Source organism: Nocardiopsis sp. TSRI0078, assembly GCF_001905145.1.
Classification (GTDB): Bacteria; Actinomycetota; Actinomycetes; order Streptosporangiales; family Streptosporangiaceae; genus Nocardiopsis.
In genome coordinates this window covers 1-55,856 of the sequence record NZ_LWLB01000007.1, presented here as the reverse complement: position 1 = coordinate 55,856, position 55,856 = coordinate 1, and the positions used below count along the sequence as shown (strand labels likewise).

Here is a 55,856-nt window from a genome sequence, read left to right as displayed (position 1 = left end):
ATGGAGCGCTACGGCGTCTCCTCGGGCACGGTCCGCAAGGCCGTGGCCCAGCTCCGCACGACTGGTCTGGTGGAGACCTTCCAGGGCAGGGGCTCCTTCGTGAAGTCCCGTCCTCCGGTCACCCGCAAGTCCTCGGATCGGTTCCGGCGCTCGCACCGTCGTGCGGGCAAGGCGGCCTACATCGCCGAGACCGAACAGGCCGGGGTCAAGCCCACCGTTCAGGTCCTCTCCATCGGTCCTGTCCCTGCTCCCACCGAGATCGCTGAGCGCCTGGGCGTGGACGAGGGCGACAAGGTCCTTGCCCGTCGCCGGCTCTACTTCAGTGACGGCACACCCACCGAGGAAGCGACGTCCTACCTGCCGTGGGACGTGGCGCGGGACATCCCCGAACTCTTCGAGGAGAACCCTGGCGGCGGTGGCATCTACGCCCGACTGGAAGAGCACGGTCACGAGTTCTCCGAGTACACCGAGACCGTGCGGGCGCGTTTGGCCACCAAGCAGGAAGCGAGTGCGCTGAGTCTGAGTCCCGGCTCTGCGATCATCCATCTGACACGCAACGCCGTGACCACGGTCGGCCGTGTGGTGGAGGTGTGCGACACGATCATGGCCGCTGACCAGTTCGTACTCGACTACCGGATCCCCGCCACGGACTGAGACGCCCGGTACCCAGTGCCGTAGACCCGCTTCTTTGCTCCACAGGGTTGACTCATGTACATGAGTAAGGCAACCTAATCTCACTACTCATATACATGAGTGTATGTGTCTGCCCCATGTGTATGTGTTGGCTTGTAGTCCCGTTGGTGTGAACGGTGCGCTGGTGACCTGGCGAAGTAGCGCGCCGCCTGTCCCCTGGAGCGTGCTTCGTGGATGCCGTCGCCGTCTCAGAACCGAAGCGGTGCAGGTCCTGCCGTGGGCGTGGGCGCAAAACCGTCCGCTCCCGGCGCCTGGTCGTACTGCGCTCCTCAACCACACGGGAACCGGCGACACGAGTAGTGGCATGCACCGCGTGCCGGGGGACCGGTACGGACTCCTGACACACAAGGGCGGAGAACGCTCCGGCCGGATGGCTACCGGTCACAGGCGCAACCGCCGACAGACAGCAGACCCCCGCGACGCGGGCTAGGCATCCGGGGGCGCGGCCAACCTGGAGAAAGCAGGCTGACGTGAGCGACCTTATCGCCCTGATTCGGGCTTGGGTGACTCTGATTCGACCGAAACGACACGGCAGGCACCACCGCACCGGCCCCCGGCCCTACTACCTGCCCACACCCGCGCGGGTGGAGCTGTGGCCCGCGCCGGACCCCATCGTGATGGACGCAGGCGACCCCCGCGCCTACTCCCTCCAACGCGGCCCCTACACCCACCTGGAGAACCGGCGCCGCGCCCAGCGGGCCGAACGGGATCGGCGTGGGATCGACTTGTTGGCGCAGATCGCCCGTCCGACCCCCGTCGTCGATGACATGGCCGAGTTGCGTGACCTGGTGCGCACGGCCATCGCGGTCGGGGCGGTGCGGCGATGAACACGGATGCATATGGGCCTATAGCTGGCCGCGAAACGCTGACCGAGTGGGCACGGGAACAGGGTGTGCGGGTGCGGGTGGCCTGTGAGGACTGGGAGTCCATCACCTACGAAGCCGTCTCACCTGGTCCGGACGGAACCGCGGTGGTGCAGCGGTACCGGTGCGTGCTGCCTCCGGCTATGGCGCTGCGGCGCCTGCGGCTGACCTACGTCGTCGGGCTCTGGCACGACGTGGGTGGGGCGGCGTGCAACCACGTCCGCCGAGTCGTGCCCCCGGTGCTCTCCTCAGCGGACGAGGCGGCCCGCCATGACGTGACGCTGGTCGCGGCGGCTCTCGTGGAGGCCGAACGCCGGGCGGTGTGCGGGGCGACGGTGGACAACCTCACCGTCTATACCGTGCAGCGCGCTCAGTACTGGCGGCCCTTCTAGCAGCGCTTCTCAGACCCCCGCGTGCCCTGACGTCTCTTCGAGACCACGGGGCCCAGGGCACGCGGGCCTTCCCCTCTTTCACGGCGACGTGTACGCCTCTGCGGTGTGCTTTCCGCCGCGCTTCCTGGCCAGCGGTGGGATTCATATGTGCCCCCACCTGCTGACAGGGACAGTCAACCTAAGTAAGCTACTCGACCACACGAGTACTAGAGTAACCAGGTGGACATCATGTCGAGTCTGGAGTTCGCTCCGCCCAAGTACGTACAGATCGTGCGGGCGATCCAAGAGCGCATCGAAGACGGTACCTATCCGGTGGGGGAGATGCTTCCCTCGGAGTCGCGGATGGTGCGCGAGTTCGGGGCCGGACGCTCCACGGTCGTACGCGCTTTGCAGATCCTGAGCATGCAGGGCTGGATCGAACGCGAACACGGACGAGGCTCCTTCGTACGCGGCGTCCCACAACAGACCTCCGAGCGCTCCCATGCCGGGGCCAGTGCCTTCGACGCCTCTGAGGAGGTCAAGAAGAGCCGCATTCTGACCGCTGGACGTTTCCCGGTGCCCGCCGTTGTGGCTGAGGCGATCGGTGTGCCCGAGGGCTCTCCGGCGATCATGCGTCAACGCCTGGTCCTGGACGAGGGAGAACCGAGCGAGCTGGTCACCCTGTGGTTCCCCCTGGACGTGGCCGAGGGCACCGACCTGGGCGAAGAGCAGCCGATCAGTATCGGCGCACGCGAACACGTGCAGATGGTCAAGCAGCTCCGGCCCTCCAAAGTAGTCGAACGGCTCTGCGCACGCCTGGCCACAAGCGCTGAACGTGAACCCCTGGGGCTGGACGAGGGCACCCCGGTGCTGGGCATCACCGCGCGGATACTCGACGCATCCGGAGATGTGATCGCGGTCGCCGAGGTCGTCCTCCCCGGTGACCTGCACGAACTGGAGGACTCCTACCCGGCCGTGTAGACGCGGCTCCAAGACCGGCCACTTATCTACTTGTCTGATCAAGTGTGGCCGGTTATTCTGAGCCTCTACTTGACCGATCGAGTGGTTGAGTGGACATGAGAGGAAGGCTGAGAGATGGCTATTCAGGGTGCGTTGCCGGTGGCGTTCGGCACGGTGTTCCCGCATGGCGCCTTCGCCCTGGGGGTGGAGGCGATCACGGACTTCGAGACCAAGCGTCCCCAGCTCGACAAGGACACGGGGTTGCCGTTGTGGGCGGTGGACGTGATCGACGCCGACCCCGAAGCGCGCGGTAAGGCCAAGTCGGTGAAGGTCAAGGTCGCCGCCGAGGTCTGCCCCACCCTGCCCGACGAGATTCCGGGTCTGCCGTTCCGTCCGATCGAGTTCGAAGCGATGGCGGTCATGCCCTACATCGACGACAACGGCCGCCGTCCCCGGGTGGCGTACTCGCTGCGCGCCCGTGGCGTGAAGGCTCCCGGCACTGCCGCTGGTGGTCGTCGCGCTCCGGTCAAGGACGCCTCCTGACCCTGCCCCAGACGTGAAAGCGGGGCGGCCTGGTGCTGCAACACCTCGGCCGCCCCTTGAACCCCTCCCCAAGCCCTTGCACAAGCTTCGTGAAGAGGTGTCTTCAAGTATGTCCGATTTCCCTCGTGACCTGTCCGGGCTGAGTAGTCCGGAACTGGTCCGCCTGCTGCTCGACGCGACCAACCCCCCGCCTACTACCGACGCCGAGCGGGCGGAGTTCTTCGACTTCAAGGCCCGCGTGTTCGCCACCCTCGCCCACCGGGACGAGAACCCGGCGGCTTCGCGGTTCGCCGCCCGTGCCCGTGCTGATCGTGACCGGCTCCTGTCCCAGATCGAAGACCAGAGGGGCGGTGGCCTGTGATGATGAGACAGCCCAAGGTTGGTTCTGCTCAGTCCTCTCCGACCCTGCCCACTCCGGCTCAGGGGGTGCGGTGGACAACCCCGATCGTGGAAACCCCCGGCATCGTCGTGCTCACCTCGTGGATCTGGCGTCTGGTGCGGTTCCTGCTCACCCTGCCCTTCCGATTCCCCGTCATGGTTGCCTGCCTGGTCGCGTCGGCGGGGGCCTGGTGGTGGCTGGGCTGGCCGGGCCTCGCCGGTCTGTGGGGTGCCGCTGCTGTGGTGTCCCTGGTGTGGTGGCGGACCTGGCCGGACTCCTACCGGACCTGGGTCACTCTCCGTCTGCTGGCGTGGTGGCGGCACGTGGCGGTGTACCGGCGTCACTGGCAGCCGGTGCTGGTGATCTCGGGCCTGGCCGAGTCCTACCAGGAACGCCGTTACCTCCCCCGTATCCGCCGGGTCTCCTGCAATGCCTGGGCTGACTACGTCCGGGTATCCCTGGTCGCCGGAACTGCCCCGGCTGACTTCGAGCACCGTGTCACTGAACTGGCGCACGGGTTCGCCGCCCCCTCCTGCCGCGTGGTCGTCAACGGGCCTCGGGACATCACGTTGGAGTTCCCCCGCCGCGACACCCTTGCCGAACCCCTCAACGCCCTTCCCATCATTGACGCCCCGGACCTGGACGCGCTCCCGGTCGGACAGCGGGAAGACGGCTCGCCGTGGTTGCTGCGGTTGCACGGAACGCATGTGCTCGTGGTCGGGGTGACCGGGGCCGGCAAGGGATCGGTGATCTGGTCCACCGTCCGTGCCATGCTCCCTGCCCTAGCGGACGGCACAGCTCAGGTGTGGGCAATCGACCCCAAGCGCATGGAGCTGGCCTACGGACGGGACCTGTTCGCCCACTACGCCGACACCGGAGAATCCGCGGTGGCCCTGCTCGAAAAGGCGGTGACCGACATGCAGGAGCGGGCCGAACGCTACGCGGGCAAACAGCGCTCCCACGTCCCGACGACGGCTGACCCTTTCGTGGTCGTGCTCCTCGATGAGGTCGCCTTTCTGACCGCCTACCACCCCGACCGGGACGTGCGGCGCCGCGCGGAGAACGCCATCGCCACCCTGACCTCACAGGGACGCTCGGTCGGCTTCGCCGTGCTGGCCGCGTTGCAGGACCCTCGCAAGGAAGTCATGAACCTGCGCAACCTGTTCCCGGACAAGGTGGCGCTGCGCCTGGACGAGGCATCACAGGTGGACATGGTCCTCGGTGAGGGCGCTCGGGAACGCGGTGCTGAGGCGCACCTGATCGACCCCACGCTTCCTGGTGTGGCCTACGTCAGGGTGGAGGACTCCCCCTCCCCGGTGCGGGTGCGGGCGACGTACGTGTCGGATGAGGACATCACCGCCATGGCCGAGGGCTACGGCGTGGGTTCTTGGAAGGCCGAGTGATGAGCAAGGTATTCGCGTCGGGCCTCGATGTAGACACGCCTTTCCTGAACCACTCGGACTGTGCTGACTATTGCCCAGAGCGCCGCCATGACCAGGGCACCCGGCCGTCCGACCATGTACAGAGCGTGGACGCCCAGGAAGACCAGGACGATATTCGCCGCAAGGAGAACTGCCCACACGATGAGAGGCCACTTGCGTGGTGGTTGGGGTTCCATGCGGTGGGGGCCTTCCGCTCTGTGGTTGTGGGGGTGGGCTGATGCCGACGCCTACCGGTAAGACAACCCGGGCCGAACGCCTCGCGCAACCGCTCGCGCGTGAGGTGGCCGAACAGGTCGCCGCCGACCACGGCGTGTGCATCCGCCCGGTCTCCCTTCGACGCACGAACATCGCCACCGGTGCCACCGAGGTCATCGACGTTCCGTGCGGGTCCACGCTGGAATCGCGGTGCCCGGCCTGTGCCAAGCGCAAGAGATCGCTTCGACGCACCCAGTGTGAAGAGGGCTGGCACCTGGCCACCGAACCCGTGGTGGAACCCGACCCGCCCACCGATCAGCAACGGGCCTGGGTGGAACAGCGGGCGATGGTCACCGCCGAACGGGACCGCCTCGCCGCCACCGGGGCCGCTGACCCCGAACAGCTCTCGGCGCTGGATGCGGCGATCGCGGACCTGGACGAGGAGATCACCGCCTCCGGGCTACGCGGTTCGGTCACCCGCTCCGGTGACTCCTCGGGCTCGTTGGGGTCGCGTCGGGTGCGCTCGACCAAGCGCCGTCAGGACGTGCCCGACCTGCCCAAGCGGCCCATGACGAGGAAGACGGTCGGGCGGGCCTTCACTGATCCGGCCTCGGGGAAGGTGTTCCGGCCCTCGCTGTTCATCACCCTGACGTTGGACTCCTACGGGCGGGTGCGTTCGGACGGCACCCCGGTCGATCCCTCCACCTATGACTATCGGCGGGCTGCTCGGGACACGTTGCACTTCTCCAAGCTCGTGGACCGGTTCGTGCAGAACCTGCGCCGCGTGGCCGGGTTCGATGTGCAGTACTTCGCGGCCGTGGAGCCCCAACGGCGTCTGGCTCCGCATCTGCACATGGCCACACGCGGCACCATCCCCCGGGCGGAGCTGCGCCAGATTGCCGCCGCGACCTACCACCAGGTGTGGTGGCCCGCCGCTGACACGGTCCGCTTCGACGGTGATCACCTGCCCCTCTGGGACGAGGACGCGGGGACCTACCTCGACCCGGCCACGGGTGAAGTGCTGCCCACGTGGGATGAGGCGCTGGACGGGTTGGATGACGACCCTGATGCGGAACCCTTCCACGTGGTGCGGTTCGGCCGTCAGGTGGACGCCAAAGGGGTCGTGGCCGGGTCCGAGGACGCGTCCCGGTGTGTGCGCTACCTGGCCAAGTACCTGACCAAGGACATCGCCGACTGCCACCAGGTGGAGACCACCCGGCAGGAACAGCACGTGGACCGCCTGTTGGGCGCGCTGCGTTTCGAGCCGTGCTCGCCCCGGTGCTCCAACTGGCTGCGCTACGGCATCCAACCCGACGAGGCCAAGGCCGGGCAGCGCCCCGGGTTCTGCCGGTCCAAGGCTCATCGTCGCGAACACCTGGGCTACGCGGGACGGCGCGTCCTGGTCTCGCGCAAGTGGTCCGGCAAGACCCTGGCCGACCACAAGGCGGACCGGCTCGCCTGGGTCCTCAACGCCCTCGGCGTCGATCCCGCCAACGAGGACCAGGCGGACGAGGACAACCCGCGTCCCCCGGTGCTGGCCTCGATCTCCTCGGGCTCCTTCGCCTGGGAACTGGCCCGACCCACCGATCCCGACGTGGCCCCTCGGGAGCAACGCCTTCTCCGCGCGGTCGGTGAAGCACTCAAACGCCGCGCCCAGCTCGACGCGGCACGGCGGAACGATCTTTCGGCAATCCACGGAAGCAGGACGGCATGAGCGCGACGACGGCGACCCCGGCCGTTCCGGAACAGCGTCGGGACCACGGCTTGTGGTCGGTGAAGGACACGGCCTCCTTCCTGCGCGTTCCGCCCAAGACGCTCTACGAGTGGCGCTACAGGGGCGACGGTCCGCCCTCCCACCGCGTCGGCCGGTACGTGCGCTACGTGCCCGCCGAGGTCCACGCCTGGGTCCTGGCCCAGTAACCCACGGAAAGGAGACACCCCCATGGCTCGCGCGTGGGTCTACGACCGCACCAAGGACAAGGCGTACGCGGAGGCGGTGAGCAAGGCCAAGGCGTCCAAGCGCACTCCGCCCGGCCGGTGGTGGGTCCGCTACTACGACCCCTCCGGGAAGATCAAGAGCGGCGGCGTCTTCCAGAAGAAGCCGGACGCGGAGAAGAAGCGGACCGAGATCGAGAACAGCCTTCACGAGGGCTCCTACCGCAACCCCCACGACGCCAAGGTCACCGTGGCGGAGATGGCGGAGAAGTGGCTCATCACCCGCACCGACATCAAACGGTCCACGTGGTGGCAGTACCGGGCGTTCCTGGACAACCACGTGCTGCCGCGCTGGGGAGACCTGCGCCTCTCGGCAGTCCACTCCGAGGACGTGGCCGTGTGGGTGGCCCGTCTCCAGAAGCCCCGGGACGAGGGCGGTAGCAACCTGGGGGCTTCCCAGACCAGGCACGCGCACGTCGTGCTGTCGATGGTCCTGGGCTGGTGCGTCCCCCGGCGCATCCCCTTCAACCCGGCCAAGGGCGTACCGCTGCCCAAGCCCAGTGAGGCCGAACACGTCTACCTCGACCACGCCCAGGTGGAGGCGCTGGCCGACGCCTCCCTGACGCTGCGCACCAAGTACGGGCAGGAACTCGCCTCGGCCAGGGTGAGCCGGGCGCTCGTCCTGCTCCTGGCCTACACCGGCATGCGGTGGAGTGAGGCCGCCGCGCTGCGCGTGGGAAGGGTGGACCTGGACCGGCGGCGGGTCCGGGTGGTCGTGACCTTCGCCGAGGTGGACGGCAGGCTCGTCGAACAGCCTCCGAAGAACGGCAGGTTCCGGACCGTGCCGGTTCCCCGGTCCCTCGTTCCCGAACTGCGGTCCTTCGTGGAGGGGCGGCCGGATGACGCGCTGGTCTTCACCACCAGGCGGGGCGCCCCGCTGCGCATCCGGAACTGGCGCAACCGTGAGTTCGCCCTGGCGGTGAAGGCGGCCAAGCTCGACGGCCTGGGCCTGACCCCCCACAAGCTCCGCCACACCGCCGCGTCCCTCGCCATCGCGGCCGGCGCGGACGTCAAGGTCGTACAGGCCATGCTCGGCCACAAGACGGCGACGATGACCCTGGACCGGTACGGGCACCTCTTCCCCGACCGCCTGGACGAGGTCGCCGACGCGATGGACGCCGCCCGTCGGCAGGTCCTCGCCGCCTGACCCGGGGAACGGAGAAGGCCGGTGGCTACCCGGGCCGTGTGCGATGAATGTGCTACGGGCCCGGACCACCGGCCTTCGCCGTGTTCCGTGGAAACCTCCCACCTGGGGAGACTTCCTGATTCTGCGGAGGGTGTGGGATTTGAACCCACGAAGTCCCGTCAAGGACTTGGTGCTTTTCAAGAGCACTGCACTCGGCCGCTATGCGAACCCTCCAGGTGGAGAGGAACTCTCCGCCAGTCATGGTAGCCCACAGCACTCCCCGTGCGTTGCCCGCCCGCGAAGCCCGTCCCCGCCTGCCTTTCCGGGGTGGCGCTTCCAGGTTACTCAGCAGTAACCTAGGAGGTATGGCAAACATGAACGCCGAGACGGCGGAGCAGGTCAAGGCCGGCTTCCTGGCCGCGGTGCCCTTCACCCGGACCCTCGGGCTCACCTTCACCGAACTGGACCACGGGCGCGCCGTCATGCGCCTGCCCGACAACGCCGACCACCACAACCACGTCGGCGGCCCCCACGCGGGAGCCATGTTCACCGTGGCCGAGTCCGCCTCCGGCGCGGTCGTCATCGCCACCTTCGGCGACCAGCTCGAACGGGCCCTCCCCCTCCCCACCACGGCCGAGATCCACTTCCTCAAGCTCGCCATGGGCGACCTGACCGCCGAGGCCACCCTGGGCCGCTCGCGCGAGGAGGTCATCGCCGAGCTGGACGAGGGCAAGCGCCCCGAGTTCCCCGTCGAGATCGAGCTGCGCACCGACGACGGCACCGTCACCGGTCGCATGAGCATCGTCTGGACGCTGCGCCCCAACCGCAAGTAGCGCCTCACGGGTCCCACCGTCACCGTCCCTGGCCGGATCGCGCCTCCGTCGGTCCTGCCAGGGGCTTTTGTCGGTACGGCTGGGTACGTTGTCGGCAACGACAGCTACGAGGAGGCCTCACCGTGAAACTTCGAGTGGACCGCGACGCGTTCGCCGAGGCGGTCGCCTGGACGGCCCGGGCCCTGCCCGCCCGGCCCGCCGTTCCGGTGCTCGCGGGTATCCGGTTGGAGCTCTCCGAGGACGGCTCCTCCCTGCACCTGTCCGGTTTCGACTACGAGGTCTCCACCCGCGCCTCGGTGGAGGTCCTCTCCGAGGCGTCCGGCTCCGCCCTCGTCCCCGGCCGCCTCCTGGCCGAGATCGTGCGCAACCTGCCGTCCGGCTCGGTGCACATCGACACCGACGGCTCCCGGCTGCTGATCTCCGGGGGCGCGGCGCGCTTCACCCTCATCACCATGCCGCTGGAGGACTACCCGACCCTGCCCGGCATGCCCGGCCGCATCGGCTCGGTCTCCGCCGACGCCTTCGCCACCGCGGTGCGCCAGGTGACCCCGGCGGCCAGTCGCGACGACACCCTGCCCATGCTCACCGGCGCCTACCTCGACTTCACCGGCGACACCCTGAAGGTGGTCGCCACCGACCGCTACCGCATCGCCGTGCGCGAGATGTGGTGGAGCCCCGAGGACCAGGGCCTGGACGTGTCCGCCCTGGTGCCCGCGCGCACGCTCAGCGACACCGTGCGGGGCCTGCTCACCCGGTCCAACGTGGACATCGCCCTGTCCACGAGCAGCGTGGGCGAGGGCGTCAGCCTGTCCCCGGGCGAGGGCATGATCGGCTTCGAGAACGGCGAGCGCCGCACCACCACCCGGCTGATCGACAGCGAGTTCGTCAAGTACGCCGCCTGGTTCCCCAAGGAGTTCTCCGCCCGCGCCGAGGTGGCCGTGGCACCGCTGATGGAGGCGGTCAAGCGCGTGGCGCTGGTGGCCGACCGCAGCACCCCGCTGCGGCTGGCCTTCTCCGGGAGCGAGGTCGTGCTGGAGGCGGGCTCGGGCGAGGACGCCCAGGCGATGGAGGCGATCGGGGTCGGCTACGAGGGCGACCCGATGCGCCTGGCCTTTCGTCCCGACTACCTCATGGACGGACTGTCGGGGATGGAGAGCGACACCGCGCACCTCAACTTCACCGAACCGACCAAACCCGCGGTGTTCACCGACACGCCGGCCAAGGAGGGCGAGGAGCCGTCCTTCCGCTATCTGGTACAGCCTTTGCGGGTGTCCTGAACTGGGGTTTTGGTCCCTTTCTCTGCCGGACCGCGATGTTATCCACAAAGTTATCCACAGGAGGCCGATCTTCCTGTGGATAACCCCGGGTAACCACCCCCACGGCACAACCGAACCACTCCCGCGGAACCTTCGCATTTTGGCTCTGACATGCGAAAACGTCCACGGGAGCGGTTCTGTGCACAGCCTGTGGAAAACTTTCGCACCGAACGGCGAAAGGGCCTACTCGCCTTCGGTCAGTGTGGACGATCCACCACGGCCCACGGGGGTGTCCAGGCCCAGTTCGGCCTGGCGCCCCCGCCGGTAGCCCGCCCGATATCCCGCCGCGCTGTGCGTGCGTTCGGGGCGGTGCTTGCGCAGCTGCGGGAACTGCTTGTGGAACTCCTCGTTCACCCGGTGCACGTCGTCCTTCAGCACCAGTTCCGCTCCGCGCGCGGCGTCCACGCCCTCCACCGAGTCCTCGGACTCCTCGGTCGAGGACATCTCCTGCAGCCGCGCCCGGAACTCGCGGATGCGCTCGGCCACCGCCTGCCCGTAGGCGCGCACGAACGACCGGTAGTAGCGCTTGCGCTCGGTCTCCAGCTCCGAGCGCGTGTAGTTGCGCAGCTCCCGGATGTCGGTCACGTGCGAGGAGCTCATGAACTTCGCCGACGCCTCCATCTGCATGGAGATCGACGGCAGCAGCATGCGCAGCGCGTCCAGCGCGTTGACCGTGCCCACCAGGATGATGACGCGCTCGGTGTTCTCCGAGGTGTTGCCCCGTACCGCGGACTGGCAGCCGTAGGCGGCGGCGATGTCGGCCAGCGCCCGCACCCGCGCCTTACCGTGGCCCCCCACCCCCGACACGGTGTAGTCCATGCGGCTGATCGCGTCCGGCTCCTCGCCCCTCTCAGCGCGAGCTTCGGCCTCGGCGATCGCGTGGCGGGTCATCAGCTCGGCGGCCTTGGCGGTGAACGCCTGGCTCTCGGCATCAGTAACCGCGGGATCCTCCGCCATGCGGAGGAGCCCGCGGACCCGCTCGACCATCTTCTGACGAGCAGATTCAGTCATCGGCGCCCGGTTGCTCCCGTAGGTGAGTGTCGTACTCCCGCCTCAGGCGGAAAACACCGAGCCTAGGCGTTCTTGTCCCCCACCACCATCGCGATGAGCCCCACGGTGATCCAGATCGCCGCCGCGACGAACAGTCCGCCGAAGATGCCGCCGATGATCGAACCCGTGAAGATGCTGACGAGGGCGAAGCCCGCACCGCCGATTCCGGCGGGTACGGCCGCGTACCGGAAGGGGTAGGAGGCCGCGTAGCGCCTGCCCCGGCGGTCGGACTTCCTGCTCATCACGCCGCCCACGCCGCCGACCAGGGAGAAGAAGATCACCGCCGCGGTCAGCCCGGAGGCGATGGCACCGAGGCCGGAGCCCAGGTTGAGGAGGAAGAAGAGGGCCCCACCGGCCGCGCCGCCCAGCACGGAGGTGGTCCAGGGCCAGATCATCGTCGCCGAGGCGACGGGGGTGAATGCGTTACCGCGCTCCAGCGTCATGTCCACTGCTCCAGTCGAATAGCGTGACGACCGCTCTTCGCCGGGCCGTCCCCTCCAGCATGCAAGGCCGGGGCTTCCGAGTACATCAGGGCCCGTCCCTGACATTCCCCCTACTTGCGCGCAGTACCCCGACAACGTCCGGGACGGGTCTCCGGGTTCCCCACGGGACCCTGGTCCGTGTTCCGGGCCGTGCTTATATCCGACATTCACGTGTCCGATACTGATTCCTTGGTGCGCACGCACCCGCCACCGCGTGCCGACGCGTACGTGCGGGGCCGCTTCACGCGGGAGCGGAGGGCCCCGAGGGGCTTCGGGGTCAGTCGGCGGCGGAGGCGCCCCGGTCGCCCGCCCTCCCCGCGGTCGCGGAGGCCAGGTCCGCGCACAGGTGCGGCCAGGCGGTACGGAACGCGGGCAGCAGGGGAAGCGAATCCGCCGAGTCCACCGGCACCCAGCGCACCTCCCGGCTCTCGGAGTTGCCGGGACGGAACGGGGTCAGCTCCGGCAGCCGCGCCAGGAACGTGTCGTAGCGCCACACGGTCAGATCCTGCTCGTGCACGCCCAGCAGGGTGTACTCGGCCAGGTCGCCGTCGACCTCCTCCCGGAACTCGCGCACGGCGGCCTCCAGGGGGGTCTCGTCCCGGTTCCGGGCGCCACCGGGGATCCCCCAGGTGCCGCCCATGTGGGTCCACCCGGCCCGGTGCTGGAGCAGTACGTGGCCCCTCCCGGCCATGTCGGTGGCGTACAGCAGCAGACCGGCCGCGCCGTAGACCCCCCATCTGCGGGATCCGTCCGGCAGGCTCACCCAGCCGTTTCCGTCGCCGTCCAGCATCACGTCCTCCAACTCCGCGCCCTCCAGAACCGCCGGGGTCCGTCCATCCGGCCACTCCCTAGAACCTACGGCCCGTACCCGGATCTTCCACAGTCCCCGCTTTTCGGTGTACGCGCCCCACCCCGCACGGCGCCACCGGCCCTGCGCCGTGCGGCCGCACCGGTGGCACCCCGGCGCCGGCCTTCTCCGGGCGCGGACTGACATGGCCGGACCGGGGCCTGCCCCGGCGGCGTTCCGGTGACCTGATCGCCGTGTGACCCGTACAGGCGCTTCCCTGACGCCCCGTCCGGAAGAACTTTCCGAGGGAGTTGAGAATGTCACTCGTGGAACGCGGTTCCCAAAAGGGTGCCACGGGCGTACGAATGTCAGCGGTTTGTGACGCCCGTTTCGCGGAAGTAATGGGAAGCGTGGGCGCTTTCGCCGTGACCGGGATCTTTCTCCCCGTGAGGCCTTCATGGGGGAGTGCCAGTACCGCCCGCACAAGGGGTGTCACGGCAGGTGCGGACCACTTCTCACTGTCCGCAACCGGCCAGACACTGGCCCTCGCGGCTCTTGGCGGTCAATGATGGCGCGGCCCCCACAATCCCTGCCGCTGCGCCGGTTTCGGCGCTGAAAGAAGACTGAAAGCGCAGTGGAAGAGTATCTCTCTAGTGTGGAACACGTTCGACGCGATCGGTTCCGCGAGAGGACGGCTCGCGGTTCCGACCAGTGCGACGTTCGTTGGACACACGCCACCCGTGGTGTGCTTTGAGGCGGAACCCGCCACGGGTGGCCAGTCCGCCGGAAGGCGGGGTCCGTTGATGCTTCGTAGAAGACGTAGGGCGACGTTACGGCTCTACGCGAGTGCCGTGAGACGAGGAGTTCGAGTGCCGAAGATGCTGACCGTGGACGAGGAGTTCGAGGCGATCGTCGCGGACGCGGCCCCTGAGGCGAAGATCCGGCCCTTCCAGGAGCCCGACCCGACGAAGAGCGCTCCCGCCGAGGAGCAGCCGGCACAGGACGCTCCCGTTGAGGAGAAGCCCGCCCAGGAGGAGTAACTCCTTTCCGGGTGTTCCGACGGTCACTCCGAGTACCTGAGTGGAGGGGGTACTCGGAGCCGTTGGCATGTCCGTATTCCCTTTTCTCGCCAATGGCCCTTGCTAGGGTTGCTGTTTGTGGAATTCGGCGTGCTTGGCCCCATCACCGTCTGGTCCGACGGCCGACCCGTTCCGGTCGGCGGTCCGCGCCAGTGCTGCGTGCTGGGAGCACTGCTGGTGCACCTGGGCCGCGAGGTCACCATCGAACAGCTCATCGGCTACCTGTGGAACGACGACCCGCCCCGCACCGCGCGCTCCGTCATCCAGGTCCAGATCTCCCACCTGCGCCGCGCCCTCCCCGGCACCATCGCCACGACCTCCGGCGGCTACACCCTCGACGTCGAGCCCGACTCCGTCGATCTGCACCGCTTCCGCAACCTCCAGGACAGAGCCGCCGCGGCTGAGCCCAAGGCGGCGATCGAGCTGCTGGAGCGGGCACTGGAGTGCTGGCGCGGAGTGCCCTTCTCCGGTGTCGGCTCGGAGTACCTGGACCACTCCGTGGTCGCCCCCCTGAAGGAGGAGTACTGGTCCTCGGTCATCGCCTGGGCCACCTGCGCCCTGGAGCTGGGAAGGTACTCCGACGTGGTCTCCCGGCTGACCCCCGTGGTCAGCGAGGAGCTGTTCCGGGAACGCCTGCACCACCTGCTCATCACGGCCCTGTGGCGTGACAACGAGCGTGCCAGGGCGCTCTCCGTCTACGAGGAGCTGCGGACCAGGCTCGCGGAGGAGCTGGGCGTCGACCCGGGGCCGGAGCTGGTCGCCCTGCACACCCGGATCCTCCGGGAGGACCCGCCCGAGGAGGGGGCGGAGGACCCGTCCTCAGGGGAACCGGGCACGCGCTTCGTGGTGCGCAACGACCTGCCCAGGGACCTTCCCGACTTCACCGGCCGCCAGGAGTCCCTGCGGCGGCTGGACGAGGTGGCCCGTGCCGGTGAGGACCGCGCCCAGGTCTGCGTCATCACGGGCAGCGGCGGCGAGGGCAAGACGACCACCGCGGTCCGGTTCGGCTACGAGGCGGCCAAGCGCTACCCCGACGGTCAGCTGTTCATCGACCTGTACGGCTACACCACGGACAGGGAACCGCTCGACGCCGCGTCGGCGCTCGGCGCCCTGCTGCGCGCGGTCGGGGTCGAGCCCGAGGCCGTGCCGGAAACCCTCGACGAGCGGTCGGCGCTGTGGCGGGCCACCCTCATGGGACGCAGGGCGCTGCTCGTCCTGGACAACGCCGCCAGTTACGCCCAGGTCAGCCCGCTCCTGCTGTCCTCTCCGGGGTCGATGACCCTGATCACCACGCGCAACGAGCTCTCGGGGCTCAGCGGTGCCCGCTTCCTCTCCCTCGGCGTGTTCGACGAGCATTCCTCCCTGGAACTCCTCGGCCGGGTCCTGGGTGAGGAGCGCGTGCAGCGCGAGCCCGATCAGGCGCGGGAGATCGTCCGTATCTGCGGTGGTCTCCCCCTGGCCCTGCGCGTGGTCGCGGGGCGCATGCTCAGCCGGCCCAAGTGGTCGTTCGCGCACGTCGCCCGCCGGCTCGGTGAGCAGAACCGCAGGTTCCGCGAACTCCAGGTCGAGGGGCAGAGCGTCGAGTCCGCCATCGACCTGTCCTTCCAGAGCCTCAACCGGGACCAGAGCCGGGCCTTCCTCCTCCTGGGCCTGATGATCGGCAGCACCATCGACCTCGGCGGAGCGGCCGCCCTACTGGACATGACCGTGGAGGGCGCCGACGACATCCTCCAGGAGCTGGTCGGGGTCTGCCTGCTGGAGGAGCCCCAGGGTGACGTGTACCGCCTGCACGACCTCATCGGTGCCTTCTCCCGGGACCGCGCGGCCATGGTCCTGTCCACGGAGGAGATCGACGCGGCCAAGCTCCGCCTGGCGGAGCAGTACATGGCGACCGCCCAGCACGCCGCCGACCTCCTGGGGCCACGGGGACACGAGGATGTCGAGGTGCGTCCCGGCTATCGAACGGAACTGGCAGGACGTGAGGACGCGGAGAACTGGTTCAGCCTGCACCAGGAGAACCTGGCGGAGACGATCGAGTACTTCGCCTCACACGACAACGGCGAGTACGCCTGGCGCATGGCCGACGCGGTGTGGCGCTTCTACGCCCTCCACGGCCAGATGGGCCTGCTGATCAGCTCCCACCAGCGGGCGCTGCAGATCAGTGACAAGCAGGGGAACCGGCGCGGGCGCGCGGTGACCCTCATCGGTCTGGGCATCGCCCACTGCCTCTCGGGGCGCTTCGACGAGTCCCTCGATCTCCTCACGGAGGCTCGGAACCTGCTGGACTCGACCGGCGACAGCAGAGGGCTGGTGCGGGTGCTGGCCAATCTGGGCATGGTCTACGAACGTGTCGGCCGTCTCGCGGACGCCGCAGAGGCCGTCCAAGGTGTACTGGACCACGCTGCCCAGCTGGGGGACACCCGGCTGGAGGCGTTGCAGTGGGGCGGCCTCGCCGTGGTGAAGCAGGCGCTCGGTGAGCACACCGAGGCACTGCACTGTGCCGAGCAGGCCATGGCGAAGGCCAAGGGAGAAAACCAGGATGAGGCCAGGGCCCAGGCCAAACGTGTCATGGGTGAGGCCCGTGTGGGACTGGGCGACCTGGACACCGCCTTCCGTGACCTGAACGAGGCGCTGGGGCTGTCCCAGCGCCTACACCTGGTGGACAACCAGATCTACGTGCACAACGCTCTGGGTATAGCCCACCGGGCGGCTGGGGACTGGGAGAGGGCGGCCGAGTCCCACGACGAGGCCCTGGTGCTCTCGGAGAAGTCCGGCCTCCGCAGCGGCGACGCCGAGATCCGCACCGACCTGGGGATCACCTACGCCGCCGCGGGCCGCTACGACGAGGCCGCGGTCGAGCTGGAGAAGGCCCACGCCATCGCGACCGAGCGCAGTGAGCGCTACATGGTCGCCCGCGCCGCGCTCGCCCTCGGCCGGCTGCCCGCACCGACCATGGCGGCGGACCGGGCACGGGAACTCCTGAAGGAGGCGGAGGAGGTCTTCACCGACCTGGGCCTGGCCGAGGCGGAGGAGGCCAGGAAGGCCCTGGAGGGCCTGTCCGCCGCCCTCGGCTGACGGTCCGGGCCGGACCCGGCCGACCGAGCCGGCTCGGCGGACTCAGCCGACGGTTCCCCCCCGCTCCGCGCAGCCCTGGTCGGCGCCGCGGCGGCCCCAGCCAGCGCGGTCCCAGCAGTCCGCGACGCATGGTCCACAGGCACAGGGTGGCGGGCAGGAAGCGCACGGGCCGGGGAACGCGCGGATACACCGCCCGGGCCACCCGCACGACCCGGTCGAAGCGGCGCTGGCGGGTGTCCGACCAGGGGATGCCGAACTGCTCGCGCAGGTGGGGCGGCAGGAGTCCGCCGGTGAGGAGCGACTGCACCCTCATGAGCGGCCGCAGGGGCAGGGACGCCGGGTGGAACAGTTGCTCGGTGACGGCGCGCGCCTCCTCTCCCACGCGCAGCCCGGCCATGGCCCCCTCCCAGTAGGCGTCGAACTCCTCCAGGGTCGCCGGCCACCTCTCCTCGGGCAGGCCCAGGGCGGTGCCGAGCACCGACGCCTCGCGCAGGTGCAGGGCGCGCTCCTCATCGCCGGGTTCTCCGAACACCATCGCGTTCAGGCGCGAGGTGCACTCGTACAGGGTGGCGGCCACCCACAGCAGGAGGTCGTCGTCGAGCGCACGGTACCCCGGCCCGTTCACCTTGCGGTGTATCGCGCGCACGATGGCGTGCAGGCGCTCGCGCTCCTCCTCGGTGCCGTAGACCGTTCCGTACACGAAGTAGAGGGTGCCGAGCAGGCGGTTGAACGGCCGCGTGGAGAAGTCGCTGTGGTCGTGCACGCCCCGGGCGACGCTGGGATGGGCGATCTGGAGCAGGACGGCGTATCCGGCGCCACCGAGGGCGCAGGCCTCCCCGCTGGTCCGTCGCAGGGGTGATTCATCGGACGATCGGCCCATGTCTGGGATCGTACGGCACCCCGGACCATCGGAACGGAAGGGGCACGCCCGCCGGGGGGGCGGGGCCGAGGCGCCCAAGGAACGCCTCGGGGGCATCCCCTGAGCACGTCGGGGCACCTGCGGCCCCGACGGATCCGCCACCGGCCCGGCGCATGCCCCGGAAGGGGCCTCACGGCTCCAGGGAGCGGAACACCTCCGGCCTGGTCAGGGCGTCGGTGTTGTCGACGAACTGGTCGACCGCGCCGACCGGGGGCCGGTCCGCCAGTTCCGGGTCCTCGATCCGCTCCAGCAGGGCACGCGTGAACCGGGCCGAGTCCAGCACCGGCCAGGGGCGGTCGTGGAACGGCCGCAGACCGGTGTCCAGGGGTTCGGCGAGGCCGGTCCGGTTCTGCCAGGCGGCGAGCAGGGAGCAGGCCTCGGCGAGGGCCCCGGCGTCCGCGTCCAGGCCGCGGGACAGCGGAGGGGAGAGCGCCTCCGCCTCGGGCAGGCGGGAGAACGCGCTGCCCAGCCACTTGGAGTAGGGCGGGTAGCGGCGGGACAGCAGCAGGGCCAGGCGCATGAGGTCGCGCACCAGCCGGGCGGCGACCACCCGGGCGCCCAGGAGGTCGCCGACCTCCGCGCAGCGGCCGGGGAAGGGCTCCTCCTGGGACACGCGCTGCCACTGGCAGGCCAGCACGTACCGCCACACGTCGTCCGGGTACCAGGCCAGGCGCTCCCGGGCCCGGGTGAGCTCGCCGTCGTCGTCGTGGAAGACGGCGCCGCCGACCGCCTCGGCGAGCCGCTGGGCGGGTGTGGCGAGCCAGTCGGTGGTGCTCACCCCGGCGCGCGGGTCGAAGCCCAGGTACCCGCGGAACCAGTCGCCGGTGTCGAGGACCTCCACCCGGTGGCGGCCGTCGGGTGCGTCGGCGTCGGGCAGCCACGTCCCGGGAGGGCCGTCGCAGGGGGCGAACCGGGTCGGCCAGCCGCGCACCCGGTCGGGCAGGCCGTCGTCGAGCATGTCCCGCACACGCGCGCGTTCGCCGGGGTCGGCCACGAAGAGCTGCAGGCGGGGTCCCCACCCGTGGTCGGTGGAGCGCTCGGTGTCCAACCCGAGGACCTCGGACCCCGGGCCGAGCAGCGCGGCGGCGTGCGGGACCGGACGGCGCCCGGAGGCGAGCAGCGGGGCGACCGCGTCCGTGTACAGGGCCCGGGACAGCTCCAGTCCGGGGAGGAAGGCAGGGGACATGCCCGCGAGCCTAGGGTCACGGGCCGTCGGGGGCCACGGTTTTCCGGGGGCGGGCCCCTCGGAGGGCCGGGGAAGAAAAATATATCTCCGGGGACAGGTACGGTCCGTTCGGCCCTCGTCGGCGGCATTGGTCTACAGGGTCCCCGGACAGACCACCGCTCCTTACTGGAAGGTGTCTTTCCAGTTGGCGGCCCGAGGGGTGCGGGCGCGTCGGCAGTACCAGTCCGGGAGGGCGGGTGAGTGGGCTTCCCACCTGGTATGGGTGGCACCCGGTTCCCCTCCGTGACGGGAGTCTTGACGTGTAGTGACGACCTTCTTACGGTCTTCGCAACAGGTGGAAGGAAACGCCGGGGACGCCCGGAGTTTCCGGGACAGTGCCGTCCGCCGTCCGCACGGGGGATATCCGGACCCCGATGGACGGCCTCCGCCCGCCTGGACCGGTAACGGTCCGGGTCACCCCGCTACGACCCCCGACCCGGGATCGTGACCCAAAAGAAGGGCCCCCGTTCATGAAGATCCGCAGCAGAGTCCGCTCCCTCGCGGCCGTCGCCGCCGCCACCGCGCTGACCTTCACCCTGATGCCCGCGGGTGTCGCCAGCGCCCACGGCTACGTCTCCGCACCCATGAGCCGCCAGGCGCAGTGCGCGGCGGTCATGGTCCAGTGCGGCGGCATCAAGTGGGAGCCGCAGAGCGTCGAGGGCCCCAAGGGCCTGATGAGCTGCTCCGGTGGCAACTCCCGGTTCTCCGAGCTCGACGACGACAACCACGGCTGGCACGTCACCCAGGTCGGTACCTCCCTGACCTTCACCTGGACCCTCACCGCCATGCACTCCACCGCCAACTGGGAGTACTTCATCGGCGGCCACCGCATCGCCAACTTCAACGACAACGGCGCACGCCCGCCGTCGACCGTCCGGCACACCGTGGACCTGTCCGGCTACAACGGCAGGCACACGATCCTGGCCAGGTGGAACGTCGCCGACACCAGCAACGCCTTCTACTCCTGCGTGGACGTCAACATCCGCTAGGAGCACCGCGGACGACATCTGTCAGACGTGTGACGGTTCCCCGGTCCGGCGCCCCCGCCCGGGCCGGGGAACCGGCGTTCGACGGGGCCGCCCGGCCCCGGACGGCGGCAGCGGCCCAGGACCTTCGGGTGCGGTCCCGCCGGGCACGCGGCCCGCGCCGCCGCACCCCCGGGAGCGGTCAGCCCTCCCGCAGGGACCGGGCGAACGCGGCCGAGTCGTGGTCCGGACCCACCCCCTCGACGAGGATGATCTCCCCGTCGACGTGCCCGGCCCGCAGGGGGATGATCTCCTGGTAGGCGGGCGAGTCGTACCAACTCCGGGCGTCCTCGATGGAGGGGAAGCCGATGAGGACGAGCCCGCCCTCCCAGGCGCCCTCCCTGACCTCGACCGGCGCGCCGTGCACGAGGAAGCGTCCCCCGAAGGGATCCAGGGTCGACTGGATGCGCTCCATGTACTCGATGACCTCGTCGTGCAGGTCCGCTGGCCGCAGGTGCCCGATGGCGTAGCCGGTCATGTGCCTCCGTTCGGATCACCGGTCCGTTCGGGCGCCAGCATCACAGGTTTCCGGCCCGCCGTCGACGGCTTTTCGCGCTCGGGGAGAGGGGCGCGGACCCGGGGCGGGGCGGGCCCGTGGAGCGGTGTTCGGGGGCCGCGTCCGGGCCGACCCCCGACACGACGAAGGCCGGTCCCGTAGGACCGGCCCTCGTGCTGGTCGGGGTGGCGGGATTTGAACCCACGACCTCTTCGTCCCGAACGAAGCGCGCTGCCAAGCTGCGCTACACCCCGAAGCAACGTCCACAAGTCTAGCGGACGTGAGGAGTGCTCGCGCACGCTTTTCCGGTCGGAGTGGGACAGCCCTCAGGAGGCCGCCACGAGGTCCAGCAGCGAGGCCTCCGGGCGGCAGCAGAACCGCACCGGCGCGTACGGGGAGGTGCCCAGGCCCCCGGACACGTGCAGCCACGCGTCCCCGTACCCGTGCAGCCCCCAGGCGCGCCTGCGGTCGATCCCGCAGTTGGTGACCAGGGTCCCGTAGAACGGCAGGCACAGCTGCCCCCCGTGCGTGTGCCCGGCCAGGAGCAGCTGGTAGCCGTCGGCCGCGAACCGGTCCAGGTTGGACGGCTCCGGGGAGTGCAGCACTCCCAGGCGCAGGGCCGCCGACGGGTCCGCCGGTCCGGCGATCTCCTCGTAGCGGTCCAGCTTGATGTGCGAGTCGTGCACACCGGCCAGGGCGACGTCCAGTCCACCCGCCTCCAGCGACCCCTTGCGGTTGTTCAGGTCCAGCCACCCGGACGCGGACATGGCCGCGCCCAGCTCGCGCCAGGGCAGGTCCGGCACCCGGCGCTTGTTGTAGTCGCTCCTGCTCGTCCGCCACAGGTAGCGGGCCGGGTTCTTCAGCTGCGGCGAGAACAGGTCGTTGGACCCGTACACGAACGCGCCCGGCCGCTCCAGCAGCGGCCCCAGGGCCTCGGTGAAGGGGCCCACCGCGTCAGGGTGGGCCAGCGAGTCGCCCGTGTTGACCACCAGGTCCGGCTCGTAGGCGTCCAGCCCCCGGATCCAGTCGATGAGCATCCGCCGGCCCGGCGTCAGGTGCGCGTCGGACAGGTGCAGGATCCGAAGGCGCGGGCTCCCGGGCGGCAGGAGGGGCAGCTCGTAGCGGCGCAGCCGGAACCAGTTGCGCTCGATGACCGAGGCGTAGACCAGTCCCGCCGCTCCGACGGCGCCCGTCACCGCGGCCGCGCGCCCCACCCGGCGCAGGAGTCGTCTGTTGTCGGCGCCCATCTTCCTCCTTCGTTGTTGTCATGATCGTCGCAGACCCGGCGGTGCACCGGTGCGCAAACCGTTGGTGGGCCGACCGCCCGCCGCCGTAGGATCGGTCCATGTCCGAACTCAAAGAGCGCCTCAAGAACGACCTGACCACCGCCATCAAGGCGCGTGACAAGGTGCGTACCGGGACCCTGCGCATGGTCCTGGCAGCCATCTCCACCGAGGAGGCGGCCGGTACCGCCCAGCGCTCCCTCGACGACGAGGAGGTCACCCGGCTGCTGACCCGCGAGGCCAAGAAGCGCCGCGAGGCGGCCGAGGCGTTCGAGAAGGGCGGCCGGCCCGAGCAGGCCGGGGCCGAGCGGGCCGAGAGCGAGGTCATCTCCGACTACCTGCCCAAGCAGCTCACGGACGAGGAGCTCTCCGCCCTGGTGGCCGAGGCCGTCGCGGAGACCGGAGCGGAGGGCCCCAAGGCGATGGGCCAGGTCATGAAGCTCGTCAAGCCCCGGACCGCCGGCCGTGCGGCGGGCGACCGCGTGGCCGCCGAGGTCAAGCGCCAGCTCGCCGGATGATCCGGCTCCCCGGCGTCCCGCCGTCCTGACCGGGGAGCGGGCACGGCTTCGCGTGGTGCGGGTCCCGCGCCCACCGCGCTCCGACCGGTACGCGAGGGGGCGGCGGTGTCCGCACCGCCGCCCCCTTCGCGCTGGCCGCCTCGCCTACTCCTGTTCCCTGACCGTGGGAGTGGAGGCGGGCTGGACCGGGAACCAGTCCCCGTCGTCCTCCCGGCCGGCGGCCGTTTCGCCGCCGCGGCTCAGGAAGACGTTCACCGTGGCCCCCTCGGGAAGACGCGTTCCCGGGTCCGGGTTGACCGCGGCCACCGTGCCCTCCGGCTCGGCGGAGCGGATCCGGGTCCCGGACACGTTCACCGTGTAGCCGGCGGCCTCCAGAGTGCTCACCGCGTCCCCCTCCGACAGGCCGACCACGTCCGGCACGCCTCCGTCGTCACTGGCCGGGTTGGCCTCCTCGTCCGGCTCCGGAGCCCGGGGGAGCGACGTCGAGCCGAACTTCGCCGGGGGCGACGGCAGCTGCTTGACCTCCAGCCCCTCGTGGGCGCCCTTCATGGTCGCCTCCCAGATCGGGCCGGGGATCGTCGCGCCGTAGACCACGCTGTAGTAGTCGTCTCCGATGGTGACGTTGCGCAGCGGGTGCTGCTGGGGGCCGCGCGGGTCGCCGACGAAGACCGCGGCCGCCATCTGCGGGGTGAACCCGGCGAACCAGGCCGCCGCCGAACCGTCGGTGGTGCCGGTCTTGCCCGCCGCCGGACGCCCGATGTGGAGGTTGCCCGCGGTGCCGCCGTTGAAGGGCTGGGTCAGCAGGTAGCTGACCCCCTTGGCGACCTCCTCGTCCAGGACCCGCGAGCACTCCGGCTCGATCTCGATCGTGGTGCCCGACTGCTGGTCCTCGATCTTGGTGATGGCCTGCGGCTCGCAGTAGATCCCGCCCGAGGCGAAGGTCGCGTACGCGTTGGCCACCCGCAGCGGGGAGACCTCCTCGCTGCCCAGGGTGAAGCTGCTGTTGGCCAGCGAGTTCTCGTTCTCGGTGAACAGCGTGCCGTCCGCGCGCTTGAGCCCCAGGTTCTCGGCCATCTTCATCACGTCGCAGATGCCCACCCGCTTCTGGAGCTGCGCGAAGTAGGTGTTGGACGAGGCCTTGGTCCCGGACAGCATGTTGTGCGTGGTGCTGGAGTTGGTGTCGCCGGCGTTGCTGGGCGTCCAGGTGCTCAGCGAGCCGCCGTTGCAGCTGCGCTGCCCGGAGACGGACACCTTGGACGGGGAGTTGAACGAGGTGCTGTACGGCAGCCCCTCGTCCAGCGCGGCCGCCAGGGTGAAGGCCTTGAACGTCGACCCGGCCTGGAAGCCGCTGCTGCCGCCTCGGTCGGCGTCGGTGGTGAAGTTGATGGAGGTCTCGCCGAGCTGGCTCTCGTCGGGACCGTAGTTGCGGCTCTGCGCCATGCCGAGGATGTGGCCGGTGCCCGGTTCGATGACGAGCTCCGCGCCCACCTTGCGGGACTCGTTCTTGCGGGGCACCCACTCGTCCACGGCCGCTTGGGCGGCCCCCTGGGTCTGCGGGTCGAGGGTGGTGTGGATCTGCAGGCCCGCGGTGCGCAGCCAGCGCGCGCGCTCGGTCTCGTTGGGGCCGAAGCGCTCGTCCTTCTCGATCTCCTGGACCACGTAGTCGCAGAAGAACGGCTGGTCGCTGGGCACGCAGCCGTTGGGCGGCGTGGACAGATCCAGCTCCATCGGCTCCTTCTTGGCCTCCGCCGCCTCGGCCTCGGTGATGGCGCCGGTGGCCACCATGCGGTCGAGCACCACGTTGCGCCGGTCGGTGGTCTGCTCGGGGAAGAAGCGGGGGTTGTACAGGTAGGGGTAGCGGACCAGCCCCGCGATGGTGGCGGCCTGGTGCAGCTCCAGGTCGCTGGCGGGCACCTGGAAGAAGTGCTGGGCGGCGGACTCGACGCCGTAGGCCCCGTCGCTGAAGTAGGCGATGTTGAGGTAGCCCTCGAGGATCTCGTCCTTGCTCATCCGCTGCTCCAGGGCCACGGCGTAGCGCAGCTCCCGGATCTTGCGGGCGACGGTCTCCTCCCGGGCCTCCTCCAGCTCCTCCTGGGAGGTGGCCGCCTCGATCTGCACGTTCTTGACGTACTGCTGCGTGATGGAGGAGGCGCCCTGGGTGTTGCCGTTCAGGGTGCGTATGGCGGCGCGGAACGTGCCCGCCACGTCGATGCCGCCGTGCTCGTAGAAGTGGGCGTCCTCGATGGCGAGGATCGCGTCGACCATGACCGGCGCGACGTCCTCGATCTCGACCAGTTCACGGTTCTGGTCGAAGATCTCGGCGATGACACCGCCCTCGCTGTCATAGATCGTCGACCTCTGGGGAGGAGGCGGAGTCTCCAGGTTGCCGGGCATGTTCAGGAAGTTGCTGGCGACGTTGCGGGCCGTGATCCCCAGACCCCCGACCGCGGGAAGGGCGAGCGCGGCGACGAGGAGTCCCGCGACGGCGCCGACGACGACCAGTTGGCTGATTCTTTGAAGCAATGTCCCCTGACCCACCCCATCAGACTAAGTGACCACGAACGCCCGAAGTGGTGCGATGTGGCACGGACAGTGTGCGAACGCACGGAAATGCCCGCGCCGTCCCACGGGCTGTGCCCCCATGCCATCTTTTCATGCTTATCGCAGACCAATCGCTACACGGTTCGGTGCTGCGAGGGTTCGTGTGTCCGGTCGCGGAGGGCCGCCAGGCCCCACGCAATGGCCCGAGCGGGCCATATTCGGTTGGACGAAAAGTGGGTCGAGTGGGTTCTGTCGGCGCGGCGCACAGATCCGTAACTTCTAGGCAACGGGGGTGGACTCGACGCACCCCACGCGGCAGCGGGAGCCTACCTGTCCTCCCCGTCCCCTCGGGACACACAGGGAGCCCCGTGTCCCGGCGATCCGCTGACACACGCGGGCGGGCGCGCACACAGGGGAGTAGGGCATGTGGACCGACCAGTGGACGACCAGGGCGTTGTGCCGGCGCGGGGACCCGGACGCGCTGTTCGTCCAGGGCGCGGCGCAGCACCGCGCCAAGCTCATCTGCCAGAGGTGTCCGGTACGTATCGAGTGCCTGGCCGACGCCCTCGACAACCGGGTGGAGTCCGGTGTCTGGGGAGGCATGACCGAGCGTGAGCGGCGCGCGCTGCTGCGCAAGCACCCCGGCGTCACCAGGTGGGAGCCGCTCCTGGAGGAGGCCGACCGCGAGGGCGGCGGCGACCTCGCCGACTACGCGGCCGCGCACACCGGCCGCACGTCCGCGGCCTGACCCGCGGCGGGCGGATTCCCGGCTTCCCCCGTTCCCGGCGGCGCTCCCGGACGCCGACGGCGCCACCGGGAACGGGAGCACCGCCGCCGGTTCGCTCCCGCGCTTCCGGGGGCGCAAGGCCGGTCTGGCCTGGGGAGTGTTCTTTGGAAGGCTTTCGGGTCAGCGGGCGGCCGTCCGGGCAGTCTCTCGCAAGACGAGGTGCGAAGTTCGGCCTGGTCGTGCTTCACGAGCGCAGAGGCGCAGCGAGGGGCAGCCTGGTGGACGCGAGCCCAATGATGCAGAAAACACGACCTAGCGGTCCCGGGAGGCGCGGGCCAGCGCCTCGCCGATCCCGCGCAGGCCCGCGAGGTCGTGCACGTCCTCGGGCAGGGCGGCCACCTCGGCCACGCGCACGCCTTCGTGCGAGGACAGCAGTGTGTCCCGCAGCCGGCCCTCGCGCTCGCGGGTGCGGACCCTCTCCGCGTGCAGCCGCAGCGCCGCCGACGCCAGCGGGTGCGAGCCCGAGCGCTCCAGCGACTCCGCGGCCGCCACCGCCTCCCGCGCACCCAGGCCGGCCGCCGGACCCCCGGGCAGCGGATGGGTCCGGTTGACCACCAGCCCGGCCAGCGGCATGGAGTCGGTGGCCAGCCGCTCCACGAAGTAGGACGCCTCGCGCATCGCGTCCGTGTCCGGCACGGCCACCACCACGAACGCCGTCCCCGGCGTCCGCAGCAGCCGGTAGGTGCGCTCGGCGCGCTCCTGGAACCCGCCGAACACCGTGTCGAACGCCGCCACGAAGGAACGCAGGTCGTCGAGCAGCTGGGCGCCCACGATCCTGCCGATCGCCGAGGTCACCAGGTTGAACCCGGCGCCGAGCAGGCGGAACGCGCCCGTGCTGGCAGGTGCGCTCAGGAAGCGGATCAGGCGCCCGTCCAGGAACCGGCCCAGCCTCTCGGGCGCGTCCAGGAAGTCCAGGGCGGACCGGCTGGGCGGGGTGTCCACCACGATCAGGTCCCAGTCCTCCGACTGGCGCAGCTGGCCCAGCTTCTCCATGGCCATGTACTCCTGCGTGCCCGAGAAGCTCGTGGAGAGGGTCTGGTAGAAGGGGTTGTCCAGGATCTGCCGGGCCCGGTCGGGGTCCGCGTGCTGCTCAACGACCTCGTCGAAGGTCCTCTTCATGTCGAGCATCATCGCGTGCATGCTGCCCGCGGCCCCCTCGGGCAGCGGCACCGGACGCGGGGTGTTGTCCAGCGACTCCAGCCCCAGCGACTGGGCCAGCCTCCGCGCCGGGTCCACGGTGATGACCACGGCCCGGCGTCCGCGCTCGGCGGCGCGCAGCCCCAGCGCGGCGGCGGTGGTGGTCTTGCCGACCCCGCCCGCGCCGCAGCACACGATGATCCGCGTCCCGGGGTCGTCCACGAGCGCGTCCACGTCCAGCCGCTCGTGCGGCGCGGGGCTCACCGGCGCACCCCCTGCTCGGTCAGCCGCCGCGCCAGGACGTCCAGGGCGGCGCGGTCCACACCGCCCTCCAGCAGGGGCAGCTCCAGCACCGGCCGGCCCAGTTCCTCCAGGCCGGAGCGCACCCGGCGCTCCAGCCGGACCCGCACCGCGTGCGCACGCACCTCCCCGGCCAGCGCCGCGGCGAGTTCCCCGGGGTCCTTAAGTCGGGCCTCCTCCAGCCCGGCGGAGAGCGCGTCCAGGTCGGGGCCCCCGTCCGCGGCGGCGGCCAGGTCGGCCTCGTCCAACAGTGGAGGCCGCACCATGTTCACCAGCACCATTCCCACCCTGAGCCCCAGACCGCGGACCTCGGCGACGCCGTCCCGGGTCTCCTGGACCGGCATCTCCTCCAGCAGGGACACGAAGTGCACGCGGGTCTGCTCGGAGCGGATGACCTCCATGACCCGGTCCGCGTGGTTGCGGACCGGCCCCACCCGGGCCAGCCCCGCCACCTCGGAGTTCACGTTGAGGAACTGGGCGATCCGGCCGGTGGGCGGTGCGTCCATCACCACCGCGTCGTAGTGGAAGGGGGCCGTCGGCGGGGCGTCGGAGGGCCTGCGGCGCGAGCCCCGGCGCCGCCGTACCGCCTCGGTGGCCTTGCCGGTGAGCAGGACGTCGCGCAGGCCGGGGGCGATGGTGGTGGCGAAGTCCACGGCGCCCAGCCTGTTGAGCGCCTGGCCGGCCCTGCGCATCCCGTAGAACATCTCCAGGTACTCCAGCAGCGCCGCCTCGGCGTCGGCCGCCAGCACGCACACCGTGCCGCCGCCGGGCACGGAGACCATCTCCCGCTCCTCGTAGGGCAGCGGCGGGCCGCCGAGGAGGGTGGCGATGCCCTGTCGGCCCTCCACCTCGACCAGCAGCACCCTTCCGCCACCGGAGGCCAGCGCCTGCGCCAGTGCCGCGGCCACCGTGGTCTTGCCGGTCCCGCCCTTCCCGGTGACGATGTGCAGTCGTGCTTTCGCGCGCGCCCCACCCGGAGGCTGCGGTCCGTGCTCGCCCTCGCTCACTCCAGGCAGTCTATGCGGGCGCCCTGGATGGGGTCCCGGAGCAGCGTCGGCGTGCACGCGGCAGGGCGCGCGGGTGAGTAGGGTGGCGGCGTTGACGTGCGGCGCCCGGCCAGTCGGGCGGGGCACCGGTGACCGAACAGGGGTAGGACGCATGAGCAAGTGGGAGTACCAGACCGTGGCGCTGCTGTCGCACGCCACGAAGCAGATCCTGGACAACTGGGGCGCCGACGGCTGGGAGCTGGTCTCGGTCGTGCCCGCGCCGCTGCCGGAGGGCACCGACCCCCGCAACCAGCAGTACGTGGCGTACATGAAGCGGGAACTGTGATGGCCACCCCCGAGGAGCGCATCGCCGAACTGGGCCTGACCCTGCCCGAGGTGGCGGCGCCGGTGGCGTCCTACACGCCGACGGTGCGCAGCGGCGACCACGTGTACGTGTCCGGCCAGCTGCCGTTCGTGGAGGGCGAACTGCCCGCCACGGGCAAGGTGGGGGCCGAGGTCGATCCGGATACCGCGCGGGAGCTGGCGGCGCTGTGCGCGCTGAACGCCGTCGCGGCGGTGCGGGCCGAGGTCGGCGAGCTGTCCAACGTGGTCCGGGTGGTGAAGGTGGGCGGCTTCGTGGCCAGCGCTCCCGACTTCACGGGTCACCCCGGTGTGGTCAACGGCGCCAGCGACCTGCTCGCGAAGGTCTTCGGCGACGCGGGCGTGCACGCCCGGGCCGCCGTGGGGGTGGCCGCCCTGCCGTTGGACGCCCCGGTCGAGGTTGAGATGATCGTCGAGGTCCGCTGAGCGTCTCGCTCCCTTCGGGGTGAACCGCCCCGGGCCGCGGCGCGGCTTCCCGATCCCGAGACCCTGGAGGGTACGTCGATGCACAACGGCTCTGCGCCGGACGACGGCGAACGGGGCGGCCCGGAACGCGGTGGGCGGGACGGCGCCGCGGCCGACGCCGCCGGTCCCCGTCCGGCCGCCACGGTCATGCTCCTGCGGCCCGCGGCGGGCGGGCGCTCCGCGGCGGACGGTACCGGCCGGAGCGGCGCGGGCGCGGACGTTCCCATGGAGGTCCTGCTCATGCGCAGGGTCCGCTCCATGGGCTTCGCGCCGGGCGCCTTCGTCTTCCCCGGAGGCGGGGTGGACGAGCGCGACGCCGACGGCGGGGTGCCCTGGACCGGTCCCGGCCCCGAGGAGTGGGCGCGCACGCTCGGCACCGACGTGCCGATGGCGCGCGCCCTGGTGTGCGCGGCGGTCCGGGAGACCTTCGAGGAGACCGGCGTCCTCCTGGCGAGCGAGCCCGGGCACGCGGACGAGGAGGCCCTCACCCTCGACACGGCCACCGAGGACTGGGAGCGGGACAGGCTCGGCCTGATCGACCGCTCCCGCTCCTTCACCGAGGTCCTGTCCCGGCGCGGCCTCGTCCTGCGCTCGGAGTGGCTGCGCGCGTGGTCGCGGTGGATCACCCCGAGCAGCGAGCCGCGCCGCTACGACACCTGGTTCTTCGCCGCCGAGCTCCCGCCGGGGCAGGCCTCCCGGGACGTGGGCGGCGAGGCCGACCTGACCCGCTGGACCGATCCGGCCGGGGTCGCCTCCGAGTGGGAGGCGGGCCGGATGCCGATGCTGCCGCCCACGGCGGTCTCCTGCGCCGAGCTCGCGGACTGCCGGACCCTGCGGGGCGTCCGGGAGGCGCGACGGGATATCGTCCCCATTGAACCTGTTGTCCGCAAGGTCGACGGTCGGCTCCGCGTCGTCGCGCCGAACGGGGTCGACTACCCTCTGCCGAGACCCGGCGCGGCCCCCTGAGGTACCCCGTGCCACGGCGCGGACCGCTCGGGCGGGTCCCACGACCCCGGCCGTCCGCCCCGGCCCGGCCCGGCGAGCGAAGCGAGGTGCGATGAGGATCGACGGCTCCGGGACACTGCGCGCCAGCTGCGTGCTGTGCCCCAATCCCGGCCCGATGACGCTGGAGGGCACCAACACCTGGATCCTTCGGGAGCCGGGCGCGCGCGGGGTCGTGGTCGTCGACCCCGGCCCCCACGACGAGCGCCACCTGGAACGGGTGGCGCGCACCGTGCAGGAGCAGGGTTCCCAGGTCCTGATGGCCCTGGTGACCCACCGTCATCCCGACCACGGCGAGGGCGCCCGGTACTTCTCGGAGCTGACCGGCGCGCCGGTGCACGCGGTCGACCCCGGGTCACGGGTCGGCGGGCGCGGCCTGTCCGACGGCGAGGTCCTGGAGGCCGACGGCCTGGAGGTGCGGGTGGTCGCCACCCCCGGGCACACCGAGGACTCCGTGTGCCTGATGGTGGAGGCGGACAACACCCTCCTGACCGGCGACACGGTCCTGGGTCACGGCACGACGGTGATCGACGGCGACGACGGCCTGGGCCCCTACATGGACTCGCTGTACCGGTTGCGCGACCTCGTGCACGAGTACGACGTGCGCACCCTGCTTCCCGGGCACGGACCGATCCTCACGTCCCCGGCCGCGGTGCTGGACTCCTACATCGACCACCGCGAGTCGCGCCTGCGCCAGGTCCTGGACGCGGTGCGCGCGGGGGCGACCAGGGTCGAGGAGATCGTCGACGGGGTCTACCCCGAGGTCACCGAGCAGATCCGGTTCGCCGCGGTCTCGTCGGTGCGCGCCCAGCTGCGCTACCTGGCCTCGCGCGAGGAGCTGCCCGAGGGCGTCGAGGTCTGACGGCCGCGGGGCCGGATCCCGCGTCCGTTCACACGGTGACGACCACGCTGCCCATGCGGCCGCCCCGCTCGACGCGCCGGTAGGCGTCGGCCGTCCGTTCGAGCGGGTGGCTGCCGTCCACGACCGCGCGGATCCCGCCCGAGGCGAACAGCGAGTCCAGGAACACGAGGTTCTCCGGCCGCTGCATCAGGCCGGTGGCGGCGAACCTCGCCCTCCTGCCGCGTCCCGGTGAGGTCAGCAGGACATGGAGGAGCGTTCCCGGGGTGGGGTTCACCGACAGGTAGGCGCCCCGCCGGGTGAGGACCCTCCGGCACCGCGTGAACGAACTCCTTCCCGCGGCGTCGAGGACGACGTCGTAGCGCTCGGCGCCCCGTGTGAAGTCGTCCCGGGTGTAGTCGAGGACGCGGTCGGCGCCCAGCGCGTACAGAGCCTCCGTGTTCGCGGGGCCGCACACGCCGGTGACCTCGGCGCCGAGGTGCTTGGCCAGCTGTACCGCGTAGCAGCCCACGGAGCCGGAGGCCCCGTTGACCAGGACGCGCTGGCCGCCGCGCACGCGCGCGACATCGCGCAGGAGGGTGAGCGCGGTCGTGGCCTCCAGCAGGCACGCGGCCTCCTCGTGCGTCATCCCGCTCTCGCGCCTGGCCATGACCGCGTCCTCGGGCACGCGGAGGTACTCGGCCTGCGTGCCGAAGTCCCTCGGGCTGAGCCCGAACACCCGGTCGCCCTCGGCGAAGCGCGTCACGCCCGCGCCGACGGCGTCGACCTCCCCGGAGAAGAGGCTGCCCTGGACGGAGAACCTCGGGCGCAGCAGGCCGGAGTAGAGCCTGGCCGCGAACGGCTCACCGGACAGGAAGGAGCAGTCGTCCCGCGCCACGGTCGTCGCGCGGACCCTGACCAGGACGTCGTGCTCTCCGTACCGGGGTGTGGGGACCTCCCGCGGTTCGAGGACGTCGGGGGTGCCGTAGCGGGGACAGACGATCGCTTTCATCAGGGGCCTCGTCTCTTGGGGTTCCACGTCAGGGAGGGGATGGAGCCGGGCGTCCGCGTCACCGCGGGGTGTCGGAGTCCGGGTACTGGAAGACCTCCTCCAGAGGCGCTCCCAGGGCCCGGGAGATCTGGAAGGCCATCTCCAGCGAGGGGGAGTAGCGCCCCTTCTCGATGGCGATGACGGTCTGCCGGGTCACGCCGATCCGGTCGGCGAGCTCGGCCTGGGTCATCTCGCCCCGGCTGAAGCGCAGGGCGCGGATGCTGTTGGTGACCCTGGTCGTCTTCCCCACGGTCAAAAGCCCTTTCGGTAGGCGACGAGCTTCACGATCGAGGAGACGACCGCGGAGAGCACGTAGGCCAGGTAGATCGTGTTGGCGATCCAGAAGTGGGGGTGTTCCAGCAAGGTGAGGCTCAGCGGCACCGCCGTGAGCGCCGACATCACGACGAAGCCGACCCGGTCGCCGCGCTGGTCGATCTCCCGGTCGCGCTGGTCCCTGAGGTGGGCGTCCTTGTGGCCCAGGGCGGCCACCACCGCGTTGAGCACGATCGTCGTGACGACCGACGCCACGGCGGCCGTCAGCAGCGGGGGCTGGTAGGCGATCTCCGCCACGGCCGTGCCCTGTGCCTCCCCGAGGATGAACACGAGGTAGGCGGCGGGTACGACCACCGCGACCGCGAGGTAGACCCAGAGGCGTCTCTCTTCGAAGGGCATGTCCGCTCCCGATGTGATGTCAAAGATTTTTGACATCTTCGAATGTAAAGATGTGCGGACATCATGTCAAGGAAGTTTGACATCACCATCCAGGGAGCCCCCATGGCGGGAACCGGGAGGGGTCCCCGCAGGCGGCCGGGAGGGGCCCGGACACAGCTGTGGCCGCCCATCCCCGAGGGGAGGAGCGGCCACACAGCGTTCAGGCCTGGGGCGTCCTGGTGCGGGTGCCCTGGCGGGCGCGCCTAGCGGGCGCGGCGCCGCATCCGCTCGACGTCGAGCAGGACGACGGCCTTGGCCTCGATCCTCAGCCAGCCGCGCAGCGCGAACTCGGCGAGGGCCTTGTTGACCGTCTCGCGGGAGGCGCCGACCAGCTGGGCGAGCTCCTCCTGGGTGAGGTCGTGGTGGACGTGCAGGCCGTCCTCGCCCTCCTTGCCGAACTTGTCGGCCAGCTCCAGCAGGGCCTTGGCGACACGGCCCGGGACGTCGGTGAAGACCAGGTCGGCCATCACGTCGTTGGTCCGGCGCAGGCGGGCGGCCAGCGCCTTGAGCAGCTGCAGCGACACGTGCGGGCGGCTGGACAGGAACGGGCGCAGGTCGTCGTGGCCCAGTCCCGCGAGCACGGAGTCGGTGACCGCCACGGCGCTCGCGGTGCGCGGGCGCGGGTCGAACAGGGACAGCTCCCCGAACATCTCGCTGGGGCCGAGCACCCCGAGCAGGTTCTCGCGGCCGTCCACGGCCGTACGGGTCAGCTTCACCTTCCCGCTGAGGATGACGTACAGGCGGTCGCCCTCGTCACCCTCGCTGAACAGGGTCTGGCCGCGGCCGAGGCGCACCTCGTTCACCGAGGAGCGGAGCGCGGCCGTGTCCTCCTCGTCCAGAGCTTCGAACAGAGGGGCCTTCCGCAGCACCTCGTTGATCTCGTCCACCACACGTCCTCCTAAAACCTGACCGCCAACAGTGTGACGTATATCGCACCCCGGCGTGAAACCAGGGTGTTATCTCGGCTTGTCCGCCGAGAGACAACGTGCCCACAACAGCCGACGCCAGCCCCTGAGATCCTAGTCGTCTTCAGTTCTGTACCAGGGCCGACCGCGCCGCGCCACCGGACATTGGTTACATAGTTCCGGCCGCGGGTCCGGTCACCAGCACGAACACCGGCGGGACGCCGGAACATCCGTGCACCGGGCCGGTGGACGCGTCCGTGCCCTCGCCGGGCGCCTACCCTGTGACGATGCCCCGTGACACACCAGACGCGACGGCGGAGGCGGCCACTCCCACGGGCGAGAGCCGACTCGCGCTGGTCCGCCGTGCCCGCAAGATGTACCGGCAGCTCGTCGAGCTGTATCCGGACGCCCACTGCGAACTGAACTTCACGAACCCGCTGGAGCTGCTGGTCGCGACGATCCTGTCCGCGCAGTGCACGGACAAGAGGGTCAACCAGGTCACCCCCGCCCTCTTCGCCCGCTACCCCGACGCCGAGGCCTACGCCTCGGCCAGGCGGGAGGAGTTGGAGGAGATGATCCGCTCGACCGGCTTCTTCCGGGCCAAGACCAACAGCCTCATCGGGCTCGGCCAGGCGCTGTGCGACCGGCACGGCGGGGAGGTTCCGGGGAACCTCCCCGACCTGGTCAAACTACCCGGTGTAGGACGAAAGACCGCAAACGTACTGCTCGGTAACGCCTTCGATGTGCCCGGTATCACCGTCGACACCCACTTCGGGCGGCTCGTCCGCCGGTTCGGGTGGACCGACGAGGAGGACCCGGTGAGGGTCGAGCACGCCGTCGGCGGGCTCTTCCCGCCCAAGGACTGGACGATGCTCTCGCACCGGGTGATCTGGCACGGCCGCCGGGTCTGCCACGCCCGCAAGCCCGCGTGCGGCGCCTGCGGACTGGCCCGCCTGTGCCCCTCCTTCGGCGAGGGCCCCACGGACACCGCGACCGCCACCAAGCTGCTGCGGATGCGCTCCTTCTCCTGAGCCTCCCCGGCGGGCCGCTCCCCACCAGGGGCGGCTCCTCCCCGGGGAGCGGGAGGCGGATCAGGGCGGGCACACGCCGGTACTTTGTACTCTGATCAGGTGAGTGTGCGCACATCGACCCCGCCGTCGCCCCCGGGGCCCGCGGCACCCGGCGCGGCGGCGGCATTCCCGCCCGCCGGCGCCGGGGAAGGTCCGACCATATGACGACCTCCTCCGGGCGCGTCCCCCCGCGCGGCGGGGCCCACGCGGCCGGCGCGGGCGCCGCGTCCACGCGGGGCGCTTCGCGCACGCGCTCCCGACCACCCATCCGACGGCGCGACAACCCCCGGAACAGGTCCCGCGTATGAACCCGCCTCCTCAGTGGCTGACCGCACTCGCGGACGCCGCCACGACGATGACCGTGCCGCCGCCCATGCGGCCGCCGAAGGACGGCGGTCGCGAGTCCGCCGTCCTCATCCTCTTCGGCGAGGGGGCGCGGGGGCCGGACCTGCTCCTGATCCAGCGAGGCGACGGTCTGCGCAGGCACTCCGGACAGCCCGCCTTCCCCGGCGGCCGGATCGAGCCGTCCGACACCTCCCCCGAGGCCGCCGCGCTCCGCGAGGCCGAGGAGGAGACCGGGCTCGTCCCGGCCGGGGTCGACGTCGTCGGCCGCCTGCCGGAGCTCTACCTGAGCTTCAGCGACTTCCGGGTGGCGCCCGTCCTGGGCTGGTGGCGCGAGCCCAGCGAGGTGCGCCCCACCGACCTGGAGGAGGTCGCCGCCGTCTCCCGCGTCGCGGTCGCCGACCTCGCCGAACCGGCGAACAGGGTCATGGTGCGCTACGGCGGCGGGCCCCACTGGGGTCCCGGCTTCCGGGTGGAGGGCATGCTCGTGTGGGGCTTCACCGGCGCGATCATCGACAGCCTGCTCGGTCTGGGCGGCTGGGAACTTCCCTGGCGCGACGAGGGTCTCACCGACGTGTTCGAAGCCACCCCGAACGGCCTGCGGCCCGTCGGGTAACGCTCACTCTTGGAGGGCAATGTGCTCGACGTGATCCTGGTCGTTCTGTTGCTGCTGTTCGCGGTGACCGGTTACCGACAGGGTTTCATCGTCGGTGTCTTCAGCTTCGCGGGCTTCATCGGCGGAGGAGTCCTCGCCGCGCTGGCCGCCCCGGGCCTCATCCAGGAGTGGGTGGTCGACCCCGGCAGGCAGGCGCTGCTGGCCATCGCCGTGGTGTTCCTGTCCGCCGCGCTCGGCCAGTTCCTGTGCTCCTACGTGGGCACCCTCGTGCGCAACAGGGTCACGTGGGACTCGGCCCGTGTCCTGGACGCCATGGGCGGCGCCGTGGTCAGCGGTGTGTCGGTGCTGCTGGTGGCCTGGTTCATCGGCAGCACGGTCGCGAACTCGGCGCTGCCGTTCGTGGCCGGGCAGGTGAGGGACTCGCGCATCCTGCAGTCGGTGGACACGCTGATGCCCGAGGCCGCGCACAACGGGTTCTCCACGTTCCGCCGGGTCGTGGACCAGAGCGCCTTCCCGCAGGTGTTCAGCGGCCTGGGCACCGGCGAGCTGGCCGAGGTGGAGCCGCCGGACCCGGACGTGCTCACCACACCGGAGCTGATCGAGTCGAGCCGCAGCGTGGTCAAGGTGCTGGGCACCGCTCCGTCCTGCCAGCGCCGCGTGGAGGGCACCGGCTTCGTCTACTCCGAGGGCCGGATCGTGACCAACGCGCACGTGGTCGCCGGGGTCACCGACGACCTGCGGGTGGTCACCCGGGAGGGGTACCAGCTGGACGCCACCCTGGTTCTGTTCGACCCCCAGCAGGACCTGGCGGTGCTGCACGTGCCCGATGTGGAACTGGAGCCGCTGGAGTTCACCCACGAGGCTCCCAGGGGCGGCGACGCGGTGGTGGCGGGCTTCCCGCGCAACAGCGGCTTCACAGCCGTCCCAGCGCGTGTGAGGGCCCGCCAGACGGCGCAGGGGCCGGACTTCTACCACTCGCAGCAGGTGAGCCGGGAGATCTACCAGGTGCGCGCGGTGGTGCGCCCGGGCAACTCCGGCGGGCCGCTGCTGGCACCGGACGGCACCGTGTACGGGGTGGTGTTCGCCGCCGCCACGAACGAGCCGGAGACGGGGTACGTGCTCACGGCGGACGAGATCTCGGGCAACGTCCGCAAGGGCCTGGAGGCCACAGAGGAGGTCTCCTCCCAGACCTGCGACTGATCCGGCCGCCGGAGCACGGGGAGGACGAGGAGGGGGCGCCCTCCCGGAAGAGGGGCCCCCGTGTGCGTCGGTTACCGCCGGAGCTAGTTCGAACGCGGGTCGGAGGGAGGCTCCGCCGCCAGCGGCCAGCTCATCCGCACGACGGTGCCCTGGTCGCTGGGGTCGATCTTCACCTCGTCGGCCAGGCCCGTGATGACCGCCAGGCCCAGTCCCGGGGAGAATCCGGAGATCCCGCCGGGGGGTGTGTCGTCACCGTCCAGGAAGAGCCCGTCGAGCATGGACGCGCCGGCGCTCTCCTCCGTGTCCTTGGCGGGGGCACGGTCGGAGACGACGACCTCGAAACGTTGCGCCGCGCTTCCGTTGACGCGCAGGACGCGGCTCGCGGCGTCGGTGCGGGAGTCCGGCGCCTCGGACCCGCTGCCGTCGATCAGCTGGAGCAGGATCGGCTGTGTCGGGCAGTGCAGCTTGTGCGCCGCCACCGCCCGGGAACACGCCTCGCCGACGGCCAGCCTGATCTCGTCGATCGCGGAGGCGGCGATACCCGCCCGGCGCGCCACGGTCGCGGCCATGAGCCGCGCCGTGCGCACGTGGGCCGGGAGCGCGCTGATCGTGAGCGTGATGGTTGCCATCGCTCGCTCTGGGCTACTTCGCCGAACGCTTGTCGATGGCTTCCTGCACCGAGCTGTGGATACCGAAGACCTTGGTCAGACCGGTGATCCGGAAGATCTTCAGGATGCGCTCCTGGGTACAGACGAGGTCGAGGGTCCCGTCGTGGGCCCGGACGCGCTTGAGCCCGCCCACAAGCACGCCGAGGCCCGTCGAGTCCAGGAACTCCACCTTCTCCATGTTGACCACGAGATGGAAGTTGCCCTTGTTGACCAGGTCGATCAGCAGCTCACGGAGCCGGGGCGCGGTATAGACATCGATCTCACCCTCAACGACGACGATCTCGGTGTCGCCCTCGGTGTAATGATCAAGCTTCAAGTCCACTAGTCCTCCAGCGCCGAACCGCGAAAAATCGCGAATGATCTCTGCCGGGCGTTACCCCACCAGCACGCATTCAACCACGCATGTCGAGTGCGTCTTCCTGTGATGCACAGAAAAACCGTGACACCGCGCCACTGTTCCCCCGGATGTCACACTGAAACCGACGTCCCGGTGCCTCCCCCTTCGTCGGAGGGCGCCTGAGGGCCTCGAACGTGTCCAGTGAGGAGGGTCTCGGATGAGGCGACCGGAGCCCGTGCTTCCCGGCGTGTGGCGTGACGATACCCGGTACCCGCAGGTGACCCACATCGAACACGTGGCCCGCAACGGCGGGGTGAGCGGGGAGTGGCCCGCCTGGACCGCTCCCCACCTGGTCGGCAGGCTCGCCGACCGGGGGATCGTCAGGCCGTGGTCCCACCAGGCCGAGGCCGCCGACCTCGCACGCTCGGGCCGTGATGTGATCATAGCCACCGGTACCGCCTCGGGAAAGTCACTCGCCTTCCTCCTACCCGCGGTGGACGCGGTCGACGCGGGCGGAACCGTGCTCTACCTCTCCCCCACCAAGGCGCTCGCCCAGGACCAGCTGCGGTGGATATCGGACCTGGCCGTTCCGGACATGCGGGCGGCCGTCTACGACGGCGACACCTCCCCCGAGGAGCGCTCCTGGGTGCGCGAGCACGGCAACTACGTGCTGACCAATCCGGACATGCTCCACCACGGCATCCTGCCCCGCCACGGGGCGTGGTCGCGCTTCCTGCGCCGGTTGCGCTACGTGGTGGTCGACGAGGCCCACAGGTACCGGGGCGTCTTCGGTTCGCACGTCGCGCAGATCCTGCGGCGGCTGCGCCGGGTCTGCGCCCGCTACCGCTCGGAGCCGGTGTTCGTGCTGGCCTCGGCCACCTCGGGCAGCCCGGCCGAGAGCGCCACCCGGCTGACCGGGGTACCCGTCACGGCGGTCAGCGAGGACGGCTCGCCGCGTCCGGGGATGTCCGTGGCGCTGGTGGAGCCGGAGCTGACCGACCTGACCGGTGAGCACGGCGCCCCGATCCGCCGGACGGCTCCCTCCCAGGCCGCCGAGATGCTCGCCGACCTGGTACGGGACGGCGTGCGTACGCTGGTGTTCGTGCGCTCCCGCCAGGGCGCGGAGGTGGTCGCGCTGACCGCCCAGCGGCTGCTGTCGGAGCGGGGCGACCACACTCTGGCCGGGCGGGTGGCCGCCTACCGGGGCGGGTACCTGGCCTCGGAGCGCCGGGAGCTGGAGGAGGCGCTGCGCTCGGGGGAGCTCCTGGGCCTGGCCAGCACCAACGCCCTGGAGCTGGGGGTGGACATCAGCGGCCTGGACGCGGTGCTCATCGCCGGGTGGCCCGGCACGCTGGCGTCGCTGTGGCAGCAGGCGGGACGCGCCGGGCGCCGCGGGGAGGACTCACTGGCGGTGTTCATCGCCCGGGACGACCCCTTGGACACCTACCTGGCGCACCACCCGGAGGCCATTTTCGGTCGTCCCGTAGAGGCCACTGTTCTTGACCCGGAAAACCCGCACATCCTGGGTCCGCACCTGTGCGCGGCCGCCCAGGAGCTGCCGATCACCAAGGACGACTTCGCGCTCTTCGGTGGAACGACCGAGGAGCGGCTCGACGAACTCGTCGAGCGCCGACTGCTGCGCAAGCGCCCACGGGGCTGGTTCTGGACCAGCAACGAACGAGCTAGTGACCTGGCCGATATCCGGGGATCGGGTGGTTCGCCGGTACAGATCGTCGACTCGGAGAGCGGACAGCTGCTCGGGGAGGTCGACGAGCCCGCCGCCCACGGCACCGTGCACCCCGGCGCGGTGTACCTGCACCAGGGGTCCACGTACCTGGTCGACTCCCTCGACCTCGACGAGGGGATCGCGCTGGTCCACTCCGCCGAGCCGCCCTACAGCACATGGGCGCGCGACACCACCGACATCACCGTCCGGTCGGTGCTGCGCGAGGAGCGGTGGCCGAGCGGGGCCACCGTGTACTTCGGAGAGGTCCAGGTGGTCCGACAGGTGGTGGGCTTCCTCAGGCGGGACGTGCGCACCGGCTCGGTGCTGGGGGAGCAGCCGCTGGACCTGCCCGAGCGCACCCTCGACACCCGCGCGGTGTGGTGGACCCTGCCCGCCGAGGGCGAGGCGCGGCTGCGCGGGGAGGACGTGGGGCTGCTGGGCGCCGCCCACGCGGCCGAGCACGCGGCGATCGGCCTGCTTCCGCTGCTGGCGACCTGCGACCGCTGGGACATCGGCGGGGTGTCCACCTCCGTGCACGGCGACACGGGCAGGCTGACGGTGTTCGTCTACGACGGGTACGAGGGCGGCGCGGGCTTCGCCGAACGGGGGTACTCGGCGGCGCGGAGGTGGCTGTCCGCGACCCGCGCGGTCATCGCCGACTGCGAGTGCGAGCAGGGCTGCCCGTCCTGCATCCAGTCGCCCAAGTGCGGTACGGGCAACGAGCCGCTGAGCAAGGCCGGGGCGCTGCGGCTGCTGGACGAGGTGCTCGCCGGCGACGGCGCGGACTGACCCGTCCGGCGGGCTGTCTCCCCCTCCGGGGGGCGGTCCGTCCACAGGCTGTGGACGGGATCCGCCCCCGCCCGGGCGGACCCGGCCGGGCGACGGGCGCGCCCCGGCGGGGCCGCGGGGTTTTCCACAGGCTGGGGGCGGGGCTTTCGCATCGCTCCCGGCCGCCCGAACCTGGAAGAGGAGGGACGGCACCCCGCCGGCCCCCGACCAGGGAGACCACCATGCTCGCTCTCACGCGCCCGTGTCCGCGCACCGCCGTGGACGACGCCGGGATGACCACGTCCGAGTACGCCTTCTGCACGATCACCGCCGTCGCCTTCGCCGGGGTCCTCTACGCCGTCCTCACCAGCGGAGCGGTCAGCGAGGCCCTCACCAACCTCGTGGTCGATGCGCTCAGCTCGGGTCTGTGACCGCGGCTCGGCCACCGCGGAGGCGGCGATGACGCTGCCCTCCCTGCTGCTGGTCCTGGGTGTGGCCCTCGGTGCCGTCGGGGCCGCGTCGGCCGAGCTCTCCTGCGCCGACGCCGCGCGTGTGGGCGCGCGGGCCCTGGCCCGGGGCGAGCACCACGACCGGGTCCGCGCCCTGGCCCTGGCCGCGGCGCCCGACGGCGCGCACGTCCACCTGTCCGAGGACGGGGGCATGGCCCGCGTCACCGTACGGGCCGAGCCCCGCCTCGGCCCCCTGGCCGCCCTTCCGGTGGAGGTGGACGGCAGCGCCGCCGTCCCCCTCGAACCCGGGAGCTGACCCCGTGCGCTCCGACTCCGGATCCGCCACCGTCTGGTGGGCCGCCCTGGGCGCACTGCTCTGGTTCGCCACCCTCGCCGTCCTCGCCACGGCCACGGCACGGCTCGACCGGGACCGCGCCACCGCCGCCGCCGACCTCGCCGCGCTCGCGGCCGCGGCCCGGGCCGTCCACGGAACGGAACAGGCCTGCGCGCGGGCCCGGGACACCGCCGAGGCCAACGGGGCCTCCCTCCGGTCCTGTGCCCTCACCGGCTCCACCGTCGAGGTGGTGGTCGCGGTCCCCTCCTCCCTCGTCGACCGGCCCGTCACGGCGCGCGCCCGCGCGGGGCCGGCCGCCGTCTCCCCCGAGCAGGCGAAGCGAGCCCCGCACCCGTCTTCGCGCTGATGTGCGCCCTCCTGCCGTGCGGCACCGCCCGGCCCGGGGCGCACCCTCCCCCGTACAGCCCCGTCCGCGCCACACACCGCCACCCGCCGCTGAGCCGGGGGCCGCTGAGCCGGGGCCCGCCACACGGCGGCGGACCCGGCCGACACCGTGTCCCGGGCCGTCGGCGGCGTCTCCACCGGTAAGCCCGCTGGTGCTGCGCGTCGCCGTGCCGACCCTGCGCCTGTCCGTCGGCTGGCCGGGCCTGCCCGCCCCGTACGAGGGGCGGCGGCGTCGCCCCGGCGGCGGACCCCTGCCCCCGGCGGGCTCAGCCGCCCAGGGCCCGGGACAGGAGTTCGGCGGCCATCGGGACGATCCCGATCAGCACGAACGCGGGCAGGAAGCACAGCCCCAGCGGCGCCACCACCAGCACGCCCAACCGCTCCACCCGGGCCGTCCCCCGGGCCCGCAGGGTCCGGCGCAGGTCGGCCACGTGCCGGTCCAGCAGGTCCGCGACCGGCGCCCCCGTGTCCGCGGCCCGTGCCAGGTCGCGTCCCACCGCGACCAGGGGTTCGGGGAGCACCGGGCGCCGCCACGCCTCGGCGGGGTCCGCCCCCAGGCGCAACTGCTCGGCCACAGCCGACAGCTCCTCGCCCAGCCTGCCCCGCGCCGCGCGGGAGACCGCCGTGAGACAGGCGGGCACCGTCGCCCCGGAGCGGATGCCCGCGGCGAGCAGACCGATCACCACGGGCAGGTCCGCGCTCACCGGAAGCCGGTCGGCGCGGGCTCCGGCCCCGCGGGCACGCGCCCACAGGGCCACGCACACCCCGGCCGCGAGCAGGCCCCCGAGCACCCCGAACAGGGCCGTCGCCACGGCGAGGGAGGACGCGCACGCCAGGGACAGGCCCAGCCGCCGAACCGGCGGCCCCGTGCGCGGGGGACCGGAGGAGGGCCGCAGCCTGCGTGCCGGTCCCCCTCCCAGCAGTACCCACACACCAGCGGATCCGAATGCCGCGGCGGCCGTCAGGAACATCCGTTCTCCCTTCCGGGCGGCCACCACCGTGGCCGGAGTCGTCGTTCGGCGCGGGCGGGGCCACCGGGGGGTACCGGGAGCCCGGATCGGCTCAGGGGACGGCGGTCGCCGAGCGCACCATGCGCAGGGTCCACCAGGCCCCGAGGGCGTCCAGAGCCGCCCCGGACACCAGGCACGCCAGGCCGAGCGGCGTGGTGAACAGGAACGCCAGCGGTGACCCGCCCAGACCGGAGGACATCACCACGCCGACGAGCGGCAGACCGGTCAGGACGATCGCGGTGGTACGCGGGCCGCTGGTGCGCGCGGCGGCCTCGGCGCGCTGCTCCTCCTGCTCGGTGAGGTTCTCCGCCAGAGCGTCCACCACCTCGGCCAGGCCCGCCCCGGTGTCGGCGGCCACCTCCCAGCACACCGCCAGGTAGGCCAGCGCCCACAGGTCCGGGTCGCGGCCGGCCTCGCGGCGCAGCGACTCCGCGTCGGCCACCGCGCCCACCAGGGGGCCCACCTCGGCGGCGGAGACCCGCAGGGCCTCGCCCGGCGGTTGACCGGCGCGCAGCTCGGCGGCCAGCACCCGGCACAGCACCACCACCGCGCGGCGGCGCTCGGCGCCCTCACCGGAGCGGGCCGCCGGCGTCCTCCACGCCACCCGCCGCCGCACCTGGCGCCGGGGGCGGGCCAGCACGGCCTCCAACCGGTTCCGCGGCGGTCCGGGGACCAGGTACAGCAGCACCAGGGCCGCGGCGCAGACCACCAGCGCGGTCACCGCCGCCACCCGTCACCCAGCCGGGCCGCCACCTCATTTACTCCCGGATACTCCCGGCGGACGCCGCCGGGGCCGAAGGACACCGCGGGCACCGCGCGCACCAGCCCGTCCGGATCGCGCTGCAGCACCCGCAGTTCGGCCAGGCGCCGCACCCCCGCGTCCCGGACCAGGTGCACGACCACGGCCCGTGTGGCGGCCAGCTGGCTGTGCACCGCCGCACGGTCCAGCCCGGCCCCGCACCCCAGCGCCTCCACCCGCGCGGGCACGTCACCGGCACCGTTGGCGTGCAGGGTGCCGGCGCCGCCCTCATGGCCCGTGTTCAGGGCTCCCAGCAGGGACACGATCTCCGGTCCGCGCGCCTCGCCCACCACCAGCCGGTCCGGACGCATCCGCAGCGCCTGCCGGACCAGGGTCTCCAGGCAGACCTCGCCGCTGCCCTCGATGTTGGCCGGGCGGGTCTGGAGCCGGACCACGTGCGGGTGGTCGGGCCGCAGCTCGGGGGAGTCCTCGGCCAGCACGATCCGCTCACCCGGGTCCACCAGGGACAGCAGGCTGGACAGCAGGGTGGTCTTGCCCGTGCCCGTCCCCCCGCTCACCAGGAACGGCACCCGGGCCGCCACCAGGGCCCGGAGCAGCGCCGCCCCGCACGGGGTCACCGTCCCGCGCCCGGCCAGGTCCTCCAGGGTGAACACCCGCTGGGGCGGCAGGCGCAGGGACACACAGGTCCCGGCGGGCGCCACCGGCGGCAGCACCGCGTGCAGCCGGGCACCGCTCGGCAGCCGGGCGTCCACGTACGGCACGGCCGCGTCCAGCCGCCGCCCCGCCTGCGCCGCCAACCGCTGGGCCAGCCGGCGCACCTCGTCGGCCGACTCGAACCGCACCCCGGCCCGGCGCAGGCCGCCGCCGTCGTCGACCCACACCTCGTCGGGGCCGTTGACGAGGACGTCGGTGGCCCCGGAGGCCATGAGCTCCTCCAGGAGCCCCGTGCCGGACAGGTCGGCGGCCAGGCGGCGGGTCATGGACAGCACCTCGGTGTCGCCCAGCAGGCCTCCCTCCGCGCGCAGCGCCGCCGCGACGCTCGACGGGCTCACCGGTACCCCGGAGGACACCAGGCGGTTGCGCACGGCCTCCACCAGCGCGCTCACCGGACCCCCTCCGGTGAGGGCAGGCCCGACACGACCCGGTCGGCGAACCGGGCCAGGGGCGAGCGGGAGCGGCGGGCGGGCGCGCTCCCCGCGGCCATCAGGCGCGCCAGCCCCGGCTCGGAGGGCAGGTCGGCGCCCAGGCCCACCCTCAGGGTCGTGGCCACCACGTCCGCGCTCAGCTCGGCCCGGGCGCCCCGCACCACCAGCCGCACGGTCCGGGCCTCGTCCCGCAGCCGGGAGAGCAGCCTGGTCGCCGCCACCACCGACGGCACGTCCGCCGGGACCACCAGCAGCACCAGGTCGGAGCGGTTCAGGAACACGGTGGTGGCCGGGTCGAAGGACCGGGGCAGGTCGGCCACGACCAGGTCGGTGCCCTCCCTCGCCGAGGACAGGACCGCGCGCACCGCTCCGGCCGGCAGCGGCGCGGTCGGCTCCCGCCCGCGTGTCCAGGTGAGCACCGACACCCGGGGAGTGCCCGGGAGCCCGACGCTCAGGTCGCGCCAGCGGACCCGGCCGCTCCGGCTCAGCAGGTCCTCCCAGCCGGTCCGCCGCCGCGGGTCGGTGGAGGGATCGTGGTCGCAGCCGAGGTAGAGGTCGGGGCCGCACCCGAGCGGGTCGGCGTCCAGCAGTGCGGTGGAGCGCCCGGTCCGCTCACCCGCCAGGGCGAGGGCGACCGCCACCATGCTGGCTCCGGCGCCTCCCCGGCCGCCGACCACGGACACCGTGGGAGCCGGCGCCCTGGCTGGGGCCGACGCCCTCGCGATCAGGTCCACCAGGATGGACTCGTCCCGGGGCAGCAGCAGGAGGCGCGCTCCCCCGGTGGCCGCGGCCCGCGGGTCGCGGGACACGACCACGTGGCGGCCCGCCGGGGGGTCCGCGTCGCGCAGGGCCGCGTGCAGGTCGGCGCCGACCACGGCGAGCGGGGCGCGCGGCCACAGGCTCAGCGCCCGGTCGGGGGTGTGGGCGACGGTGACCTCGGTGGAGGCCGCCGTGGCCAGTCTGAGGAGGTCGTCGAGGAGGAGGGGGTCGGCGGTCGCGAGCAGGGGACGGCGCTGGACGTCCATGGCACCTTCCGGATCGGGGTCTTCCTCGACCTTCGCCGACCCGGCGGCACGGGGAAAGCCCCGTCCGGAGGCTGTGGAAAACTCCGGCGGGCGCGGGTGCGCGGGGATCTCGGGGGCCGCGCGGGGAACCGGGGGCCGTGGGCCCCGTGCGGGGGCACGGGCTCACCTGACGGGCGGGAAGCGTATACGGGGGCGAATACGCTTTCCCGCCCGACAGGCGAGAGGAGCGGACGCGGTGGCCGGCCTGCACGGGGGGCGCGAAGGCGACCACGCGGTTTCCGGTCCCGGGGGGTCGGACCGGGTCCGCTCTCCGGTGAGGGTCTGTGGAGAGAGGTCCTCCCGCGACCGTCGAAAGAGCCAGACTCGCGACCGTTCTCCGAAGCGGGCGCCTGCGCCGGATACGCGGAATGGGCGCGCGGCGCCGACCGCCCTTTCGGGGAACGACGGCACAGACGGTATCACGTGATGTTGTGTATGGGTTCGGGAATCCAGGGGGAAAACTTGGGCCAACCCTCTTTCCGTAACCGGGAGCCCCGGCGTAGAAAGAAAGCAGTTGGTGGCTTCAGAACCACCCCGACGCGCCGGCCGGGAACCCACGCGCCACCTGGCCCCGTGAGGCCCGTCCAGGCCGGACAGCCTGATGAGCTGCCTGGTCGGACTAGGAATGCGGACGCCTGCTAACCCGGTGGAACGCGTCGGAGACGGCGCCCCGCGAGACAGCGACGGGGCGTCGTCCCGCTTGTGCGCGAGGTTTTTCTGTGCGCGGGTTTGTCGCAATCCCGTGCCATTCGCACACCGGAAAGCGTGATCGAAACGATACCCTTTGTTGTCACTGCTCGTTGTCTGGAAGCGAATGGCTTCCCGCCTTTTCGGAAGGCGCGCAGTCGTCCCCGGCAAAGGCGGTACCCGCCCCGTGCCCGCCTCGACTCCTCCGCGCGTCCGCGCACCCGGAGCGCGGGCTGAGCGTCCGCGGCGGCCTGGGCCCGGTCTGCTTCCGCACGCGCCCGCGCGCCCGCGGACGCGGACTCAGCCGCGCTTGAGGGCCTCGCAGGTGGCCAGCGAGTCCTGCGCGCCGGCGCGGACCGCGCGGCAGCAGTACACGACCCACTCGGCCACGCCCTCCGGCGTGCCGCCCATGTACCCGCGCAGAGCCGGGCCGTACTCGTCCCGCAGCGTCCGGTGGCCCAGCTCCGACGGCACCAGCGACTTGGGGTCCAGGCCCCGCTCCACCAGGGTCAGCCGCTCCGCCGCGCGCGCCACCAGGCCGTCGCCCCATCCGAACGGACGGACGGCCATCAGCTCGCCGTGCACCAGGGCCGACGTCACCAGGGCGGGGACCGACGTCCGGGCGCCCAGCAGCGAGTACAGGCCCTCCAACCGGGCCAGTGCCACCTCCGGAGCCGGTGCCGGGCCGAGCTCCAGCGGGTCCTCGACCCGCTCCCCGGCCATCCGCGGGCGGCCCAGCGCGTCCTCGGACACCGCGTCCGCCGCGGCGAGGGTGTGCAGCCGGGCCAGCGCCTGGCGCGGCGCCTTCGGCCAGGTGGCCACCAGGCTCCCCAGCTCTCCGGACACCCGCAGCGCGCCCTTGATGCGCGTGTCGTACACATGCCCCTCGCGGATCTCGTCGATCGAGACCTCGGCGCCCTCCAGCGCGGCCGACGCGCACGCGCCGCGCAGGGCGGACTCCATGGACACGTCGCTGCTGCGGCGGCGCAGCACGCGGTGTCCCAGCAGGCGGTCGACCAGGGTTCGTGTATCGGCGACCGCATCCGCCACACCGGGCAGTTCGGCGATCCGGGCCAGCGGGTCGGACGCGGAGGCAGAAGTCGATGGGTTCACGGGAAACAACACTACGCGCCGGTAACACCGGCCGCCTCCACCCCGCCCCCACCGGCGCCGCGGGACCGCTCGTCGCGGGCGGACGACCGCTCGCCGTCCGTTCGCCGCGCGTCCGGAGGCCCCCGCCGCTGTACGGCGGCCCGGTTGTTCACGCGGTATTGCACCACATGATTAATTGGGTGTGAACAGCCTACGTAAGGAGAATCACAGTGGCCGACAGCACTCCCCCGAGCCAGGAGACACTGTCCAACCTTCTCCACGAGACGCGCAGCTTCCCTCCGCCGGAGGACCTCGCCGCCAACGCCAACGTCAAGGCCGAGGCCTACGCCGAAGCCGCCGAGGACCGTCTCGCCTTCTGGGAGGAGCAGGCCCGCAGGCTGCAGTGGGACCAGCCCTGGGACACGGCCCTGGAGTGGAACCCGCCCTACGCCAAGTGGTTCGTCGGCGGCAAGCTCAACGCCTCCGTCAACTGCGTGGACCGCCACGTGGCCAACGGTCTGGGCGAGCGGGTCGCCTACCACTGGGAGGGCGAGCCCGGCGACACCCGCACCATCACCTACGCCGAGCTCAAGGACATGGTGTCCCAGGCCGCCAACGCCATGACCGAGCTCGGTGTCGGCAAGGGCGACCGCGTCGCCATCTACATGCCGATGATCCCCGAGACCGTCGTGGCCATGCTCGCCTGCGCCCGCATCGGCGCCGTCCACATGGTCGTGTTCGGCGGCTTCTCCGTGGACGCCCTCGGCCAGCGCCTCGACGACAGCCAGGCCAAGCTCGTCGTCACCGCCGACGGCGGCTACCGCCGCGGCAAGCCGAGCGCGCTCAAGCCCGCCGTCGACGGCGCGGTCGCCGACCGCCCCGCGGTCGAGAGGGTCCTCGTCGTCCGGCGCACCGGCCAGGACGTCGAGTGGACCGACCGCGACGTGTGGTGGCACGACGTCGTGGACTCCCAGAGCACCGAGCACACCCCGGAGGCGCACGACGCCGAGGACCCGCTGTACATCATGTACACCAGCGGCACCACGGCCAAGCCGAAGGGCATCCTGCACACCACGGGCGGCTACCTCACCCAGACCTCCTACACCCACTGGGCGGTCTTCGACCTCAAGCCCGAGACCGACGTCTACTGGTGCGCCGCCGACATCGGCTGGGTGACCGGCCACTCCTACATCGTGTACGGCCCGCTCTCCAACGCGGCCACCACGGTCCTGTACGAGGGCACCCCGGACACCCCGCACAAGGGCCGCTTCTGGGAGATCATCGAGAAGTACAAGGTCACGATCGCCTACATGGCGCCCACGGCGATCCGCACCTTCATGAAGTGGGGCGACGACATCCCCGCCAAGTTCGACCTGTCCAGCCTGCGCGTCATCGGGTCGGTGGGCGAGCCCATCAACCCCGAGGCCTACATGTGGTACCGCAAGCACATCGGCGGCGACCGCACCCCGGTCGTGGACACCTGGTGGCAGACCGAGACCGGCGCCATCATGGTCAGCCCCCTGCCGGGCGTGACCGCCGGCAAGCCGGGCGCCGCCATGCGGGCCATCCCCGGCATCGTCGCCGACGTGGTGGACGAGGAGGGCAACTCCGTCCCCGACGGCGAGGGCGGCTTCATCGTCGTCCGCGAGCCGTGGCCGTCCATGCTCCGCGGCATCTGGGGCGACCCCGAGCGCTACAAGGACACCTACTGGTCGCGCTTCGAGGGCCTGTACTTCCCCGGCGACGGTGCGAAGAAGGACACGGACGGCGACATGTGGCTGCTGGGCCGCGTGGACGACGTCATGCTCGTCTCGGGCCACAACATCTCCACCACCGAGGTCGAGTCCGCACTGGTCTCGCATCCGCGCGTGGCCGAGGCCGCGGTCGTCGGCGCCACCGACAAGGTCACCGGGCAGGCCATCGTCGGCTTCGTGATCCTGCGCGGCGGCGGGGACGAGGTCCCCGAGGACCTGGTCCAGGAACTGCGCAACCACGTCGGCACCTCGCTCGGACCGATCGCCAAGCCGGCCCGGCTCCTGGCGGTCCCCGAGCTGCCCAAGACCCGCTCCGGCAAGATCATGCGGCGCCTGCTGCGCGACATCGCCGAGAACCGGACCGTCGGCGACACCTCCACGCTGACCGACTCCTCGATCATGGAGGTCATCGCCAAGCAGCTGCCGTCCGCCAAGCACGGGGACTGACCGGGCGGTCCGGTCGGACCGTCCACCGCACGGGCACGCTCCCGACCGACGGCGTCCCGGCCACGGGCCGGGGCGCCGTCGCCCTCTCCCACTCATCCGTGTGACGAAACCCGGTGATGGTGTTGCGCGTGCCGTGAGAGGCACGGGAGATCGGGTATGTGCGAGGATGCGGAAGATCATCCGTGCGTTCGGACCGAGAGAAGGGAACCCCCACGATGGCGGACAAGCCGGGTACCGGTGAGCCTGGCGCCACCAGGGACACCGACCGCTCCATCAGCGAACTGGTCTCAGACGCCACGGGCAACATCTCCCGACTGGTGAGCCTGGAGATCAGGCTGGCCAAGATGGAGGCCAAGGCCGACGCGGTCCGGATCGGCAAGGGCGTCGCCGGCTTCGCGATCGTCGGGGTCCTCGCCCACATCTTCGTCATCCTTCTCTCGGTGACCGTCGCCTTCGCCCTGCACGAGGTGTTCGGTCTGCCCGCGTGGGCCTGCCTCGGCATCGTCACGCTCGCCTACCTGCTGCTCATCGTGGCCTTCGGGCTGTTCGCCCTCATCAACTTCCGCAAGCGTGAGGGCCTGCGGCGCACCGCGCTGACCACCTCACGCCTCACCGGGATCCTGCGCGGCGACATCCGACCGCCCCGGGACGCCGTCGACACCGACGACTCCGTCCGGGTGTCCGCTCCGGTGATGCGGTAGCCCCACACGGTGTTGGACGACTCGGCCGCCTACGTCGACGGCCCCTGGACCCACAGGACCGTCAGCGCCGCGGGCACGCGCTTCCACGTCGCCGAGGCCGGTGAGGGGCCGCTCGTGCTCCTCCTGCACGGCTTCCCCCAGTTCTGGTGGGCCTGGCGGTCCCAGCTGACCGCGCTGGCCGCCGCCGGCCACCGCGCGGTCGCCGTCGACCTGCGCGGCTACGGCGCCAGCGACAAGACCCCGCGCGGCTACGACCTCGTCACCCTCGCCCAGGACGCCGCCGGCCTGGTCCGGGCGCTCGGCTCGCGGGACGCGGCCGTGGTGGGGCACGGGGTGGGCGGCCTCGTCGGGTGGACCATGACCGCCTACCACCCGGGTGTCGTGCGCGCCCTGGCCGCGGTGTCGTCGCCGCACCCGCGAGGCGCCGCGCGGGTCCTGGCCGCCGGAGGGCCGGGCGTCCGCCACATGCTCAAGGCCCAGCTGCCCGTCCTCCCCGAGCACCGGCTCCTGACCGACGGGTGCGTGCGCCTGGGCGACCTGCTGCGTGAGTGGTCCGGTCCCGGCTGGCCGGACCCCGAGGTCGAGGAGCGCTACCGCCGCGCCTTCGCCATCCCGAAGGTCTCCCACTGCTCCCTGGAGTTCCACCGCTGGATCTTCCGGTCGCGGTGGCGCGCCGACGGCCTCCGCTACAACGCCCGGATGCGCACGCCCGTGCGCGTGCCCGTCCTCCAGGTCCACGGGGCCCTCGACCTGGTCTGCCCGCCCGAGACGGCACGCGCTTCGAGGCGCACGGTCACGGGGGCCTACCGTTGGAGGCAGGTTCCGGGTGCGGGACACTTTCCGCACGAGGAACGTCCCGAGGAGGTCTCCCGCGCGCTCGTGGAGTGGCTGGCGGAGATCTCCCCGGAAACGCGGACGGAGCCCTCGCGGGAGAGGGAGAACGGCGGGGAGGCACTGATGGCGACGGAATCCGCGAACGGGCGCACCGGGCGGCTCCCCGGCGGCCGGGACCGCAACGCCACCGGGCAGGCGCAGAACCAGCGCCCCCGGGACCGCTACGGGCGGCCGCTGCCGCACGGGAGCGAGGGCGAGGTCGAGCGCGTCCCCGACGACGCCGTGTTCTCCGCCGCCGAGGGCCTGGAAGAGGCCCAGCGCCTGCTCGACGGAGGGTACGCTTTCACCGCCCACGAAGTCCTCGAAGCCGTGTGGAAGTCCTCGCCCGACTCGGAGCGGGAGCTGTGGCGCGGCCTCGCCCAGACCGCCGTGGGCCTCACCCACGCGCAGCGCGGCAACCCGGTCGGCGCCGCACGCCTGCTGAGGCGGGGCGCGGACCGCGTGGAGCCGTTCGGACCGGAGGCCCCGCACGGGGTGGACGTGGCCGGTGTGGCGGCGTTCGCCCGGGCCCTGGCCGACGACCTGGACGCCGGGCGCGTCCAGCCGGGCGAGGGCGTCGACCCCTCCGGGATGCGCCTGCTCGGGCGGTAGCCGACGGAGCGGGCTCCGCCCGGCCGCCGTGCCCCCGCCGGCGGTCTCCTCAGTCTGCTGGGACCGCAGTACCCCCTGGGACCGACGGGGCGTGTGTGGCCAGTGGTGCTAATTCCTGTTTTATGGCCTTATGTAGGCTTTAGCGTTAACATCGTGTTACTGCATTATGCGATGTCATGTAAGTCAAATATTGCTGATAAAGGCATTTATCCTCTTCCTGAGATCACCGGGAGATCACATCTTCGGATTGTCTTGAAGAAATCCCGAACCGGACCTGACCTTTGTTCCGTGTGCTGCGTAGAATCCCCGGATCACCGCCTGTGAGCACATGGCACGGGCGGTACGCACCACAACCAAAGGTGGCACCGCTTCGACCCCGCCAAGCGTGCCGTCGGGCCAGCTCAGGCTCCTTCCGGACGGCGGTACGTCCACAGCCGCGCACGGAACCGGCGCCCACGCGGCGAACCGTTCCGCGCTTTTTTGGTGGACGGGGCCGAAAAGGTCGTGCCCGTCTCAAGGAGGACGGATTGTCTGGGCTCAACCTCGCCGCTGAAAGCGGCATGGCCCTATCACTGGCAGGCACCGACTTCACCCTCGTCATCATCGTCATGGTGGTGGCGCTTCTGGCACTCGCCGTAGCGGGAGTGCTGGTACGTGAGGTCCTCGCCGCAGAACAGGGCACAGAGCGGATGCGGGGCATCGCGGTCGCGGTGCAGGAAGGAGCGGGGGCCTACCTCAAACGCCAGTTCCGTACCCTCGCGGTCTTCGTCGTCCTCATCCCGTTCCTGCTGCTCATGCTCCCCGCCGACTCGTGGGCCATCGCCATCGGCCGGTCGGTCTTCTTCGCCCTCGGCGCCCTGCTGTCGTCGGCGACCGGCTTCATCGGCATGTGGCTCGCCGTACGCGGCAACGTCCGGGTCGCGGCGGCCGCCCGGGGAGGCGACGACGCCGCCAACCGCACCGCCATGCGCATCGCCTTCCGCACCGGAGGGGTGGCGGGCATGATCACCGTCGGCCTCGGCCTGTTCGGCGCGGCCGCCGTCGTCCTCCTCTACCGGGGCGACGCCCCCATCGTCCTGGAGGGCTTCGGCTTCGGCGCGGCCCTGCTCGCCATGTTCATGCGTGTGGGCGGCGGCATCTTCACCAAGGCCGCCGACGTCGGCGCCGACCTCGTCGGCAAGGTCGAGCAGGGCATCCCCGAGGACGACCCCCGCAACGCCGCCACCATCGCCGACAACGTGGGCGACAACGTGGGCGACTGCGCCGGCATGGCCGCGGACCTCTTCGAGTCCTACGCGGTCGTGCTCGTGGCCTCGCTGATCCTGGGCCGGGTCGCCTTCGGCACCGAGGGCCTGGTGTTCCCGCTCCTGGTCCCCATGATCGGTGTGCTCACCGCCATGATCGGCATCTTCCTGGTCGCCCCCCGCGCCCGGGACAAGACGGCGATGTCGGCGATCAACCGCGGCTTCTTCATCTCCGCGGCCATCTCCGCGCTGCTCGTCGTCGGCACCTCCTTCTGGTACCTGCCCGCCGGCTTCGACGGGCTGTCCGGCGTCAGCCCGGACGTCCTGGCCGAGATCGAGGCGGCCGGAACCGACCCGGACCCCAGGTTCATCGCCATCGCCGCGGTCCTCATCGGCCTGGTGCTCGCCGCCGCCATCCAGCTGCTCACCGGCTACTTCACCGAGACCGACCGGCGCCCCGTCCGCGACATCGGCGAGAGCTCCGAGACCGGCGCGGCGACCGTCATCCTCTCCGGTATCTCCGTCGGCCTGGAGTCGGCCGTCTACTCCGCCCTGCTCATCGCGGGCGCGGTCTACGCCGCGTTCCTGCTCGGGGGCGGCTCCATCACCCTGAGCCTGTTCGCCGTGGCCCTCGCCGGAACCGGTCTGCTCACCACCGTCGGCATCATCGTGGCGATGGACACCTTCGGCCCGGTCTCCGACAACGCCCAGGGCATCGCGGAGATGTCCGGCGACGTGGAGGGCCGGGGCGCCGAGATCCTCACCGGACTCGACGCCGTCGGCAACACCACCAAGGCGATCACCAAGGGCATCGCCATCGCCACCGCGGTCCTGGCCGCGACCGCGCTGTTCGGCGCCTTCCGCACCTCGGTGCAGGCGCAGCTCGGCGACACCGACGCGTTCTCGCTCTCGCTGGACCGGCCCGACGTGCTCGTCGGCGTCATCATCGGCGCCAGCGTGGTGTTCTTCTTCTCCGGACTGGCCATCATGGCGGTCGGTCGCGCGGCCGGCCGCGTGGTGCTGGAGGTGCGCGACCAGTTCCGCACCCGTCCGGGGATCATGGACGGCACGGAAAAGCCCGAGTACGCGCGGGTGGTCGACATCTGCACGAAGGACTCCCTGCGGGAACTGGTCACCCCGGGCCTGCTGGCGGTCCTCGCGCCGATCGCGGTCGGCTTCGCCCTGGGCTACGCGCCGCTGGGCGCGTTCCTCGGCGGTGCCATCGCCGCGGGTGTGCTCATGGCGGTCTTCCTCGCCAACTCCGGTGGTGCCTGGGACAACGCGAAGAAGCTCGTCGAGGACGGCCACCACGGCGGCAAGGGATCGGAGGCCCACGAGGCCACGGTCATCGGCGACACGGTCGGCGACCCCTTCAAGGACACCGCCGGCCCCGCCATCAACCCGCTGCTCAAGGTCATGAACCTCGTCGCGCTGATCGTGGCGCCCAGCGTGGTGATCTACGCGGACGACGTCGTCCTCAGGACGGTGGTGACCGTGGTGGCCGTGGGCGTGCTCGTCGGCGCGGTCCTGTGGTCCAAGCGCCGCGGCTCGGGCACCGAGACCGAGCTCGCCGAGACCGGCGGCCGGTCCACTCCCAAGGGCGCCCCCGAGGTCGGGGACGGCGGTGCCACCCCGCAGGAGGAGGCCGGCCGGGACGAGGAGACCGGTGCGAAGGAGAGCACCGGCACCGACCCGGACGAGCGTCGGGAGGAGGCCCGCGCCGGGGACGGCAAGTAGCGGAAAACGGGGAGCCGGGGTGCGGCCGTCCGGGGACTCCGGGCGGCCGCACCCGTGCCGGGGACCGCGCCTAACCTGGAGCCACGCGGACGAACCGTCGGCCGCGTCGACTACCGAAGGAGTGGTGCCCGGTGTCCGGGATGAAGGGACTGTTCGTCATCGTGGCGATCATGGTGGGGTTCATCGGCGTGCTCGCCGCCGTCGCGACGAGCCTGGTCTCGTGAGCGGCATGGGCGGCGGGAACCGCACGCTGCTGCTCATGCGGCACGCCAGGGCCGAGAACGGACACGGGCTCCAGGACTTCGACCGCCCCCTCACCGACCGGGGGCGGAGCCAGGCGGAGGCGGTCGGCCGCCTGCTCGCCGAGCGGGGGTACGCGCCGGACCACGTGATCTGCTCCGCGGCCATGCGCACCAGGCAGACCCTGGACGGGGTACTGGGCGCGATGGACCTGGCGTCGCGGCCGGAGGTGGACTACTCCGAGGCCGCCTACTCGGCGGGCGTGGACACGCTCCTGGAACTGGTGAACTACGTCGACGCCGACGCGGAGACCGTCCTGGTCGTGGCGCACAACCCGACGGTGGCGCAGCTGGCGGCGTCCTTCGTGGGCGGTGAGGCCCTGGCGTCCTACGCGCCGGCCACGGTCGCGGCCGTCGAGCTGGAGGTGGAGTGGCTGTACGCCGCCCCGGGAACCGGCACGGGGAAGCTGCTGAACTGACCGAGCCAGTGTGTGACCAGTTGACCAGTGTGTGACCCAGGTCACCAGAGGTTCGAGTTGCCAGACCGGCGGGCTGTGGGTAATGTACTCCGAGTCGCCACCGACCGGTCCAAGGCCGCGAGGGGCTGCGACACCTCTTCCGAGCGAAGCGAACGCGTATCTGCGCGGGCGTGCCGGATGCCCCCCGAAGCCCCGAGGAAGTCCTCGGGTTTCGGGAACCCTCTCCGAAACGAACTGGTTCGAGCAGTGTTCTCGAGCCGGTAAGCTCGGAGGGCGCTTCCAAGGAAAACGCGGAAGCACACCGGGCTTCACCCCGGCCAGGAACACCGAAAACCGCC

The 55,856-nt window shown here is 71.5% G+C and carries 54 protein-coding genes, 2 tRNA genes and 1 pseudogene (1 of these 57 running past the window's edge); 34 read left to right on the top strand and 23 right to left on the bottom strand.

All coding sequences use genetic code 11. The annotated features are described in order from the left end of the window. The 10 genes from A6A08_RS08230 to A6A08_RS08180 form a co-directional block, all read left to right on the top strand. Positions 1-654: the 3' portion of a GntR family transcriptional regulator gene (locus tag A6A08_RS08230; RefSeq protein ID WP_073701946.1), read on the top strand. It extends 126 nt beyond the left edge of the window; only the last 654 of its 780 coding nucleotides appear in the window; the start codon falls outside the window, past its left edge; it ends in the stop codon at positions 652-654. A 542-nt stretch (positions 655-1,196) separates the two neighbouring features. Then, positions 1,197-1,520, top strand: coding sequence for a hypothetical protein (locus A6A08_RS28650; protein ID WP_242422180.1), 324 nt, complete (start codon positions 1,197-1,199; stop codon positions 1,518-1,520). A gap of 65 nt (positions 1,521-1,585) precedes the next feature. Then, complete coding sequence (locus A6A08_RS08220; RefSeq protein ID WP_242422179.1) at positions 1,586-1,948, top strand: hypothetical protein; 363 nt, start codon at positions 1,586-1,588, stop codon at positions 1,946-1,948. A 219-nt stretch (positions 1,949-2,167) separates the two neighbouring features. Then, positions 2,168-2,908, top strand: coding sequence for a GntR family transcriptional regulator (locus tag A6A08_RS08215; RefSeq protein WP_073701944.1), 741 nt, complete (start codon positions 2,168-2,170; stop codon positions 2,906-2,908). Positions 2,909-3,022: 114 nt separating this feature from the next. Then, positions 3,023-3,430 (top strand): plasmid replication, integration and excision activator, encoded by a 408-nt coding sequence (locus A6A08_RS08210; protein WP_073701943.1) that lies wholly within the window; start codon positions 3,023-3,025, stop codon positions 3,428-3,430. A gap of 109 nt (positions 3,431-3,539) precedes the next feature. Further along, positions 3,540-3,791, top strand: a complete 252-nt coding sequence (locus A6A08_RS08205) for a hypothetical protein (RefSeq protein WP_073701942.1) — start codon at positions 3,540-3,542, stop codon at positions 3,789-3,791. Then, positions 3,791-5,212 (top strand): FtsK/SpoIIIE domain-containing protein, encoded by a 1,422-nt coding sequence (locus A6A08_RS08200; RefSeq protein ID WP_073701941.1) that lies wholly within the window; start codon positions 3,791-3,793, stop codon positions 5,210-5,212. Before A6A08_RS08205 ends, A6A08_RS08200 begins: the two co-directional genes overlap by 1 nt. Positions 5,213-5,468: 256 nt before the next feature. Then, positions 5,469-7,160: a replication initiator gene (locus tag A6A08_RS08190; protein ID WP_073701939.1), complete on the top strand. Its 1,692-nt coding sequence runs from the start codon at positions 5,469-5,471 to the stop codon at positions 7,158-7,160. After that, entirely contained in the window at positions 7,157-7,366 is a 210-nt protein-coding gene (locus tag A6A08_RS08185; protein ID WP_013156279.1) for an AlpA family transcriptional regulator, read from the top strand. Before A6A08_RS08190 ends, A6A08_RS08185 begins: the two co-directional genes overlap by 4 nt. A gap of 22 nt (positions 7,367-7,388) precedes the next feature. Further along, a complete protein-coding gene (locus A6A08_RS08180; RefSeq protein ID WP_073701938.1) occupies positions 7,389-8,588 on the top strand; it encodes a tyrosine-type recombinase/integrase in 1,200 nt (399 codons plus the stop codon). A gap of 124 nt (positions 8,589-8,712) precedes the next feature. On the opposite strand, the gene A6A08_RS08175 is transcribed toward A6A08_RS08180, so the two are convergent. Further along, positions 8,713-8,801: transfer RNA gene (locus tag A6A08_RS08175), tRNA-Ser, on the bottom strand. Between the two features lie 140 nt (positions 8,802-8,941). Between A6A08_RS08175 and A6A08_RS08170 the strand changes: the two genes are divergently transcribed. Both A6A08_RS08170 and dnaN read left to right on the top strand, forming a co-directional pair. Next, positions 8,942-9,400, top strand: a complete 459-nt coding sequence (locus tag A6A08_RS08170; RefSeq protein WP_073701937.1) for a DUF4442 domain-containing protein — start codon at positions 8,942-8,944, stop codon at positions 9,398-9,400. Positions 9,401-9,522: 122 nt separating this feature from the next. Continuing rightward, a complete protein-coding gene (dnaN, locus tag A6A08_RS08165; protein ID WP_073701936.1) occupies positions 9,523-10,677 on the top strand; it encodes a DNA polymerase III subunit beta in 1,155 nt (384 codons plus the stop codon). Positions 10,678-10,899: 222 nt separating this feature from the next. Here the strand turns inward: dnaN and A6A08_RS08160 are convergent, their stop codons facing one another. From A6A08_RS08160 to A6A08_RS08150, 3 genes are all read right to left on the bottom strand, one after another. Then, positions 10,900-11,703: a DUF2786 domain-containing protein gene (locus tag A6A08_RS08160; protein WP_073701935.1), complete on the bottom strand. Its 804-nt coding sequence runs from the start codon at positions 11,701-11,703 to the stop codon at positions 10,900-10,902. Positions 11,704-11,789: 86 nt separating this feature from the next. After that, the gene (locus tag A6A08_RS08155) at positions 11,790-12,209 is read right to left on the bottom strand and encodes a hypothetical protein (RefSeq protein ID WP_073701934.1); all 420 of its coding nucleotides are present in this window, start codon (positions 12,207-12,209) and stop codon (positions 11,790-11,792) included. A gap of 316 nt (positions 12,210-12,525) precedes the next feature. Beyond that, on the bottom strand, positions 12,526-13,038 hold the full coding sequence (locus A6A08_RS08150; RefSeq protein ID WP_073701993.1) for an NUDIX hydrolase: 513 nt from the start codon (positions 13,036-13,038) through the stop codon (positions 12,526-12,528). 866 nt (positions 13,039-13,904) lie between these two features. Here A6A08_RS08150 and A6A08_RS28170 point away from each other — a divergent pair. After that, on the top strand, positions 13,905-14,075 hold the full coding sequence (locus tag A6A08_RS28170; protein ID WP_199866875.1) for a hypothetical protein: 171 nt from the start codon (positions 13,905-13,907) through the stop codon (positions 14,073-14,075). Positions 14,076-14,204: 129 nt separating this feature from the next. Then, positions 14,205-17,189 carry a tetratricopeptide repeat protein gene (locus tag A6A08_RS08145; protein ID WP_083608981.1) on the top strand — a complete coding sequence of 995 codons (2,985 nt, stop codon included), beginning with the start codon at positions 14,205-14,207 and terminating at the stop codon, positions 17,187-17,189. Here A6A08_RS08145 and A6A08_RS08140 read toward each other — a convergent pair. Both A6A08_RS08140 and A6A08_RS08135 read right to left on the bottom strand, forming a co-directional pair. Next, on the bottom strand, positions 17,116-18,069 hold the full coding sequence (locus A6A08_RS08140; RefSeq protein ID WP_083608979.1) for an oxygenase MpaB family protein: 954 nt from the start codon (positions 18,067-18,069) through the stop codon (positions 17,116-17,118). The genes A6A08_RS08145 and A6A08_RS08140 overlap by 74 nt on opposite strands. Before the next feature lie 169 nt (positions 18,070-18,238). Beyond that, positions 18,239-19,294 (bottom strand): DUF4037 domain-containing protein, encoded by a 1,056-nt coding sequence (locus tag A6A08_RS08135; protein ID WP_073701933.1) that lies wholly within the window; start codon positions 19,292-19,294, stop codon positions 18,239-18,241. Between the two features lie 509 nt (positions 19,295-19,803). On the opposite strand from A6A08_RS08135, the gene A6A08_RS08130 reads away from it, so the two are divergent. After that, positions 19,804-20,322 carry a lytic polysaccharide monooxygenase auxiliary activity family 9 protein gene (locus tag A6A08_RS08130; protein ID WP_073701932.1) on the top strand — a complete coding sequence of 173 codons (519 nt, stop codon included), beginning with the start codon at positions 19,804-19,806 and terminating at the stop codon, positions 20,320-20,322. A gap of 178 nt (positions 20,323-20,500) precedes the next feature. Here A6A08_RS08130 and A6A08_RS08125 read toward each other — a convergent pair whose 3' ends face one another. The 3 genes from A6A08_RS08125 to A6A08_RS08115 all read right to left on the bottom strand — a co-directional run bounded on the left by A6A08_RS08125 (position 20,501) and on the right by A6A08_RS08115 (position 22,101). Next, positions 20,501-20,836, bottom strand: coding sequence for a DUF1330 domain-containing protein (locus tag A6A08_RS08125; protein WP_073701931.1), 336 nt, complete (start codon positions 20,834-20,836; stop codon positions 20,501-20,503). 195 nt (positions 20,837-21,031) lie between these two features. Further along, positions 21,032-21,108: transfer RNA gene (locus tag A6A08_RS08120), tRNA-Pro, on the bottom strand. 72 nt (positions 21,109-21,180) lie between these two features. Continuing rightward, positions 21,181-22,101: a metallophosphoesterase gene (locus A6A08_RS08115; protein ID WP_073701930.1), complete on the bottom strand. Its 921-nt coding sequence runs from the start codon at positions 22,099-22,101 to the stop codon at positions 21,181-21,183. Positions 22,102-22,199: 98 nt separating this feature from the next. On the opposite strand from A6A08_RS08115, the gene A6A08_RS08110 reads away from it, so the two are divergent. Beyond that, positions 22,200-22,655, top strand: coding sequence for a GatB/YqeY domain-containing protein (locus A6A08_RS08110; protein ID WP_073701929.1), 456 nt, complete (start codon positions 22,200-22,202; stop codon positions 22,653-22,655). A gap of 144 nt (positions 22,656-22,799) precedes the next feature. Here A6A08_RS08110 and A6A08_RS08105 read toward each other — a convergent pair whose 3' ends face one another. Then, a complete protein-coding gene (locus A6A08_RS08105) occupies positions 22,800-25,178 on the bottom strand; it encodes a penicillin-binding protein (protein ID WP_073701928.1) in 2,379 nt (792 codons plus the stop codon). Between the two features lie 442 nt (positions 25,179-25,620). Here A6A08_RS08105 and A6A08_RS08100 point away from each other — a divergent pair, with 442 nt between their 5' ends. Then, positions 25,621-25,944 carry a WhiB family transcriptional regulator gene (locus A6A08_RS08100; RefSeq protein WP_073701927.1) on the top strand — a complete coding sequence of 108 codons (324 nt, stop codon included), beginning with the start codon at positions 25,621-25,623 and terminating at the stop codon, positions 25,942-25,944. Positions 25,945-26,235: 291 nt separating this feature from the next. Here A6A08_RS08100 and A6A08_RS08095 read toward each other — a convergent pair whose 3' ends face one another. Together A6A08_RS08095 and A6A08_RS08090 are read right to left on the bottom strand one after the other, a co-directional pair. After that, positions 26,236-27,384 carry an ArsA family ATPase gene (locus A6A08_RS08095; protein ID WP_073701926.1) on the bottom strand — a complete coding sequence of 383 codons (1,149 nt, stop codon included), beginning with the start codon at positions 27,382-27,384 and terminating at the stop codon, positions 26,236-26,238. Further along, complete coding sequence (locus tag A6A08_RS08090) at positions 27,381-28,427, bottom strand: ArsA-related P-loop ATPase (protein WP_073701925.1); 1,047 nt, start codon at positions 28,425-28,427, stop codon at positions 27,381-27,383. Before A6A08_RS08090 ends, A6A08_RS08095 begins: the two co-directional genes overlap by 4 nt. A 151-nt stretch (positions 28,428-28,578) precedes the next feature. Here A6A08_RS08090 and A6A08_RS08085 point away from each other — a divergent pair, with 151 nt between their 5' ends. The 4 genes from A6A08_RS08085 (at position 28,579) to A6A08_RS08070 (ending at position 31,116) form a co-directional block, all read left to right on the top strand. After that, on the top strand, positions 28,579-28,752 hold the full coding sequence (locus A6A08_RS08085) for a DUF4177 domain-containing protein (RefSeq protein ID WP_013156298.1): 174 nt from the start codon (positions 28,579-28,581) through the stop codon (positions 28,750-28,752). Continuing rightward, on the top strand, positions 28,752-29,213 hold the full coding sequence (locus A6A08_RS08080) for a RidA family protein (RefSeq protein ID WP_073701991.1): 462 nt from the start codon (positions 28,752-28,754) through the stop codon (positions 29,211-29,213). Before A6A08_RS08085 ends, A6A08_RS08080 begins: the two co-directional genes overlap by 1 nt. Positions 29,214-29,291: 78 nt before the next feature. Continuing rightward, a complete protein-coding gene (locus tag A6A08_RS08075; protein ID WP_073701924.1) occupies positions 29,292-30,218 on the top strand; it encodes an NUDIX hydrolase in 927 nt (308 codons plus the stop codon). Between the two features lie 91 nt (positions 30,219-30,309). Beyond that, a complete protein-coding gene (locus A6A08_RS08070; protein ID WP_073701923.1) occupies positions 30,310-31,116 on the top strand; it encodes an MBL fold metallo-hydrolase in 807 nt (268 codons plus the stop codon). Between the two features lie 28 nt (positions 31,117-31,144). Here A6A08_RS08070 and A6A08_RS08065 read toward each other — a convergent pair whose 3' ends face one another. The 4 genes from A6A08_RS08065 to A6A08_RS08050 all read right to left on the bottom strand — a co-directional run bounded on the left by A6A08_RS08065 (position 31,145) and on the right by A6A08_RS08050 (position 33,732). After that, a complete protein-coding gene (locus tag A6A08_RS08065; protein WP_073701922.1) occupies positions 31,145-32,104 on the bottom strand; it encodes an NAD(P)-dependent alcohol dehydrogenase in 960 nt (319 codons plus the stop codon). 58 nt (positions 32,105-32,162) lie between these two features. Further along, a complete protein-coding gene (locus tag A6A08_RS08060; protein WP_073701921.1) occupies positions 32,163-32,393 on the bottom strand; it encodes a helix-turn-helix transcriptional regulator in 231 nt (76 codons plus the stop codon). A 2-nt stretch (positions 32,394-32,395) separates the two neighbouring features. Continuing rightward, on the bottom strand, positions 32,396-32,815 hold the full coding sequence (locus A6A08_RS08055) for a hypothetical protein (protein WP_073701920.1): 420 nt from the start codon (positions 32,813-32,815) through the stop codon (positions 32,396-32,398). Positions 32,816-33,057: 242 nt separating this feature from the next. Next, a complete protein-coding gene (locus A6A08_RS08050; protein ID WP_193789460.1) occupies positions 33,058-33,732 on the bottom strand; it encodes a Crp/Fnr family transcriptional regulator in 675 nt (224 codons plus the stop codon). 314 nt (positions 33,733-34,046) lie between these two features. Between A6A08_RS08050 and nth the strand changes: the two genes are divergently transcribed. The 3 genes from nth (at position 34,047) to A6A08_RS08035 (ending at position 36,987) form a co-directional block, all read left to right on the top strand. Then, positions 34,047-34,790 (top strand): endonuclease III, encoded by a 744-nt coding sequence (gene nth, locus A6A08_RS08045; RefSeq protein WP_199866874.1) that lies wholly within the window; start codon positions 34,047-34,049, stop codon positions 34,788-34,790. Positions 34,791-35,133: 343 nt separating this feature from the next. Next, entirely contained in the window at positions 35,134-35,787 is a 654-nt protein-coding gene (locus tag A6A08_RS08040; protein ID WP_073701918.1) for a CoA pyrophosphatase, read from the top strand. A gap of 21 nt (positions 35,788-35,808) precedes the next feature. Continuing rightward, positions 35,809-36,987 (top strand): MarP family serine protease, encoded by a 1,179-nt coding sequence (locus tag A6A08_RS08035; RefSeq protein WP_073701917.1) that lies wholly within the window; start codon positions 35,809-35,811, stop codon positions 36,985-36,987. Between the two features lie 83 nt (positions 36,988-37,070). Here A6A08_RS08035 and A6A08_RS08030 read toward each other — a convergent pair whose 3' ends face one another. Together A6A08_RS08030 and A6A08_RS08025 are read right to left on the bottom strand one after the other, a co-directional pair. Next, entirely contained in the window at positions 37,071-37,616 is a 546-nt protein-coding gene (locus tag A6A08_RS08030; RefSeq protein ID WP_073701916.1) for an ATP-binding protein, read from the bottom strand. Positions 37,617-37,629: 13 nt separating this feature from the next. Next, entirely contained in the window at positions 37,630-37,977 is a 348-nt protein-coding gene (locus tag A6A08_RS08025; protein ID WP_073701915.1) for an STAS domain-containing protein, read from the bottom strand. Between the two features lie 232 nt (positions 37,978-38,209). On the opposite strand from A6A08_RS08025, the gene A6A08_RS08020 reads away from it, so the two are divergent. The 4 genes from A6A08_RS08020 to A6A08_RS08005 all read left to right on the top strand — a co-directional run bounded on the left by A6A08_RS08020 (position 38,210) and on the right by A6A08_RS08005 (position 41,636). Further along, positions 38,210-40,507 (top strand): DEAD/DEAH box helicase, encoded by a 2,298-nt coding sequence (locus tag A6A08_RS08020; RefSeq protein ID WP_199866873.1) that lies wholly within the window; start codon positions 38,210-38,212, stop codon positions 40,505-40,507. A 221-nt stretch (positions 40,508-40,728) separates the two neighbouring features. Continuing rightward, a complete protein-coding gene (locus tag A6A08_RS08015) occupies positions 40,729-40,917 on the top strand; it encodes a DUF4244 domain-containing protein (RefSeq protein WP_073701914.1) in 189 nt (62 codons plus the stop codon). Next, positions 40,895-41,251 (top strand): TadE family type IV pilus minor pilin, encoded by a 357-nt coding sequence (locus A6A08_RS08010; protein ID WP_274534016.1) that lies wholly within the window; start codon positions 40,895-40,897, stop codon positions 41,249-41,251. The genes A6A08_RS08015 and A6A08_RS08010 overlap by 23 nt, the downstream gene beginning before the upstream one ends. Before the next feature lie 4 nt (positions 41,252-41,255). Further along, the gene (locus tag A6A08_RS08005) at positions 41,256-41,636 is read left to right on the top strand and encodes an Rv3654c family TadE-like protein (protein WP_073701912.1); all 381 of its coding nucleotides are present in this window, start codon (positions 41,256-41,258) and stop codon (positions 41,634-41,636) included. Positions 41,637-41,940: 304 nt separating this feature from the next. Here the strand turns inward: A6A08_RS08005 and A6A08_RS08000 are convergent, their stop codons facing one another. The 5 genes from A6A08_RS08000 to A6A08_RS07980 all read right to left on the bottom strand — a co-directional run bounded on the left by A6A08_RS08000 (position 41,941) and on the right by A6A08_RS07980 (position 47,453). Next, positions 41,941-42,645, bottom strand: coding sequence for a type II secretion system F family protein (locus A6A08_RS08000; RefSeq protein WP_073701911.1), 705 nt, complete (start codon positions 42,643-42,645; stop codon positions 41,941-41,943). A gap of 91 nt (positions 42,646-42,736) precedes the next feature. Next, on the bottom strand, positions 42,737-43,414 hold the full coding sequence (locus tag A6A08_RS07995; protein WP_073701910.1) for a type II secretion system F family protein: 678 nt from the start codon (positions 43,412-43,414) through the stop codon (positions 42,737-42,739). Next, complete coding sequence (locus tag A6A08_RS07990) at positions 43,402-44,550, bottom strand: TadA family conjugal transfer-associated ATPase (RefSeq protein WP_073701909.1); 1,149 nt, start codon at positions 44,548-44,550, stop codon at positions 43,402-43,404. Before A6A08_RS07990 ends, A6A08_RS07995 begins: the two co-directional genes overlap by 13 nt. Continuing rightward, positions 44,547-45,614: a septum site-determining protein Ssd gene (ssd, locus tag A6A08_RS07985; RefSeq protein WP_073701908.1), complete on the bottom strand. Its 1,068-nt coding sequence runs from the start codon at positions 45,612-45,614 to the stop codon at positions 44,547-44,549. Before ssd ends, A6A08_RS07990 begins: the two co-directional genes overlap by 4 nt. A 1,026-nt stretch (positions 45,615-46,640) precedes the next feature. Continuing rightward, entirely contained in the window at positions 46,641-47,453 is an 813-nt protein-coding gene (locus tag A6A08_RS07980; protein WP_073701907.1) for an oxidoreductase, read from the bottom strand. 209 nt (positions 47,454-47,662) lie between these two features. Between A6A08_RS07980 and acs the strand changes: the two genes are divergently transcribed. The 6 genes and pseudogenes from acs (at position 47,663) to A6A08_RS07955 (ending at position 55,518) form a co-directional block, all read left to right on the top strand. Further along, positions 47,663-49,633, top strand: a complete 1,971-nt coding sequence (gene acs / locus A6A08_RS07975; protein ID WP_073701906.1) for an acetate--CoA ligase — start codon at positions 47,663-47,665, stop codon at positions 49,631-49,633. Between the two features lie 215 nt (positions 49,634-49,848). Further along, entirely contained in the window at positions 49,849-50,334 is a 486-nt protein-coding gene (locus A6A08_RS07970; protein ID WP_073701905.1) for a phage holin family protein, read from the top strand. Positions 50,335-50,343: 9 nt separating this feature from the next. Beyond that, positions 50,344-51,195, top strand: a pseudogene (locus A6A08_RS28645) (alpha/beta fold hydrolase); the annotation flags it as partial. 96 nt (positions 51,196-51,291) lie between these two features. Further along, complete coding sequence (locus A6A08_RS28640; protein WP_242422188.1) at positions 51,292-51,819, top strand: DUF309 domain-containing protein; 528 nt, start codon at positions 51,292-51,294, stop codon at positions 51,817-51,819. A 560-nt stretch (positions 51,820-52,379) separates the two neighbouring features. After that, entirely contained in the window at positions 52,380-54,800 is a 2,421-nt protein-coding gene (locus tag A6A08_RS07960) for a sodium-translocating pyrophosphatase (RefSeq protein WP_073701903.1), read from the top strand. 229 nt (positions 54,801-55,029) lie between these two features. Then, complete coding sequence (locus tag A6A08_RS07955; protein ID WP_242422187.1) at positions 55,030-55,518, top strand: histidine phosphatase family protein; 489 nt, start codon at positions 55,030-55,032, stop codon at positions 55,516-55,518. Positions 55,519-55,856: the final 338 nt, after the last annotated feature.

Bases quoted from the DNA above. Each gene is read 5' to 3' on its own strand.
- A6A08_RS08210 (WP_073701943.1), top strand. From the start codon at position 3,023: ATGGCTATTCAGGGTGCGTTGCCGGTGGCGTTCGGCACGGTGTTCCCG.
- A6A08_RS08205 (WP_073701942.1), top strand. From the start codon at position 3,540: ATGTCCGATTTCCCTCGTGACCTGTCCGGGCTGAGTAGTCCGGAACTG.
- A6A08_RS08200 (WP_073701941.1), top strand. From the start codon at position 3,791: ATGATGAGACAGCCCAAGGTTGGTTCTGCTCAGTCCTCTCCGACCCTG.
- A6A08_RS08190 (WP_073701939.1), top strand. From the start codon at position 5,469: ATGCCGACGCCTACCGGTAAGACAACCCGGGCCGAACGCCTCGCGCAA.
- A6A08_RS08185 (WP_013156279.1), top strand. From the start codon at position 7,157: ATGAGCGCGACGACGGCGACCCCGGCCGTTCCGGAACAGCGTCGGGAC.
- A6A08_RS08180 (WP_073701938.1), top strand. From the start codon at position 7,389: ATGGCTCGCGCGTGGGTCTACGACCGCACCAAGGACAAGGCGTACGCG.
- A6A08_RS08170 (WP_073701937.1), top strand. From the start codon at position 8,942: ATGAACGCCGAGACGGCGGAGCAGGTCAAGGCCGGCTTCCTGGCCGCG.
- A6A08_RS08160 (WP_073701935.1), bottom strand. From the start codon at position 11,703: ATGGTCGAGCGGGTCCGCGGGCTCCTCCGCATGGCGGAGGATCCCGCG.
- A6A08_RS08155 (WP_073701934.1), bottom strand. From the start codon at position 12,209: ATGACGCTGGAGCGCGGTAACGCATTCACCCCCGTCGCCTCGGCGACG.
- A6A08_RS08150 (WP_073701993.1), bottom strand. From the start codon at position 13,038: ATGCTGGACGGCGACGGAAACGGCTGGGTGAGCCTGCCGGACGGATCC.
- A6A08_RS08140 (WP_083608979.1), bottom strand. From the start codon at position 18,069: ATGGGCCGATCGTCCGATGAATCACCCCTGCGACGGACCAGCGGGGAG.
- A6A08_RS08135 (WP_073701933.1), bottom strand. From the start codon at position 19,294: ATGTCCCCTGCCTTCCTCCCCGGACTGGAGCTGTCCCGGGCCCTGTAC.
- A6A08_RS08130 (WP_073701932.1), top strand. From the start codon at position 19,804: ATGAAGATCCGCAGCAGAGTCCGCTCCCTCGCGGCCGTCGCCGCCGCC.
- A6A08_RS08125 (WP_073701931.1), bottom strand. From the start codon at position 20,836: ATGACCGGCTACGCCATCGGGCACCTGCGGCCAGCGGACCTGCACGAC.
- A6A08_RS08115 (WP_073701930.1), bottom strand. From the start codon at position 22,101: ATGGGCGCCGACAACAGACGACTCCTGCGCCGGGTGGGGCGCGCGGCC.
- A6A08_RS08110 (WP_073701929.1), top strand. From the start codon at position 22,200: ATGTCCGAACTCAAAGAGCGCCTCAAGAACGACCTGACCACCGCCATC.
- A6A08_RS08100 (WP_073701927.1), top strand. From the start codon at position 25,621: ATGTGGACCGACCAGTGGACGACCAGGGCGTTGTGCCGGCGCGGGGAC.
- A6A08_RS08085 (WP_013156298.1), top strand. From the start codon at position 28,579: ATGAGCAAGTGGGAGTACCAGACCGTGGCGCTGCTGTCGCACGCCACG.
- A6A08_RS08080 (WP_073701991.1), top strand. From the start codon at position 28,752: ATGGCCACCCCCGAGGAGCGCATCGCCGAACTGGGCCTGACCCTGCCC.
- A6A08_RS08075 (WP_073701924.1), top strand. From the start codon at position 29,292: ATGCACAACGGCTCTGCGCCGGACGACGGCGAACGGGGCGGCCCGGAA.
- A6A08_RS08070 (WP_073701923.1), top strand. From the start codon at position 30,310: ATGAGGATCGACGGCTCCGGGACACTGCGCGCCAGCTGCGTGCTGTGC.
- A6A08_RS08065 (WP_073701922.1), bottom strand. From the start codon at position 32,104: ATGAAAGCGATCGTCTGTCCCCGCTACGGCACCCCCGACGTCCTCGAA.
- A6A08_RS08055 (WP_073701920.1), bottom strand. From the start codon at position 32,815: ATGCCCTTCGAAGAGAGACGCCTCTGGGTCTACCTCGCGGTCGCGGTG.
- nth (WP_199866874.1), top strand. From the start codon at position 34,047: ATGCCCCGTGACACACCAGACGCGACGGCGGAGGCGGCCACTCCCACG.
- A6A08_RS08040 (WP_073701918.1), top strand. From the start codon at position 35,134: ATGAACCCGCCTCCTCAGTGGCTGACCGCACTCGCGGACGCCGCCACG.
- A6A08_RS08030 (WP_073701916.1), bottom strand. From the start codon at position 37,616: ATGGCAACCATCACGCTCACGATCAGCGCGCTCCCGGCCCACGTGCGC.
- A6A08_RS08020 (WP_199866873.1), top strand. From the start codon at position 38,210: ATGAGGCGACCGGAGCCCGTGCTTCCCGGCGTGTGGCGTGACGATACC.
- A6A08_RS08015 (WP_073701914.1), top strand. From the start codon at position 40,729: ATGCTCGCTCTCACGCGCCCGTGTCCGCGCACCGCCGTGGACGACGCC.
- A6A08_RS08010 (WP_274534016.1), top strand. From the start codon at position 40,895: ATGCGCTCAGCTCGGGTCTGTGACCGCGGCTCGGCCACCGCGGAGGCG.
- A6A08_RS08000 (WP_073701911.1), bottom strand. From the start codon at position 42,645: ATGTTCCTGACGGCCGCCGCGGCATTCGGATCCGCTGGTGTGTGGGTA.
- ssd (WP_073701908.1), bottom strand. From the start codon at position 45,614: ATGGACGTCCAGCGCCGTCCCCTGCTCGCGACCGCCGACCCCCTCCTC.
- A6A08_RS07970 (WP_073701905.1), top strand. From the start codon at position 49,849: ATGGCGGACAAGCCGGGTACCGGTGAGCCTGGCGCCACCAGGGACACC.
- A6A08_RS28640 (WP_242422188.1), top strand. From the start codon at position 51,292: ATGGCGACGGAATCCGCGAACGGGCGCACCGGGCGGCTCCCCGGCGGC.
- A6A08_RS07960 (WP_073701903.1), top strand. From the start codon at position 52,380: ATGGCCCTATCACTGGCAGGCACCGACTTCACCCTCGTCATCATCGTC.
- A6A08_RS07955 (WP_242422187.1), top strand. From the start codon at position 55,030: ATGGGCGGCGGGAACCGCACGCTGCTGCTCATGCGGCACGCCAGGGCC.